At 44.4% G+C, this 48,452-nt stretch carries 36 protein-coding genes (1 of these 36 cut by a window edge); 26 read left to right on the forward strand and 10 right to left on the reverse strand.

The features are described 5' to 3' along the window. Positions 1-2,824, reverse strand: partial view of a preprotein translocase subunit SecA gene (secA, locus tag A4R26_RS06475; RefSeq protein WP_081162361.1) — the 5' portion only. It extends 509 nt beyond the left edge of the window; the window shows 2,824 of its 3,333 coding nt (coding positions 1-2,824); its start codon is at positions 2,822-2,824; its stop codon lies off the left edge, out of view. A 271-nt stretch (positions 2,825-3,095) separates the two neighbouring features. Here secA and A4R26_RS34800 point away from each other — a divergent pair, with 271 nt between their 5' ends. Continuing rightward, positions 3,096-3,239: a hypothetical protein gene (locus A4R26_RS34800; protein WP_165760166.1), complete on the forward strand. Its 144-nt coding sequence runs from the start codon at positions 3,096-3,098 to the stop codon at positions 3,237-3,239. Between the two features lie 83 nt (positions 3,240-3,322). Here the strand turns inward: A4R26_RS34800 and dprA are convergent, their stop codons facing one another. The 4 genes from dprA to folD form a co-directional block, all read right to left on the reverse strand. After that, positions 3,323-4,435: a DNA-processing protein DprA gene (gene dprA / locus A4R26_RS06485; protein ID WP_081162369.1), complete on the reverse strand. Its 1,113-nt coding sequence runs from the start codon at positions 4,433-4,435 to the stop codon at positions 3,323-3,325. A gap of 207 nt (positions 4,436-4,642) precedes the next feature. Then, positions 4,643-6,553 carry an OmpA family protein gene (locus tag A4R26_RS06490; protein WP_081162374.1) on the reverse strand — a complete coding sequence of 637 codons (1,911 nt, stop codon included), beginning with the start codon at positions 6,551-6,553 and terminating at the stop codon, positions 4,643-4,645. A 429-nt stretch (positions 6,554-6,982) separates the two neighbouring features. After that, positions 6,983-7,603 (reverse strand): 7-carboxy-7-deazaguanine synthase QueE, encoded by a 621-nt coding sequence (locus tag A4R26_RS06495; protein ID WP_081162386.1) that lies wholly within the window; start codon positions 7,601-7,603, stop codon positions 6,983-6,985. Positions 7,604-7,757: 154 nt separating this feature from the next. Beyond that, positions 7,758-8,633, reverse strand: a complete 876-nt coding sequence (gene folD, locus A4R26_RS06500; RefSeq protein WP_081162389.1) for a bifunctional methylenetetrahydrofolate dehydrogenase/methenyltetrahydrofolate cyclohydrolase FolD — start codon at positions 8,631-8,633, stop codon at positions 7,758-7,760. 108 nt (positions 8,634-8,741) lie between these two features. Between folD and A4R26_RS06505 the strand changes: the two genes are divergently transcribed. The 10 genes from A4R26_RS06505 (at position 8,742) to A4R26_RS06550 (ending at position 26,207) form a co-directional block, all read left to right on the forward strand. After that, entirely contained in the window at positions 8,742-9,563 is an 822-nt protein-coding gene (locus A4R26_RS06505) for a hypothetical protein (RefSeq protein ID WP_133054569.1), read from the forward strand. Continuing rightward, positions 9,560-11,632 (forward strand): ComEA family DNA-binding protein, encoded by a 2,073-nt coding sequence (locus tag A4R26_RS06510; protein WP_081162398.1) that lies wholly within the window; start codon positions 9,560-9,562, stop codon positions 11,630-11,632. The genes A4R26_RS06505 and A4R26_RS06510 overlap by 4 nt, the downstream gene beginning before the upstream one ends. A gap of 406 nt (positions 11,633-12,038) precedes the next feature. Beyond that, entirely contained in the window at positions 12,039-12,362 is a 324-nt protein-coding gene (locus tag A4R26_RS06515) for a hypothetical protein (protein WP_081162401.1), read from the forward strand. 92 nt (positions 12,363-12,454) lie between these two features. Then, the gene (locus A4R26_RS06520) at positions 12,455-13,987 is read left to right on the forward strand and encodes a T9SS type A sorting domain-containing protein (protein ID WP_165760167.1); all 1,533 of its coding nucleotides are present in this window, start codon (positions 12,455-12,457) and stop codon (positions 13,985-13,987) included. A gap of 816 nt (positions 13,988-14,803) precedes the next feature. Continuing rightward, positions 14,804-17,974: a SusC/RagA family TonB-linked outer membrane protein gene (locus A4R26_RS06525; protein ID WP_081162407.1), complete on the forward strand. Its 3,171-nt coding sequence runs from the start codon at positions 14,804-14,806 to the stop codon at positions 17,972-17,974. Between the two features lie 17 nt (positions 17,975-17,991). After that, positions 17,992-19,497: a SusD/RagB family nutrient-binding outer membrane lipoprotein gene (locus A4R26_RS06530; RefSeq protein ID WP_081162410.1), complete on the forward strand. Its 1,506-nt coding sequence runs from the start codon at positions 17,992-17,994 to the stop codon at positions 19,495-19,497. A 12-nt stretch (positions 19,498-19,509) separates the two neighbouring features. Further along, the gene (locus A4R26_RS06535) at positions 19,510-20,484 is read left to right on the forward strand and encodes a DUF1735 domain-containing protein (protein WP_081162413.1); all 975 of its coding nucleotides are present in this window, start codon (positions 19,510-19,512) and stop codon (positions 20,482-20,484) included. A 641-nt stretch (positions 20,485-21,125) separates the two neighbouring features. Next, a complete protein-coding gene (locus A4R26_RS06540; protein WP_081162416.1) occupies positions 21,126-24,317 on the forward strand; it encodes a SusC/RagA family TonB-linked outer membrane protein in 3,192 nt (1,063 codons plus the stop codon). A 12-nt stretch (positions 24,318-24,329) separates the two neighbouring features. Beyond that, entirely contained in the window at positions 24,330-25,757 is a 1,428-nt protein-coding gene (locus A4R26_RS06545) for a SusD/RagB family nutrient-binding outer membrane lipoprotein (protein WP_081162539.1), read from the forward strand. A gap of 132 nt (positions 25,758-25,889) precedes the next feature. After that, positions 25,890-26,207 (forward strand): DUF3467 domain-containing protein, encoded by a 318-nt coding sequence (locus A4R26_RS06550; protein WP_081162420.1) that lies wholly within the window; start codon positions 25,890-25,892, stop codon positions 26,205-26,207. Positions 26,208-26,381: 174 nt separating this feature from the next. Here A4R26_RS06550 and radC read toward each other — a convergent pair whose 3' ends face one another. Continuing rightward, a complete protein-coding gene (radC, locus tag A4R26_RS06555) occupies positions 26,382-27,074 on the reverse strand; it encodes a RadC family protein (protein WP_081162424.1) in 693 nt (230 codons plus the stop codon). A 129-nt stretch (positions 27,075-27,203) separates the two neighbouring features. On the opposite strand from radC, the gene A4R26_RS06560 reads away from it, so the two are divergent. From A4R26_RS06560 to A4R26_RS06595, 8 genes are all read left to right on the forward strand, one after another. Beyond that, positions 27,204-27,425, forward strand: coding sequence for a hypothetical protein (locus A4R26_RS06560; RefSeq protein WP_081162427.1), 222 nt, complete (start codon positions 27,204-27,206; stop codon positions 27,423-27,425). Between the two features lie 143 nt (positions 27,426-27,568). Further along, positions 27,569-28,519 (forward strand): ribose-phosphate pyrophosphokinase, encoded by a 951-nt coding sequence (locus tag A4R26_RS06565; protein ID WP_081162432.1) that lies wholly within the window; start codon positions 27,569-27,571, stop codon positions 28,517-28,519. Between the two features lie 26 nt (positions 28,520-28,545). Then, the gene (locus A4R26_RS06570) at positions 28,546-29,175 is read left to right on the forward strand and encodes a 50S ribosomal protein L25 (RefSeq protein WP_081162436.1); all 630 of its coding nucleotides are present in this window, start codon (positions 28,546-28,548) and stop codon (positions 29,173-29,175) included. Positions 29,176-29,452: 277 nt separating this feature from the next. Next, positions 29,453-30,028, forward strand: coding sequence for an aminoacyl-tRNA hydrolase (gene pth / locus A4R26_RS06575; RefSeq protein ID WP_081162441.1), 576 nt, complete (start codon positions 29,453-29,455; stop codon positions 30,026-30,028). Between the two features lie 148 nt (positions 30,029-30,176). After that, complete coding sequence (locus tag A4R26_RS06580; protein ID WP_081162444.1) at positions 30,177-30,788, forward strand: fumarylacetoacetate hydrolase family protein; 612 nt, start codon at positions 30,177-30,179, stop codon at positions 30,786-30,788. Between the two features lie 150 nt (positions 30,789-30,938). Then, entirely contained in the window at positions 30,939-33,005 is a 2,067-nt protein-coding gene (locus tag A4R26_RS06585) for an alpha-ketoacid dehydrogenase subunit alpha/beta (RefSeq protein ID WP_081162447.1), read from the forward strand. 175 nt (positions 33,006-33,180) lie between these two features. Beyond that, positions 33,181-33,870, forward strand: coding sequence for a hypothetical protein (locus tag A4R26_RS06590; protein ID WP_081162450.1), 690 nt, complete (start codon positions 33,181-33,183; stop codon positions 33,868-33,870). Between the two features lie 310 nt (positions 33,871-34,180). Then, positions 34,181-35,128: a cation diffusion facilitator family transporter gene (locus tag A4R26_RS06595; protein WP_081162454.1), complete on the forward strand. Its 948-nt coding sequence runs from the start codon at positions 34,181-34,183 to the stop codon at positions 35,126-35,128. A gap of 2 nt (positions 35,129-35,130) precedes the next feature. On the opposite strand, the gene A4R26_RS06600 is transcribed toward A4R26_RS06595, so the two are convergent. Continuing rightward, positions 35,131-35,964, reverse strand: coding sequence for a serine hydrolase (locus A4R26_RS06600; protein ID WP_242674837.1), 834 nt, complete (start codon positions 35,962-35,964; stop codon positions 35,131-35,133). Positions 35,965-36,163: 199 nt separating this feature from the next. Between A4R26_RS06600 and A4R26_RS06605 the strand changes: the two genes are divergently transcribed. Continuing rightward, the gene (locus A4R26_RS06605; RefSeq protein ID WP_081162460.1) at positions 36,164-36,550 is read left to right on the forward strand and encodes a response regulator; all 387 of its coding nucleotides are present in this window, start codon (positions 36,164-36,166) and stop codon (positions 36,548-36,550) included. A gap of 34 nt (positions 36,551-36,584) precedes the next feature. On the opposite strand, the gene A4R26_RS06610 is transcribed toward A4R26_RS06605, so the two are convergent. Beyond that, positions 36,585-37,406 (reverse strand): purine-nucleoside phosphorylase, encoded by an 822-nt coding sequence (locus A4R26_RS06610; RefSeq protein WP_081162463.1) that lies wholly within the window; start codon positions 37,404-37,406, stop codon positions 36,585-36,587. A gap of 191 nt (positions 37,407-37,597) precedes the next feature. On the opposite strand from A4R26_RS06610, the gene A4R26_RS06615 reads away from it, so the two are divergent. The 4 genes from A4R26_RS06615 to A4R26_RS06630 all read left to right on the forward strand — a co-directional run bounded on the left by A4R26_RS06615 (position 37,598) and on the right by A4R26_RS06630 (position 43,940). Continuing rightward, positions 37,598-39,037: an arylsulfatase gene (locus A4R26_RS06615; protein ID WP_081162467.1), complete on the forward strand. Its 1,440-nt coding sequence runs from the start codon at positions 37,598-37,600 to the stop codon at positions 39,035-39,037. Positions 39,038-39,060: 23 nt separating this feature from the next. Further along, positions 39,061-40,188, forward strand: coding sequence for a formylglycine-generating enzyme family protein (locus tag A4R26_RS06620; RefSeq protein WP_081162471.1), 1,128 nt, complete (start codon positions 39,061-39,063; stop codon positions 40,186-40,188). A gap of 434 nt (positions 40,189-40,622) precedes the next feature. Beyond that, complete coding sequence (locus A4R26_RS06625) at positions 40,623-42,914, forward strand: GH92 family glycosyl hydrolase (protein ID WP_081162474.1); 2,292 nt, start codon at positions 40,623-40,625, stop codon at positions 42,912-42,914. Between the two features lie 9 nt (positions 42,915-42,923). Beyond that, entirely contained in the window at positions 42,924-43,940 is a 1,017-nt protein-coding gene (locus A4R26_RS06630) for a LacI family DNA-binding transcriptional regulator (RefSeq protein ID WP_081162479.1), read from the forward strand. 74 nt (positions 43,941-44,014) lie between these two features. Here A4R26_RS06630 and A4R26_RS06635 read toward each other — a convergent pair whose 3' ends face one another. Beyond that, positions 44,015-46,093: a PAS domain S-box protein gene (locus tag A4R26_RS06635; RefSeq protein ID WP_081162483.1), complete on the reverse strand. Its 2,079-nt coding sequence runs from the start codon at positions 46,091-46,093 to the stop codon at positions 44,015-44,017. Positions 46,094-46,350: 257 nt separating this feature from the next. On the opposite strand from A4R26_RS06635, the gene A4R26_RS06640 reads away from it, so the two are divergent. Beyond that, complete coding sequence (locus tag A4R26_RS06640; protein ID WP_081162488.1) at positions 46,351-46,575, forward strand: YtxH domain-containing protein; 225 nt, start codon at positions 46,351-46,353, stop codon at positions 46,573-46,575. 27 nt (positions 46,576-46,602) lie between these two features. Further along, entirely contained in the window at positions 46,603-46,956 is a 354-nt protein-coding gene (locus tag A4R26_RS06645; RefSeq protein ID WP_081162491.1) for a phage holin family protein, read from the forward strand. A gap of 20 nt (positions 46,957-46,976) precedes the next feature. On the opposite strand, the gene A4R26_RS06650 is transcribed toward A4R26_RS06645, so the two are convergent. Continuing rightward, positions 46,977-48,017 carry a response regulator gene (locus tag A4R26_RS06650; protein WP_081162494.1) on the reverse strand — a complete coding sequence of 347 codons (1,041 nt, stop codon included), beginning with the start codon at positions 48,015-48,017 and terminating at the stop codon, positions 46,977-46,979. Positions 48,018-48,452 lie beyond the last annotated feature (435 nt).

The following is a 48,452-nucleotide window of genomic DNA, read 5'->3' on the forward strand; positions in this document are numbered from 1 at the left end:
TTTTGTTAAGGCTGGCCAGTACCTGCAGGCCTTTTTTGTTATCTGTGAACGGCACTACCACGTTCTCGATATGGCTGCCCTGGGTAGCGCGAATGTTCTGGAATACCGGTACCGCCTGTCTTTGCAGCTCGGATGTTTTATGCTGGTAGCGGTCGATCGATTCCTGGTATAGTTTCTCAGCCAGCTCGTTGGCTTTGCCTTTATCGAATTCTTCCTGGGTAATAGCGGTATCGATACCGAAGTTAACGATGGCGGCGAGTTTGAATCCTTCGTAGTCGCTTTGTTCCTGGAAAGAGTTCACCAAACCTTCGGCAACGATGTAGAACGCGTTATCGAGGTCAAGCGCCAGCCGGTCGCCAAACAAGGCGTGGTTACGTTTTTTATAAACTACGTTACGTTGTTTGTTCATTACATCATCGTACTCGAGCAGGCGCTTACGTATGCCGAAGTTGTTTTCTTCCACTTTCTTCTGGGCGCGTTCGATGCTCTTGGTGATCATGCTGTGCTGTATCACTTCGCCTTCTTTGTAACCAAAGCGGTCCATAATGCTGGCGATACGTTCGCTGCCGAATAAACGCATCAGGTCATCTTCGAGCGATACATAGAACTGTGTTGTACCGGGGTCGCCCTGACGGCCTGCACGGCCGCGCAACTGGCGGTCTACACGGCGGCTTTCATGGCGTTCGGTACCAATGATGGCCAAACCACCGGCTTCTTTGACCCCGGGCCCGAGTTTAATGTCGGTACCGCGACCGGCCATGTTGGTGGCAATGGTAACGGCGCCGGCCAAACCTGCTTCAGCTACAACCTGTGCTTCACGGGCGTGCTGTTTGGCGTTTAATACGTTGTGCGGAATCTTTTTACCCGTTAACATCTTGCTCAGCAATTCGCTCACTTCCACATTGGTTGTACCAACCAGAACGGGGCGGCCTGCTGCACGCAGTTTTTCAATTTCGTCGATTACCGCTTTATATTTTTCGCGCTTCGTTTTGTACACCAGGTCTTCGTGGTCTTTACGAATAGCCGTAACGTTTGTTGGAATGGTTACTACATCCAGTTTGTAGATGTCCCAGAACTCGGCAGCTTCGGTAACCGCTGTACCGGTCATACCTGCCAGTTTATGGTACATACGGAAGTAGTTCTGTAAGGTGATGGTTGCATAGGTTTGTGTAGCCGCTTCGATCTTCACGTTCTCTTTCGCTTCAATGGCCTGGTGCAAACCATCACTATAACGGCGGCCATCGAGAATACGGCCGGTTTGTTCGTCTACGATCTTCACCTGCCCGTCCATTACCACATATTCAACGTCTTTATCGAACAACGTATATGCTTTCAGCAATTGTTGTACGGTGTGAATACGGTCGGCTTTGATGGTATATTCGTTAAGGATGGCTTCCTTGCGTTGTAATTTTTCTTCGGCAGGCGCCTCGCTTTTATCGATCTCTGCGAGGTGGATACCGATATCGGGCAGCACAAAGAACTCAGGGTCTTCACCGGAACGGGTGATGGCCTGAATACCTTTATCGGTAAGGTCAACCGAGTTGTTCTTTTCATCGATGTGGAAGAACAGTTCTTCGTCAACGACCGGCATTTGTTTTTGCTGATCGGCCAGGTAATAGTTTTCTGCTTTTTGCAGTTTTACTTTAATACCGGGTTCGCTCAGGAATTTGATAAGGGCGCCGTGTTTGGGCAAACCGCGATAAGCACGCATCAGCGACAAGCCACCCGATTTCGGATCGTCGTCGCCGCTTTCAAACATTTTCTTGGCATCGATCAGGTTCTTGCTAACTATCTGCCGCTGCATTTCAAACAGGTTGCGTACGCGATCGCGCAGGATGTGGTATTGCTGGTCTTCGCCGCGGGGAACCGGACCGGAAATGATCAGCGGTGTACGGGCATCATCGACCAACACGCTATCCACCTCATCGACCATGGCGAAGTGGTGTTTGCGTTGTACCATTTCTTCGGGTGTATGCACCATGTTATCGCGCAGGTAATCGAAACCAAATTCGTTATTGGTACCGTAGGTGATATCGGCCTGGTAAGCTTTTCTTCTTTCGGCGCTGTTGGGCTGATGTTTGTCGATGCAATCAACGGTAAGGCCCAGCCATTCGAAAATCGTTCCGTTCCACTCAGAGTCACGTTTTGCCAGGTAGTCGTTCACGGTTACGATGTGAACGCCTTCGCCGGCAAGGGCGTTGAGGTAAGCCGGCAGGGTAGAAACAAGGGTTTTACCTTCACCGGTTGCCATTTCTGAAATTTTACCCTGATGCAACACGCTACCACCAATGAGCTGTACATCGTAGTGCACCATGTTCCAGGTAATAAGGCTTCCGCCGGCATTCCAGCTGTTCTTAAAGATCGACTGACTGCCTTGTATGGTAACGTATTCTTTTTTTACGCTTAGTTCGCGGTCGAGATCGGTTGCTGTAGCCACCATTTCGGTATTCTCCTTGAAACGGCGGGCAGTTTCCTTAACTACCGCAAAGGCTTCGGGATGAATTTCTTTCAGGATCTCCTCAATCTGTTTATCGCGGTCTTTGATAAGGGCATCTACCTGCTGGTAAATGGCATCTTTGCCTACGATATCGCTAAACGGCAGTTCTTCGGCCTGTTTATTCAGATCGGCGATCTCGTTGTCAATTTTCTGGAGGTGCGCTTTGATACGGGCCCTGAACTCCTGGGTCTTGTTACGCAACTGATCGTTTGAAAGCGACTGGTAAGCGGCAAAGTTCTTATTGATCTGATCTACGAACGGCTGAATCAGCTTAATATCCTTTTCCGACTTGCTTCCTCCGAACATTTTTGAAAGAAAACCTAACATGATATAGCGGTTAATTATTTTAAAAGATTACAAATTTAAGGTCGGTCAAAAAAGATGCTACACTTTGGCAGCGAGCCAATTTGACAGGGACGTCAAAGGTAAGAAAAAGCAGGGAGTTGGCAGCTACGGAAGTCGATGGTTTGCAGGCAATAATTAACCATTTGGTGTGAATTCGGGGTTAACACATGGAGTTTAAGAAAATGTGTTTACCGCAGAAGGTGATATTGCCAGAAGGGAGAAGGGATGCGGTTCCCCGGCTAAAAGCACCCAGATGAATGAAGTAAGGCTCTCTGATAAGCAGGCGCAGCCTGCATTGTACACCAACCTTCCCTTGGGATTGCACCGGAAAGCCGGGGCGCCGGTGCAATTCGGATGCAATTCCAGTGCTATTATAGAGCAGTTGTTACCGTATTAACCACCATATAAGTGCAGGTGGAAGCATCATGGCCTGCCATTAGTTTCCCTTCCGGGATAGCCATTTATATGATAATGTGTTGGTTACACTAATTGATACATTTTGCCGGGCAGGGCCTGAACAATGTTCTGTATTTCGAGATTGAGGATGGCGGCTGCAATGGAACTGGTGCTAAGGCCGCAACGCAGGTTCAGTTCGTCGATATGCACCCGCTGTTTTTCGTTCAGTATTTCAACGATGGTCTTTTCTTCTTCATTCAGGTTCACAAAAAGTTCTTTTTGAGGCTGAATATTTTTTGCAACCGGTTGTTCCCAGCCTAAACTTTCTGCCAATTCATGTGTTTCGGTAAGCAAAATGGCTTTATTGTTCTTTATAAGGGCGTTACAACCTGCACTTTTGGCATCGGTGATCTTACCGGGGAAGGCAAAAACATCACGATCATACCCAATTGCCAGCTCTGCCGTGATCATACTTCCGCCTTTTACGCCTGTTTCAATTACCACAACGGCATCGCTCATACCCGCAACAATGCGGTTACGCACGGGGAAATGATGTTTTTCTGCAGTTACATCGCTATGAAATTCGGTAAGCAACCCGCCGCCCTGTTTTATCATGTCTTTGGCCAAACCGGTATGTTCTGCAGGGTACAGCGAATCGAGCCCATGCGCCAGTACGCCTACGGTTTGCAGGTTATGTTTGAGCGAGGTTTTGTGTGCAATGGCATCAATGCCGAAAGCGAGCCCGCTTACGATCAATACTTCATACCCGGCCAGTTCCTTTACCAGTTTTTCAGTAATGTTCTTGCCGTATGTCGAATTGTTGCGGGTACCTATTACCGCTACCACCCGCGGGGCATTGAGGTTGGCTTCACCGCGGTAAAACAGCATGGTGGGCGAGTCGTAACAATGCAGCAGCCGTTGCGGGTATTGGGGCTGGTTTATGAACAGCGGTTTTATTTTGTACTTTTCAATGAACGCGATCTCTTTTTCAAGGGAAGCGAACTGGTTGAATGATTTTATTCGGCGGGCGCGTACTGTTCCTATGCCTTCGGTTTTTTCAAGTTCGGCAATGCGGGCTTTGAAAATGGCTTCTGCTGAATTGAATTGTTGTATCAGCAGTTTGGCATGTACACAGCCGATTTGTGGCACCTGCGTTAAGGCAAGCTGGTATAGCAGATCGTTGGTTATCGTAGTCATGGTTAATGGTAAATATTCTATTAATCCATAATCTAAGATAAGATGTTTCGGGGTATTAAGAAGCTGTTGCCGGTTACCACTTGCCGGGCGATAATAAAAAAAGCCATCCCGCCTGAAACGAGATGGCTGTATTTACCGGTAACCGGTAACTGGTAACCGGCGACTATTTTTGGGATGTTGTATTTTCAACAGACAGTCAATTCTGAATTACTGGCTTATCACCTGCAACTCCGTTCTCCTGTTCAGCGCTTTGCCTTCTTCGGTGGCATTATCGGCAACGGGTTTGGTAGCGCCGAACCCTTTAAAGGTAAGGCGTGCCGGTTCTATGCCTTTGCCTGTAAGGTATTTTACAACGGCTTGTGCGCGGTTGTTCGAAAGAGTGAGGTTATCGGCGGCTTTACCGATATTATCGGTATGCCCGCTGATCTGCACCTTCAGGGTTGGGTTTTCTTTCATGAGCTGGAATATATTATCCAGTTCGATGGTCGATTCAGGTTTCAGATCGAATTTACCAAGGTCGAAGAAAATATTCTTCAGCACTATGCTGGCATTGGCTTCAATGGGTTGCAAAGGAATATCGATATTGTAAGTAGAATCGGGCGCTTTCTGGCTCAACGGGAAATTTTCTGAGAAGAACAGGTAGCCCTTTCTTTTTACATTGAACGCATAGTCTTTTCCTACCGGTAAGGTGATAAGGTAATTACCGGTGGCATCGGTTTGAACCCGGCTTATAACACCGAGCGAAGCCAGGTCGGTAAGCTCAACGGCAGAAGGCAATCCTTTCTGTGTTTTCTTATCAAACACTTTTCCTTTTACCCACAAGGTTCTGGCCGGCCGAAGATCTTCACGTAACTGGAAAGAATACAGGTCGAGCCCGCCGCGGGTGTCGCTGCGGTCGCTGGTATAGTAAGCGGTTTTGCCGTTGGCTGCAATAACCAGGCTGCCTTCGTTTTCGATGGTATTTACCGGGTAACCGAGGTTAACGGGTTTACTCCAGCCCTTACCCTGTTTGCGGGCTAAAAAAAGATCGGTGCCGCCATAACCCAAATGACCGCTCGATGTAAAATACAGGGTTTGGTTATCGGCATGAATAAACGGCGCATTTTCGTCACCGATAGTGTTTATTTCGGGGCCCAGGTTCTCTGGTTCGCTCCAGCGGCCATTGGGCAACTGATGGCAAACGTACAGGTCGTGGCCGCCATAACCGCCAAGGCGGCCGCTGGCAAAATACAGGTCGCGTTTATCGGGCGAAAGGCTGGGCGCCGATTCCCAGGCCTCGGTATTTATTCTGTTACCCATATTCTCGGGTTTGCTCCAGCCTTCGGGTGTGAGGTAAGAGATATACAGATCGCAACTGCCGAAGCCATAAGGGAAATTGCAACCGGTGAATATCAGCCATTGCCCATCCTGCGAAATATTCTGTGCGCCTTCGTTCTGGTTTGAGTTGATATCGCCGGGTAAGGGTTGCGCTTTAGTCCAGTGCCCGTTCTCGAATTTCGATCCATAAAACTCTTCATTGCCGTTTACCCGGCGCGTAAAAATGAATTCCTTATCGTCGATGGTGAGCGTTGGAAAATATTCCAGGTGTTTGCTGTTGATGCTGTCGCCCATGTTTTGCGGTTCGAAGCGGTAGCCATTCAATGGGTGCTGATTGCTATAGTCGATCGCAAACTGGTAGGTTTTACGGCGATAGTTGCCGGCTTTAATGCTTTGTGCATTGAGGTTAGGTATGGAAAGAAATTCGTCGACGGCCTTTAACGCCTTTTCAAACTCGCCCTGGGCTGCGAGGTTGATGGAGTAGGGCAGGTTGTAATCTTTAAACCAGTTGCTGTCAATGGCCTTGCTTTTTTCATAGTATTCAATGGCGCTCTGGTGGTTCTTTTGTTCAAAGTACAAACCTGCAATTGACAAATAGGCCTCGAGGTAACGCGGTTCTATTTTTATGGCGTCCTGCAATGTTTTAATGCTTTCGGTGTAGTCGCCGTTCATGGCAATGCCGTATGCTTTTTCGAACAGGGCCTTTGCTTTTTTGCTTATTTTGTCAGGATCGTACTGCGCTTTCGCCGCTGAGCAAATAAGGGCGGCGCACATGGATATTGTAATTAATTTTTTGATCATCAGATTTGCTTTTCGTGAATCGGCAATCCCCGGCTTCATCGGGGCAGGCTGTGAATTCGTGAAACGGCAAACGTGAAACGTGAAAAGCCCTATGTTCGTGCCTGATAACTTTTTTGCACTTATTATAAAGCCAATCCTGAATCTGTAGTGCTCGCTTCGCCTGCTACATATAATTTTAACGCGTTAACCGGTAATTAGTCAACTTCCTGTCAAAATCAGTCCAACTTTAAAGCTTAAAGATAAAAAATGATTAAAGTTTTCACATAAAACTTGTTTATCGCCTTTTAAGATGCTGATTTGGGCAGAAAAGTTTATTAGAAACTGTTATAAATAACCCAATGGTGTATTAACGCACAATAGCGCCGGGAAATTAATCTGGGTGTTAAGTGAGGGAAACCCTGTCAACCAGTTACCTGTTAACTCGTCAACTCACGGAACGTGAATGTACTTGTGCAGCTGCAGCGAAAATTCCCAACGTGGGTTGGCCTTGATATAATCGATGATCAGCGGCGTTACCGCAGCCGATTTACTCCACTCGGGCTGCAGATACAATTTACAGGCGGGCGAAACCAGGGCGGCATATTTTTCGGCCCATTCGAAATCGCTTTTATTGTATACTACTACTTTCAGTTCATTGGCGAGGGGAAGAATTTCGGGCAGGGGCGCCTTGAACTTTTTGGGCGAAAGGCAGATCCAGTCCCACGAACCGCTTACCGGCCAGGCGCCGGAGGTTTCAATATTGGTTTGAAAGCCGGCTGCATGCAGTGCATCGGTAAGCGCATCGAGGTTATGCATCAGCGGTTCGCCGCCGGTAATGATCGCCAAACGGCCGGGTTCGGCGCTGGCGCCGGCCACTATTGTTTCAATGGTTTGTAAGGGATGTTTCGATGCTTCCCAGCTTTCTTTTACATCGCACCACACACAGCCTACATCGCACCCGCCGAGGCGAATGAAGTAAGCGGCCCTTCCCTGATGGTAACCTTCGCCCTGCAGGGTGTAGAAGGATTCCATTACCGGATATTGAATCGTATCTATAGAAGCTTTTGTCATCGATGCAAAGTTCTGGAAAATAAGATAACCAATGTGCTAATTTGCCAATTAGCTAATGTGCTAATGCCTTGAATTTGGAGAAGCCTGCTATTAATCGGATCTTCCGATTGTGCCAATTAGCCAATTAGCATATTATCACATCAACTAATTATTCTCAGTGTTTCGCCAAACAGGCATTGTACGTATTCTTCATCAACGCCGCAATTGTCATGGGGCCTACACCACCCGGTACAGGCGTTATATATGAGCACTTTGGAGAAACCGTATCGAACTGCACATCGCCTTTTATTGAATAGCCTCTTTTCTTCGTAGCGTCAGGCACGCGGGTAATACCAACGTCAATTACAATGGCGCCATCCTTTACCATATCGGCGGTAACGAATTCAGGTTTGCCCAATGCCGCTACGATGATATCAGCCTGCAAACACAGTTCTTTCAAATTCCTTGTGGCCGAGTGGCAGATGGTAACTGTACAGTTGCCGGGGTTGGTATTGGCGCTAAGCAAAATGCTCATGGGGCGGCCAACGATATTACTTCGGCCGATAACCACGGCATGCATGCCTTTGGTATTGATCTTATAATGTTCCAGCATAAGCATAATGCCATGCGGAGTGGCGGGGATAAAAGTGGGCAGCGACTGCACCATTTTGCCCACGCTTACGGGGTGAAACCCGTCAACGTCTTTTGAAGGGTGAATGGCGTTGATCACTTTTTCATCTGAAATATGTTTGGGCAGCGGCAATTGAACCAGAATACCGTCCACATCCATGTCGCTATTCAGTTCTTCAATGGCTTCCAGCAGTTTAAATTCACTGATGGTATCTTCAAGCCGCACAAGCGTGCTGCGGAACCCGATCTCTTCGCAGGTGCGCACCTTTGAACCAACATAGGTTTCACTGGCGCCGTTATTACCTACCAGTACGGCGGCAAGGTGCGGCACTTTTTTGCCTTCGGCTACCAGTTGAGCCACTTTAATTTTCAATTCATCCTTTGTTGCCTGTGATACAAGCTGCCCGTCTAAAATTTTCATGGCGCAAAGGTAAAGGGCTGGGGGTTGCTGCCCTAAAGGAGAATAAAAAATTTTTTATATTAGGTATTTTGAATATGTTTAATGACTGAATTTTGAAAGCTTACTGCTGTGAAAAGATTGCTGTTGCCATTCTATCTTATCCATTGTCTGGCCCATGGTCAGTCAATTCATTACTCACCGGGTACTTTATACACCGGATTGGGTGCTTATAGCCATCAATTTACCCAATCGTTTTCCTTTACCGCCAACCAGGCGGCGCTGGGTACAATTTCATGCACCAGTGCGGGCTTATATTCCGAACAAAAATATGGGTTGAAAGAGCTGTCGATGTACATGGGCGCCGTGGCCATACCGGTGAACCGGGGCGGTATTGGCATTGCCATGCAATACGCCGGCAACAGCGATTTCAATGAAAGCCAGGTGGCCATAGCTTATGGCAAAAACCTGGGCAAGGTAAATGTGGGGGTGCAGTTCAATTATAATATGATGCGGGTGGCCGGCTATGGCAATGACGCGGCCATTGGGTTTGAAGTGGCCAGCCAGTGGCGCATCAGTTCAGCCCTCATAACAGGAATTCACATAGTAAACCCGGTTGGCGGGCGCTTCAAAAATCAACCTGGCGAAAAGCTGGCGGCGGTTTACCAGTTTGGCGCCGGCTACGAAGTTTCCAATCAGTTATTTGTGAGTGCAGAACTTACAAAAGAAGAGAACCGGCCGGTAAACGTACAGGCCGGTTTGCAATATATGCCTGTGCCCGACCGGTTATTTATTCGAACGGGCGTCACAACCGCAAATACATCACCGTATGCAGGCATAGGCTGGCAGTGGAAGAATTGCCGGGCCGATGTAAACGTGCGTTATCATCCGCAACTGGGGCTTTCACCCGGTGTATTGCTTTTATTTTTTGGCAAACAAAAAGAAGAACCGTGAAATGGCCGCTGGTAATATGGCTTGTGGGGCAGGGGATGGCTGTTGCAGCCCAGGAGCGACCGGTGGAACCGGTTAATGAACAACAGCTCGAAATGCAGGCCGAACGAGATGAAGGTGTACCGGAAGATGATACCCAATGGCAGCAGCTCGCCTATTTACAAAAACATCCGTTGAATTTAAATGCGGCCACTGAAAATGAGTTGAAAGGCTTGCGCCTGCTTACCGGCCTGCAGATCAGTAATTTTTTGATGTACCGCCAGCAGTTGGGCGCACTACTACATATTTACGAGTTGCAGGCCATTCCGGGCTGGGATGTGGTAACTATAAAACAACTGCTGCCATTTGTTACCGTGAGTGATCAAAAAACGATAACCGCCCGCCTTGGCGAACGTTTCGGTAAGGGCGAACAAACCGCTTTATTGCGGTTTGCCGCAACGGTGAGCCAGGCTGCTGAACATAAAAAGACAACCGGTACGTACCTTGGCTCTCCCGCGGCTATTTTGTTCCGGTATAAGTATAACTACAAAAACCTTTTGCAATATGGTGTAACCGGCGATAAAGATGCCGGCGAGCAGTTCTTTGAGGGCGCGCAAAAGAATGGGTTCGATTTTTATTCATTTCATTTCTTCGCCCGTAAACTGGGCAACATTCAATCGCTGGCTATTGGCGATTTTACCGTTGGGTTTGGACAGGGCTTAATACAATGGCAGGGGCTGGCTTTTAAAAAAAGCGCCTCCGTATTGATGATAAAACGGCAGGGGCCGGCATTGCAACCTTATAATTCAGCCGGTGACTATAATTTTCACCGCGGCATTGGCATAACAGTACAAAGGAAATCTATTCAATGTACTTTATTCGGTTCGGTACGGAAACTAAGCGCCAACCTGGAAACCGATAGTGCATTTGCCGAAAGAGAACATATTTCTTCTCTACTTACTATGGGTTATTACCGCACAGCGGCAGAGCTTAACAACCGGTATAATGTGCAATGCATAACCGCCGGCGGGTCGGTAAAATTAACGGGTACCAGGTCACACTTTGGTATAAATGCGGTTCAGTATAATTTCTCCAATCCGCTGCAGCCGGCCGATGAACCGTACGACCGGTTTGCCATAAATGGCAGTCATTGGAGCAATTACAGTGTTGATTATGGTTATACCTTTCGAAATATGCATGTGTATGGCGAGATAGCCGTTGATAAGCTGTATAACAAAGCCCTGGTGCATGGCCTGCTGGCCAGTCTTGATCCCAAAGTTGATCTGGCTGTTGTTTACCGCAACATCAGCAGCCGTTACCAATCGTTTTTCAGCAATGCTTTTACCGAAAACCGGTTGCCCGTAAACGAAAATGGGCTGTATGCCGGTTTGTCGATACGCCCGGTGCATGGCTGGAAACTGGATGTGTATGCCGATCTTTTCCGGTTCCCGTGGTTGAAGTATCAGGTGAATGCGCCATCGGGCGGACAGGAATACCTGGTTCAGGTAACCTATACGCCTAATAAATATGTTGAAATGTATAGCCGGTTCAGGCATGAAACAAAAGGCACCGGTATCAATGATTCAGTATCGGTTATACGACCGGTAATGCCTGTACGCCGGCTAAACTGGCGAACACAGATGATTTACCGGCTCAACCGCACCGTTGAACTGCGCAGCCGGGTGGAAACGGTTTGGTATGGCAGCAGAAAAACGCAAAAAGAAACCGGCTTTTTATTTTATACCGATGTGTATGTAAAGCCCCCGTTGAAGCCGTTCTTTTTTAATGCCCGGTTTCAATATGTTGAAACCGGCGGCTACAATAGCCGCATCTATGCGTGGGAAAACACCGTTATGTATAATTATTCTATTCCGGCCCAGTTCGATAAAGCCCTGCGATATATTGTTAATATCAGTTACCGCGTAATGCCGGGGCGGGGAACGCAGCGGGTTCGAAAAACGAATTGCCTGTTCTCTTTATCGCTTGCACAATCTTTCTATCCGTTCAAACCAGCCATTGAAGCAACGGAGACTGCAGTTGAGGCGTATAACCGATCGGATATTAAGCTGCAGATTATTTTTACAAGGAGATAAAACTGTTCTTACCAACTCGGCAACATAATATCTACGAAGTATAAAACATAAGGGTACATACAGCCGAATCTGCCTTTATTATTATCCTCTTTGTTACACACTTATTGGAAAAAACTGCACGGTTATTCTTAAATCTGCACAGTTATCGAAAAGATTTTGTTCATTTATATAATAACCTATATTTATAGACGAATTACGGGTTGAACAAAAACTGCACCGTAACCTTCTTAATTTATAAACCTTTCCTTTATGTTTACCGTTTCGTTATTGAAATATAGGTATTCGCAATTTTTGCATTCCCACTTCAGGCTTTACTTTATTAATTTTTCCAGCTCATTTATCTTTTCTTTTAGTCTTGCTTGAAATCTTATAACTGATCATTTAATCATATAAAAATAAAATTCACATGAGAAAATGTATACTACTGTTTTTTCTTTTACTTTTTAAAGTGATTGCATTTGCACAAAGTATCTGGCCTGCTGAAGCTTCTGAAATATGTCCGCACCAGGATTTTTCTAATGCAACGCAAAGCGACGCCAGAACCGTACGTTTTGATATTAACTTTGGTAATTTGCTGCCAGCTATTTTTATATTGCAGAAGATGGAGGCGCAGCTCCAAAAAGATGCAAGATTATCAGGAACCTTATACCAGAAAGTTTCACTTCTGAAAAAGCGACATTTTACGTTGCGTTTGAAGATCAGGCAACCGGCGTTGCTGAATTTACGGTAATGCATAATATTATGGGCCCGGTAAAAACATACAAATTCCCTCTTGTCAGAAGCCTTAAAGGGCAGAAAACTACATTAAGATACCCGCTATACATGGATTTTCCATTGTGTACTACCGGCATTATTCCTTACGGTTTTGACAGCCTTGTATTTTACAGAAGACCTGATACCAAAAAGCCATTTGGAACATCTATCCCTTTATATGAATATTCTGTTCCTCAAGGATGGAAAGTAGGTAATGTAATTTCAACCGGCCCTAATAATTTAATACTTGCCTCACCGCAGGCAAATATTACTTATGATGAATCGCATAGCGGTGAAGTAAAGATCAGGGCAACCCAGAAAGGGTACTTGTGCGATGGTACCACTTCCCTCTCCGCCGGTGATTGGATGACTATAACTTATACAAGGCCCGAATTAAAGCTGACAGTAAATGGGGCTACTGATCTCAAGCTAACCTGCGGTCAATCTGCTATTTGCAATTTCACAGTAGAAAACGGCAATGCTTCATGTATAACGTATGACTGGAATGTCGGTAATGCAGGCAGTTGGCTATATAACGGGAGTGCCGCTCCTCAGATTATCACTACCACCAACAATACCTTAACACTACAACAGGTCCCATGTGCAGAAATACCAGGCAACGTTTCAGTAGCTCTAAAAGTAAATAACGCGGTTGTACGTACATTATCTGTACCTGTTTCTTTACTAATGCCACAACTTTCTATAGCAGGGCCAACTGAATTATGCAATACAGGTAATTATATTCTTGAAAATGTGCCTTGTAATGCTTCCGTTACCTGGAGTACAGCAACCAATTATGTTAATATGACCCCTTCAGGGAATTCAGTAACGCTTGACAGGATAGCTCCTGGTAATATTGTCTTAAAAGCTACATTATTGAATTTGTGCGGCGGTAATATCCTAGATGTAACTAAAAATGTAAAAGTAAGCTCCCCACCTGCTGTTCCTTTGCTGGGCACCATCACATCAGATGGTTATACAAAGGGCATCGAAAAGTGTAATGTAATAACCGGACAATTTTCACCTGGTAAATACCATTGTTTTGTAAGTTTCAATGCTCCCACTATTGACAGAGTTGCCTGGACTCATGTGGGCGGGTCATCCAACACGGCTAATGTATTATTGCCCAGTTCAGATGGAAAGAATGCTGAGATCAGGATATATCCCGGTGGGGGAAGTGGCGTTTGGAGGGTATCGGCATCAAATGCTTGCGGTTCTACATTAGGTAACTTCGGCTTTTATGCTAACGTCCCTTGCCCTCTTGAAAGAATAGCTACCCAGGCCGATGCTGTAAATGCGAAATCTAATACTACTGCTAATGTTCCTTTAAATGGAATTACACTGATGCCTAATCCGGCCAGCAGCCAGATAACTATTGCAATTGATATAAACGATACAGGGGTTACTAGTACAAAAAATACCACTAAATTAATAACTGGAGTAAGAATTTACGATGTACTGGGTAGACTAAGAAAAAAACATCGGTATAATAGGTTAAGCAGTGTGAACGTGGCTATCGATGATCTGGCCAGCGGGTTATATTTTGTAGAGATCATTACTGGCACTGGAAGTAGTAAACGCAATCTTAATATCGTTCGATAATTGGGCAAAGGAAAATTACCACTCTCTCATTGAAAGTATCAATTCTGTAGGCACTTTATGATATCAAGATGTAAGCCGCCCACCGGGCGGCTTTTCCTGTATAACGATAATTCGGAATAATTCTTGAAGATATTATAGTATATGGTAATTTATTCATGTCGGGGGATAACGACCTGCGATATATTATTAATATCAGTTACCGCGTAATGCCGGCGCGGGGAATGCAACAGGTTCGAAAAACGAATTGTCTGTTCTCTCTATCGCTTGCGCAATCTTTCTATCCGTTCAAACCAGCCGTTGAAGCAACGGAAACTGCAGTTGAGGCGTATAACAGATCGGATGTTAAACTGCAGATCATTTTGACAAGGAGATAAATAAGTTGTTGTTAACGGTTGGTGAATGGCTTCTTAACGCCGTTGGTAAAATTAAAATCAAATTAAATAGCGAAGTTCGGTTATGCCTCATACGGCAATTAAAAATTATATCAATATACCGCTGATGTAATTTTAAGGTAATTAAGTTGTCGTGATTGCGGTAGTTTTATTCACATACTAACGGCGGGTAAGAAAAAATAAACTAACGAAAGTGGTTGTCCCAGACGGATATAAATCAATGCTGGCCTGTATTAAGGTGTTCTGAAAAAGTATTGAAGTTTTCATGATGAATGAAGCTTTGACTTTTTTTTAGCTTGCAGCATTTGTAGAAATCGTTTTGTCTAACGGTTAGCAAAATTTATTTTATTTGCAACCTGATTTACGATTCCTGGTAAACGTAATGTTCATCGGGGTCGAGTCACAATAAAAATTCACAAGTCTCATGAGAAAAATTCTATCACTGCTTGCAGTGCTGGTACTTTTGTCAGTATTAGCTACTGCGCAAACCCGCTTTATTACCGGACAGGTTAAAGATGAACTAGGGGAACCCGTCCCATTTGCAACGGTAACAATCAAAGGAACAAGCAAAGGAGTAACCACAGATGACAACGGCAACTTTCGTATTCAGGCCAATACGGGGGATGTTCTTGTTTTTTCTGCTATAGGCACCGAGAGATCGGAGGTTACAGTTGGCCCTGGAGATATATTAGGTGTTACGCTCAAGAAAACGGGCGCTTTACAGGAAGTAGTAGTAACGGCGCTGGGTGTGCAACGTCAGGCCAGGGAACTGGGTTATGCCACCTCACGCATTCGTAACAGTGAGCTTAACCAGGCCAAAACGGTTAATCTTCAAAACGGCCTTACCGGTAAAGTATCGGGTTTAAATATCACTACAGTAAATAGTGGGGTATTTGAAGAGTCGAAGATCAACTTACGTGGTTTGCGGTCGCTGACTGGTAACAACCAGCCGCTGTTGGTAATTGACAACATTCCTACGCCGTTGAGTTATATTTCCACCATTAACCCCAATGATGTGCAGGATGTGAACGTGTTGAAGGGCGCTTCTGCTGCCGCAGTTTACGGCCCCGATGGCGTGAATGGGGTAATGATTATTAGAACCAAAAGGGGCGCCAGTGGCAAACCCGTAATTAATGTCAGCCATACGATTCAATGGGCCCGGGTTTCATTTATGCCCGAAGTGCAGAAGCGTTTTGGTGGTGGAACCAGTGAAGACCAATATGGCCGTGCATTGTATGACCCTATTGAGAACCAGCAGTTTGGTCCTGAGTTCGATGGCAGCATGATGCCTATTGGACCTGTTTTGGAAGATGGCGATCAGCAAATGGTTAAATATAGCGCTACTGATGAAAGAAAGAAATTTTGGAACAATGGTTTGACATTGCAAACCGATGTTTCGTTTGGCGGACAGGGTTTTTATTTTTCTGCCCAGGATGCAGACATCAAAGGTTTGATGCCAAAGGATAAAAACCGCCGTACTTCTTTCAGGCTGAACGGATCAAAGGAATATGGCAAATTAAAAGTATTCGGCAATATCAATTACATTCAAAACAACTATGATGTAGTAAATGATGCTGCTTATGCATCAAGGTTCCCGGGCAGCTATAATGGTAGCGTGTACTTTACCGTGTTGAATACGCCTGCGCATGTTCCGCTCACATCCTATAAGAATATGAATAATAAATATGCTCAATACTCCAATTACTATAATGAGTATTTTGTCAATCCATATTGGGTAATTGATAATCATCGCACTAAATCACGCACGGATAATTTCCTCACTTCTGCCGAGGCAACGTTTAATCATGCGGAATGGCTTTCAGCTACTTACCGTTTAGGCGCTGCTTTATCTTTCTCTTCATTCAAGAATGAGAACGGACCCGTAGTAACTACTGACTGGGCACAGGACCATCGCGGACAACAATTCGATCCTCAGCCAAGCTTTGTGAACGATGGTGAGAATTACACCAGCCGTGTAACACATGAGTTCTTTTTAAACGGTAGAAAAGAGGTAAGTGATTTTGCCTTCAATTACATTTTAGGTACCCGATACAGGCAGAATGATGCTAAATACATGAATGTATCCGGAAATAATCTGCAAATTGCCGGTTTGTATAATAACTCGGTAAGATTAGGTGAAGCAGGTGTAGACGAAGTTAACTATCGTACCCGCTTGTTTTCTGTATTCGGTCAATTGAGCGCCAGCTATAAAGGTTGGGCAAACGTGGAGTTTTCTGCTGCAAACGATTGGGATAGCCGTTTGAATCCGGATATGAATTCGTACTTCTATCCCGGGGTTAGTGCATCGGTTGTATTAAGCGATGCCATTCCCTTTATACAGGATAGCAAAATACTGTCATACTTAAAGGTGAGAGGGGCTATTTCGAAATCAGCCAATGTTAACCTGGGAAGACTGGACAATGCCTTTACAGGCGCTTATGCACTTCAACCTATTTATAATGCCACAGGTGGTTTCCCTTATGGTAACCTGGGTGGCTTTAGCGCAGGAAATATCTTTACCGACCCGAATATTGAGCCGGAGTTTGTTAACTCCCGTGAAATTGGGATAGAGCTGGGTTTCCTGAGAAACCGGATCAACTTTGATATCACATATTTCAACCAGAAGAATACCAACCAGATCCTGGAAGTTCAGCAGTCTCCCGGTACCGGTTATACTTCGTATGTTGACAATGCGGCCGATTTCAAAAACTACGGAGTTGAAATGGACCTGAATATTACTCCTGTGGTCAAACTCGGCGATGTGAATATCAACCTGGGTGTCAATGCAACGTATAACAATAACGAGGTTCTTGCCCTTTTCCCCGGCATTAATGAATTGGCAATCGGTGGTACCAACCAGTTTACACAAATTGCGGCCAGTTCACCAGATGCATACAACTATGCTATCGTAGGGCAGCCTGCCTTTGTTTTTAAATTATCTGATTACAAAAGAGATCCACAGGGCAGAGTGATTGTTGACAGGTCTACCGGATATCCTTCATTGCAGGACAGCCTGGTAACCCGTGGCAGATCATTACCCACCTGGATCGTTGGTATCAATCCATCAGTATCATGGAAAGGACTTAGTGTTGCTATGACCTGGGATTACAGAGGCGGACATTATGTATATCATGGCATAGGTTCTGATATGGATTTCACCGGTATATCCGCCCGCAGTGCTCAGTTTGGCCGTGAGCGTTTCATATTCCCTAATTCGGTATACGATGATGGTACCGGAAAATATGTTTCTAATGAAAATATTCAGGTGGCTAATGGTGGAAGGAACTACTGGGCTACCGGTACTACCAATACATCTGTTGGCACCAACTACTTTTCAAGCGGATCTTTCTGGAAGTTGAGAGAGTTGGCTATTTCATACCAACTGCCATTTGCATGGATTGGTGAAAAACAGATCATCAAAAGGATCGTTTTAAGTTTTGTAGGAAGGAACCTGTTCACATTCCTGCCAGAATCAAACCAATGGACAGACCCGGAGTTTAACTATACTACCACAAACAACACTTTTGGTATCAATAGTACATTCTCTACTCCGCCTGCAAGAACTTATGGTGCGTCACTGAATTTGACCTTTTAAAGAAAACTACGATTACAATGAAAAAGACTATCAATATAAAATTGGCATTTGTTCTTTTGATCGCTGCCGTATTGGGAAGCTGCCAGAAGAAACTCGATATCAATCAGAATCCGAACTTGCCCGAAGATGCGGTAGTAACTGCGGAGCTTATTTTACCAAATGCGTTACACGCTACCGGCGTGCAAACTGCCCTTGGTTACGGGTGGCTTTCGAACTGGATGGGATACTGGTCTGCTTCAGGTTCATTCAACCCGAGTACTGAAGAGTCAAGCTATAACATTACCAATACCTTCCAGGAAGGTAAGTGGTCTGGTATTTATAATACGTTGTTTGATCTGCAAAAAGTAGATGAAAAAGCGAGTGCTGCCGGCCAAACCTTTTACAGGGCTATTTCTATGATCATGAAAGCCCATTTGTATCAAAACCTTGTTGATATTTACGGCAATGTGATATACAGCCAGGCATTTCAGCCTACTGTATATCCTACCCCTGAGTACGATGATGCAGCAAAAATATATGAGGATCTGCATGTGAAACTGGATTCGGCTATTGGATTGATGAAGAGCGCTTCTGTTTCAAACAAGGCCAAAGAAATTGACATTGTTTATGGCGGAAACACCACTTTATGGATCAAACTGGCCAATACCATTAAGCTCAGATTACTGATCAGGGCTTCAAAAGTGGAAGCCAATCCTACTGCAGAACTGGCTAAAATAAAAGCCAATGGCGGGGTACTGCAAAGCGGTGAAACAGCCGATGTAAACCCCGGATACAGGAACGATAATAACAGGCAAAGTCCGTTCTACGCTGTTTACGGTTTGTTGGTAAGTGGTGAAGACGCCAACACATTTTTCAGAGCAAATGCATACGCTATTGACTACCTGGAAGGCAACGCCGATGCCAGGCTCGGTTATTTCTTTAAACCGGCTAAAAGCCCAACCAGCGCATCACACCCTTATGTAGGAACTGTGTATGGCGGTGAACCCAATTCGGCTTTCGGTGGCGACCAAACCTCTAATGTTGGTATGGGGTTGGTGCGTTCTGCTGAACAACCGCAATGGATAGTGACTTCTATGGAAAGCATGTTTCTGCAGGCAGAAGCCATATTAAAGGGATGGGATGTTGGCGGACCATATGCAGGAAATGCGCAGGACGCCTATGAAGCAGCCGTAACGGAATCGTTTTTATGGTTGCAGGTACCAAATGCAGCAACGGAGGCTGATGATTATATGCAGAATGTTGCAGATTGGGCATCTGCCGTTGACGATGCCGAAAGACTGGAATTGATAATATGGCAAAAATATATAGCCTTAACTGGTATAAATCCTTTGGAAGCATGGAATGACTATAGAAGAACGGGCTTCCCAGGCGACGTACCGTTGAGTATTAACAATGCCCGTGGTAACAGGAAAATTCCTGTAAGGCTTTTATATCCTTCAATTGAGTATGCGGTGAATGCAGGTAATGTGGCCAAACAGGGAACCATCAATACTCAAACCTCAACATTATTTTGGGATAAATAAAAACTAAACTACATGCAAAATATAATTAAGCTACTTACCATTTCAGGTGCCATGGCATTGGTGCTCACCGCCGGTACCGGGTGTTTGAAAGATAAATTATCAGATGATGGTCTTACCAACCCAAATATCAGCGGCTCTCCTGGAATTATAGAGATACCGGGAACCCTGGAAGCAAAGACTTCTTTTAACAAGTCTATCGTGAGCATACCTAATAGCTCAAAAGATACAACTTTCGATGTGGTATTCGTTCGCCTGGCTGCCGACCAGCCCGCAGGAGAAGATATAACGGTTCAACTTGAGCTCGATCAGCAATTGCTGGATGACTATAATGATACGGCAGAAACTCATATGGTACAACCGCCCGCTTCGGTTTATGCATTCGATAATTCTAATTTAACAGTTACGATTCCTAAAGGAGCAAGGCAGGGTTCTTTAAAAATGAAGGTGGTTCCTGCTGATCTTGCCAGTGGTGAATACGGGTTTGCATTTAAAATTAAAAGTGTGTCCAATTCTGCATATCGTTTAAGCGGCAATTTTAATTATTCAGTAACATCGGTAGGTGTTAGAAACAAGTGGGATGGTGTTTATGAAATAACTGGTTCATTGGTTGACCTGGTAAACCCGGCACTCAGTTCTGTTCCAGGCGACCCATACCCTTATGAGGTTGAATTAAGGACCACCGGCCCGACTTCTGTAGGCATGTTTGTGCCCGGGTTAGATTTTGCACATTTAATTGCCGGTAACAGCTATTATGGCGCTTACGGTCCGGTATTGACCTTTGATGAGGCCACAAATAAGGTAATAAGTGTTACAAATTATTTTGGTCAGCCATCAAGTAATAACCGCAGCGGACAAATTGATCCCACCGGCATTAATGCGTATGATCCCGCTACCAGAACTATAGATGTTAAGTATTTTTTAATTCAGGCGGGAAGCGTGCGTACGACTTTCGATGACAAATTAGTCTATACAGGCCCAAGGCCATAGATATAATACTATATAAAAAGGCTTGAGTTCGGTCTTATACCGGCTCAGGCTTTTTTGTTTTTTGAAATAGTATAAGTTATAAAAATGAGTACTAAATCTATCAGGGATTTTCTTAACAATATTGCCTTTGGCCGGTTTTCCCGTATTAATCTTTAGGGCTTTCTTAACATTTGCCGTTAGGTTTGCGGCTTAAAACATGCAGCATACAGTTGTATTTGTATCTCCGCTTTCCGCTTTTAGCAGTCTATTCCAGCCGCAAAATCCCTTTTTAACATCAACTTTCCTGAAGTTAATTACTTTCTAATATGTGTTGGTTTTGCTATTTTTTGCAGCGGAAAATCATGCATTTGTGACTTTCTTTCACGATTACTTATAAAATATATAGTAAATTAATTAAGTTATGATTTAATGTGTTATTATATTAATCATGAATAAGTTATATCGTTTTGCTCTTCTTCCCCTGGTGATCATGTGCTTGCAGTATCTATTCACGATAAAAAGAATTGCAGCATTATACAAATTCAATTTGTCTACCCCAAACGGGTCTGGGTATCGGCCCTTTGGTTTAACTTTTTTTTATAGTATTTCAGGATTTCGATACTTTTAGAACTGGTTCGTCACATTTTAAACTTACAAGTCACATGAGAAAAATGCTATCACTGCTGGCAGTGTTAGTGCTATGCACTGCTATGGCCCTGGGTCAAAACAAAACAACCTCAGGCCAGGTTAAAGATTCAAAAGGAGATCCCATTCCTTTTGCTACAATTAAGGTCAAAGGCACCAATAATGCCGTCGCCGCCGATGCAAACGGCAACTTCACCATCACCGCTCCCACAAACGCTACATTCGTAATTTCCGCCGTGGGTTTTGAACAAATCGAAGCAAAGGCCAATAGTTCTGGCTCATTGCTGGTTTCGTTGAACACCCTCGACACCATGAGCGAAGTGGTTGTAACGGCATTGGGTATTAAAAGATCAAAAAATACCCTTCCATATGCCGCACAACAGATCGGTGGGGAAGAGGTTAGCCGTTTGCGCTCGGGCAATGCATTCAGCGCATTATCCGGAAAAATATCCGGGTTGCAAATTTCACAGGGTAACGGTTTGGGTAGCTCTACCAACATTGTGATCAGGGGTACAAAATCTATTTCCGGAGGTAACCAGGCGCTGTTTGTTGTAGATGGTGTGCCGGTTGATAACACTATTAATAATAGAAGCACCCAGCAAACCGGCCGGGGCGGTTACGATTATGGTAACGCCGCTTCTGATATCAACCCCGATGATATTGAAAGTATCAACGTATTGAAAGGCGCCGCAGCTACCGCCCTTTATGGTTCAAGAGCTGCTAATGGCGTAATCATGATCACCACCAAAAAGTCTAAGCGTGGTTTGGGTTTGACCGTGAATTCAGGTATTACCGTGAATTCGATCGACAAGAAAACATTCCCCGGTTATCAGAAAGAATATGGTGCTGGTTATTCTTCTTCTTACCAGAAGGATGGATTTTTATTTTTTGATGTGGATGGCGACGGAGTAAAGGATTATGTTGTGCCTACATCGGAAGATGCTTCTTATGGAGTAAAGTTTGATCCAAATTTGATGGTATATCATTGGGATGCTTTTGACCCCGCTTCTCCTAACTATAAAAAAGCCCGTCCCTGGGTGGCTGCTAAAAACGATCCTTCCTCATTTTACGAAACGTCTGTTTCAAATAACCAGAATATCATGTTGGATGGCGCCAGCGATAAAGGTTCTTTTAAATTAGGTTACACCCGCAACGATGATCAGGGCGTTTTACCCAACAGTTCACTCATCAAGAACATTATCAACTTCGGCGCCACCTATAATGTTACGCCAAAATTAACTGCCACCGCTTCTGTAAACTATTCAAAGATCGATGGCAAAGGACGGTACGGTACCGGTTACAGCGGCCGTAATGTGAACCAGAACTTCAGACAATGGTATCAGACAAACGTTGATATCAAAGAACAGAAAGAAGCCTATTTCAGGAACCGCAAGAATGTAACCTGGAACTGGAAAGATCCTTCTACACCCAGTGGACTGGTGCCTATTTATACCGATAACTACTACTGGACAGTATATGAGAATTATGAAACGGATACCCGCAACCGCGTATTCGGTTATGCTTCTTTGGACTATAAAGCCACAGACTGGTTAAGTTTCCTTGGCCGTATTTCGGTCGATAACTATACTGAGCTCCAGGAAGAGCGGGTGGCTGTAGGAAGCCAGGGTGTAGCATCCTATACCCGTTTCGACAGAACCTTTAACGAGCTCAACTATGACCTGATGGCCAATTTCGATAAGAACCTGACGGCGGATATCAATTTGAAAGCCCTGTTGGGAACCAACCTGCGCAGAACAACATCGCGTTCTTCGCTGGCAACCACTTCGGGCGGTTTAATAGTTCCAGGCTTATATAGCATTTCCAACTCAAAAGGAACAGTGCCGGCGCCAACAGAAACATATCAACCGATTGCCGTTGATGGCTATTTTGGTGGTATAACACTTAGCTATCAGGATTACCTTTCACTCGATGCCACCTTCCGCAGAGACCGGTCTTCTACCTTGCCGGTTGATGAAAATGCCTATAACTATTATGCGGTGTCAGGTAGCTGGTTGTTCTCACATCATTTGCCTACAGTGCCCTGGTTATCTTCCGGTAAGATCCGTTTGAACTATGCCACCGTAGGTAACAGCGCCCCCTGGGGAAGTGTGAAAGATGTATATGACAAACCGAATCCGTTTGGAAGTACTATCTTATTCTCTTTGCCCGACACAAAGAATAACAGCGAATTGAAGCCTGAACGTACCAAAAGCCGCGAGTTAGGGCTGGAAATGGCTTTTGCCAAGAGTCGTATCGGGTTCGATGTTACATATTATATAACCAATACCATTGACCAGATCATTCCTGTGTCGGTTTCCGCTTCTACCGGTTATATAAGCAAATATGTAAATGCCGGTGAAATTGAAAACAAAGGGGTGGAACTATCATTATACGGCACCCCGGTTCGTACCAATAACTTTACATGGAATATCAACGTAAACTGGACACGTAATCGCAACAAAGTGCTGTCATTGTATAACGACAGTAAGAACCTGCAGATCGGTTCATTTCAGGGCGGTGTAAGTATCAATGCTTCCATCGATCAACCTTATGGAACCATTCAGGGCAGAACATGGGTAATGAAAGATGGTAAACGCCTGGTTGATGATGACGGTTACTATGAAGTTACTTCTACTACTTCGAACGTTATTGGTAATGTAAACCCCGACTGGATCGGTGGTGTGTACAATAGCTTTAAATTCAAAAACCTTTCAGTAGGCTTCCTGGTCGACATGCGTAAAGGCGGTCATGTTTGGTCGCTCGACCAGTTTTATGCGCAATACACAGGTGTGTTGAAAGAATCTGCAGGTTTGAACGACCTCGGCAATCCGGTTCGTAATTCACTGGCCGATGGCGGTGGCGTAATACTCGATGGTGTTGACAAAGACGGAAAAGTGAACACCAAACGCGTGGTGATCGATGCCAATACGTCTAATATGCCGCAATCGAACTACGCATTCGATGCCAGTTATGTTAAATTAAGAGAAGCCAGCATCTCTTATGCATTACCCTCGGGCATCTATTCAAAGATCAAAGCTATTAAAGGTATCGATGTATCGGTATTTGGCCGGAACTTATGGATCATTCATAAAAATCTGCCTTATGCCGATCCGGAAGAAAATCTGTCGGCCGGTAATTTACAGGGTATGCAAAGCGGTGCTTATCCCACTACCCGTTCAATTGGTATGAATATTAGGTTGAAATTCTAAAAAATGAAAATCATGAGAAAACTCATTTATATAGCACTGCCGGTATTGATGTTGGTGGCATGCACAAAAGATATCTCCCGTTTTAATGAAGAAACCAAGAAGCCGGCCGCAGTACCCGGGCCAACCCTGTTTTCAAACGCAGTAAAGAATATAGGCGATGGCCTGGCCAATGCCAGCGTAAACGTAAATGTATTCCGCTTTACGGTAAAGCACTGGGCCATGGCCGTATACCAGGATGAAGCCCAGTACGATTTCACCACCCGGGCTATTCCGCAGGCATGGTGGACGAGAATGTACCGTGATGTTTTAAACGATTTGAAAGAAGCTGCACGGGTTATTGAAGCCGATGTTACGCTGGATGCCGGCGTTAAGCAGAATCAATTGGCTATGATCGACGTCATGCAGGTATATGCTTATAACATTCTGGTAAATACGTTTGGCAATGTTCCTTACACGGAAGCATTGAATCCTAACAACCTGTTTCCTGTATACGATGATGCAAAAACAATATATACCGATCTGATGAGCCGGCTGGCTGCTGATATTGGCAAGTTAAATGCTTCCAGTAACGGTTTTGATGCAGCGGACGACCTGATCTATGCCGGTAATGTTGGTAAATGGATAAAGTTTGCCAATTCCCTGCAGCTGAAAATGGGTATGCTGCTGGCTGATGTTGACAACTCTGCAGCCAAAGCCGCCGTGGAAGCAGCTGCCCCCAAAGCCATTTCTGCGGCAGCAGATAATGCCATGCTGACTTACCTGGGCACCAGTCCTAATACCAATCCTTTATATGCCGATATCGTATTGGGCGGCCGTTCAGATTATTTAGCAGCAAAAGACCTGATGGATCCATTGATCGCATTGAACGACCCACGGAAATCACTCTATTTCGGCACCAATAATGCCGGTGATTATGCCGGTGGTATTGTTGGTACGGTGAACACCTTTGCCGATTACAGCAAACCAAGTTCAAAGGTTTCAGCGGCTGCCGATCCGGTAATCTTTGCTGATTATGCTGAAGCCGAATTTTTGCGTGCAGAAGCCATAGAACGTGGCTACAATGTACCGGGAACAGCAGAAGATCATTATAATAATGCCATTACCGCTTCTATTTTATATTGGGGCGGAAGTGCGGCAGATGCAGCAGCCTATCTTGCCCAGCCAGAAGTGGCTTACGGTACCGCTACCGGCAGCTACAAGGAAAAGATCGGTTTTCAGAAATGGATCGCTTTGTACAACCGTCCGTTCGATGGCTGGACCGAATTACGAAGACTTGATTATCCGGCATTGACACTTGCTGCTAATGCGAAATCCGGTTTTCCCAACCGCTTTCCTTATCCCGGTAACGAGCAGCAGTTGAATGGTACTAATTATACCTCGGCCGCTGCCATTATGGGTAATGATAAGGTGGAAACCAAATTGTTCTGGGATAAATTCTAATAGCTCTGTTATGGTTTGGAAACCGTTTCCCGAATTGGGGAGCGGTTTCTTTTTTAATTAATATGAGGTGAAAAATTAAATTCAGTACAAACCATTTCGCCCTGTTTCTTACTTTTGAGGCTTAAACTTTTTATGATGGAAGAACAAAACCAGCAACAAAACCAGCTTAATATAGAAATTTCAGAAGAAGTAGCGGAAGGAGAGTATGCCAATCTTGCCATCATTACCCATTCCCATGCAGAGTTTGTGATAGATTTTGTGAATGTAATGCCGGGAACGCCAAAAAGTAAGGTAAAATCACGTATTATATTAACGCCTCAGCATGCCAAACGCTTTATGAAAGCACTGACGGAGAATATTCAGCGTTTTGAAGCTGCCAATGGAAAGATCCAGGACCTGGAAGATGTACAGATCCCCATGAATTTCGGTGGCCCCACGGCGCAGGCTTAATTGGTTTATTGTTTATAGTTTGTTGTTTGTGGTTGTTTTATTTCGGAAATCTGTGTCTTGGCGAGCGATCAGTGATTTCAGCAGGATTGGAAATGCCCGAATTGCAGCCTTGAGAAAATAGCCGGTAATTTCAAATTTGCGACTAACCACAAACCATAAACCACAAACCACAAACTACAATATTCCCGCATCTGCAAAGCTGAAATAGCCGTTTTCACTCACTATAATATGGTCAAAAAGGGAGATGTCGAACAGTTTAGAGGCATCCTTCAGTTTTTGGGTCAGATCCTGATCGGCCTTGCTCGGTTTCAGACTGCCCGAAGGGTGGTTATGGCAAAGGATCAGGCTTACGGCATCTTCAAGCAGGGCCCGCTTTAATATTATGCGGGGATCGGCAATGGTACCTGTTATCCCGCCTTTACTTATTACTTCAAAATGATTGATGCGGTTGGCCCGGTTCAGGTAGGCGACCGCAAAAACCTCATGGGGCAGATCGCGGAAAAGCGCCTGCAGGTAGGTGGCAATGTCGCGGCTGCTTTTTACAGTGGGTTTTTCAAGGGAGAGGGTAGCCTGCCGGCGGCGCCCCAATTCAAGGGCTGCGGAAATGGTTATAGCCTTCACTTTTCCGATCCCTTTTATCTGCATCATTTCGGGTATGGTAACTTTCCCTAGTTCATTTAGGTTGTTCTTGCCCAGCCGTAATACCTCTTTTGCCAGTTCAATGGCATTTTTTTCCCGATTACCGTTTCCGATGAGTATAGAAAGTAGTTCAGAGTCGCTTAAAGTGGATGGATTTTTCCCAAGTAGCTTTTCCCGCGGCCGGTCGTCCTTAGCCCATTTTTTGATTGAAAATCTTATCTCTTGCATAGTTCAAATATTCTCAGTAATTTTCGGACAAATACTATAATAACCACAAAATGTACTTAAAAGACTAAATTGTGCGTTATTTCAGAGTAGAAATCCAAATCTTATTAAGAATATTAATCTATATCCCCCATGAACAGAAAGACTACTTTAGCCGCTATTGGAGGTTATCAGCCCTTCCTTTTTTGCATTGGAATGTATTTTGTAGCCCTTTTCTTCTCAATTTTTATTTGTTCCGCTATTTTTTATGCGTTCTATCCCAAGAAGTCGATCGCCAAAGACGCGGGTACTTCGCATAAAACGGCTGCTGCTGCGCCCGGCGGATCAAGGATGCTGCTGACTGTAACCAAGTAACGCGGATCTTTGGGGATGCACCGATTAATCAATAACCATTGGGAATGCTATTTTTATACACCGGATTCGAATAAATATTTTGTACAAAGGTTATCGGGCAATACCTGGCTTCGCGTTATCTTCGCCGCACATTTTACCGCGGTATGCAAATGTCAGTCAAGATCTTTTCCGGCACAGGCTCACAATACCTTGCCGAGAAAATAGCTCAGAAATTCGGGGCCACCCTTGGAAAAATAACCATCTCTAAGTTTAGCGACGGAGAAATTCAGCCTGTATTTCAGGAGAGTATCCGTGGCGACATGGTTTTCCTGGTGCAAAGCACTTTTGCCCCGGCCGAAAATATTCTGGAATTATTATTAATGATCGATGCCGCCCGGCGGGCTTCGGCCTATAAGGTGGTGGCTGTGATACCATATTATGGCTATGCGCGGCAGGACCGAAAGGACAAGCCCCGCGTAGCCATTGGTTCTAAGCTGGTTGCCAATATGTTAGTGGCTGCCGGCGCCGATCGCGTCATTACTATGGACCTGCACGCTCCGCAGATCCAGGGGTATTTCGACATTCCTGTTGACCACCTCGACAGTTCCGCCATTTTTATTCCTTACATCCAGCAACTTCAGTTAGAAAACCTTACCTTTGCGGCCCCTGACGTGGGAAGTGCCAACCGCATTCGCGAAATCGCCTCCTATTTCAATGCCGAAATGGTGATCTGCGATAAGCACCGTAAACGGGCCAACGAAATCGCCAGTATGGTAGTGATCGGAGACGTTACTGACCGCGATGTGGTACTGATTGATGATATCTGCGATACCGGGGGCACACTGGCAAAAGCTGCCGGTTTGCTGAAGGAAAAGGGAGCACGCAGTGTGCGTGCGCTGTGTACACACCCGGTTTTAAGCGGGAACGCCTACTCGAATATCGAGAACAGCGTATTGGAAGAACTGGTAGTGTGCGACACGATACCCATGAAGCAGAAGCTGGGGAAAGTAAAGATCTTAAGCGTGGCTGAACTGTTTGCTGTAGCAATACGCAATGCATACGAGAACAGAAGTATAACAGGGTTGTTCATACACAGCCAGCGGCGGAATGCTTAAAAAGAAATTTTAAATTCAGATAAATAATGAAAACAATTACAATCGAAGGACAACTGAGGACCGGAACCGGGAAAAAAGCCGCCCGGCAACTTCGCTCTCAGGGACTCGTGCCTGGTGTAATTTACGGCGGTACACAGGAAATCAATTTTGCTGCTCCTGTGCTGGCTTTCAAATCCATCGTATATACTCCTGAGTTCCAGTTTGCCGACATTATAGTAGAAGGCAAAAGCTATAAATGTATTCTGAAAGACCTTCAGTTCGATAAGGTTTCAGATAACCTGTCACACGTCGACTTCCTGGAACTGGTTCAGGACAGAGCAGTGATTGCTACAATCCCTGTTAAGTTCACTGGTACCTCTCAGGGTGTAAAAGATGGTGGCCGTCTTATTACAAAAGTAAAAGCTTTAAAAGTTAAGACGCTTCCTCAGCACCTGAAGGAAAATATCGAGGTTGATATCACCAACCTGCAACTGAATGGCAACATTCGTGTTGAAGACGTGAATGAGCCAAATTATGAGATCCTGAACTCACCACGTATTCCCATTGCATCAGTTGTAATGACACGTCAGTTGAAACAGGAAGAAGCTGCTGCACCTGCTGCCGGAGCTAAAGCACCTGCTGCTGCCGCTGCAAAAGCGCCCGCTGCAAAAAAGTAAAATAATCAATGCATACAAAGCCCGGCTAACGCTGGGCTTTTAAGTCAAAATAAAAAGGTCAGGTAAGTCACATGAAGAACTGAGAAAAGGTATCATTTGACTGATTTGGCCCTTTTTACTGAGCTGAACCACCCGATTGAACAGACACATTTGACCAATTTGATCCATTTGCCGGATTGACCAGGTTGACCTTTGATTCTTTAGACTGTTTTGATCATTTTTGGCCTTTTCTGCATCTCTGCTTACCCCTCACCACCCGTATTCAATTATTGCCAGTATGAAGTTCCTGTTGATTGGATTAGGAAATATTGGAGACGATTATCTGTATACCCGTCACAACATAGGTTTTGATGTAGTGGACGCTTTTGCCCAAAAGCATGGCGGACTGTTTGGGGTGGGAAGGCTGGCACACGTTTGTGAGATGAAATGGAAAGGCAAAAAGTTGACAATAATCAAGCCTACCACCTATATGAACCTGAGTGGCAAGGCAGTAAAGTACTGGATGGAAAAAGAATCGGTCGCTTTGGAACAATTATTGGTAATAGTAGACGATATTGCATTACCGCTTTCCAAAATACGACTAAGACCTTCGGGTAGTAGTGCAGGTCATAACGGATTGCGGAGTATTGAGGAGACCCTTCTTACCGATAAGTATCCCCGATTACGTTTTGGTATCGGTAACAATTTCCCCAAGGGAGGGCAGGCGGATTTTGTACTTGACCGCTGGACGCCCGAGGAATCGCCCTTAGTAAAACGAAAGGTTGAAAAATGTGTGGAAGTGGTAGAAAATTTTATCACCATTGGCATCGAACGAACTATGAATGAAGCGAATAAATTGGAGTTTACACTATGATTTGTTAATTTGAATCTTTATTTTCGCAATGCCAATATTTGAGGTGAGTAATAACTTGATATTCAATATCTCTATGTCCACGTACCCCCGGCTTTTCCAGGCGCATGAAACTTGAAAACAATTATCTCAATTAAACCCTTTGTTGAGTATGAAAATTTTCTGTGTAGGCCGTAATTATGTGGCTCACGCAAAAGAACTGGGTAATGAGGTTCCAGAAGAACCTATTGTTTTTATGAAACCTAAAAGTGCTTTACTGCAGGCTCATACCCCTTTTTATTACCCCGAGTTCACTAATGAATTACATTATGAATGTGAACTGGTATTGCGTATTTCAAAGAATGGCAAATACATTCAGGACAGGTTTGCCAGTAAATATTACGATGCAGTAACCGTAGGTATCGATTTTACCGCCCGTGATATTCAGAACGAATTGAAAGAAAAAGGTCTTCCCTGGGAAAAAGCAAAAGCCTGGGATAACTCGGCAGTGATTGGCAAGTGGATTCCGTTAACGAATATCAAAAACAAAAAAGACATCAACTTCTGTTTGTATAAAAATAAGGAACTGGTGCAACAGGGAAATTCAGGTTTAATGCTCAATAACTTTGATAAGGTAGTTGCTTATATCTCCAACTACTTTTCAGTGAATATTGGCGACCTGGTATTTACCGGTACACCTGCCGGTGTGGGTGAATGTGTTGTTGGTGACGAGCTGGAAGCTTTTATAGAAGACGACAGCCTATTAAGTTTAGAGATCAAATAACAAATAGATCATCATTACAAGGAAATAGCCTTTCCCGATTCTTCGGGAGAGGCTTTTTTATTGTCGGGCCATAGTATCTGATTAATCCCAAAAATCCCATGCATTCACAGTCTAACTAACGATTGTTATTATTACTTTTGTCGCCTATCTATGATGCATACCGACATTTTACTACGGGCCTACCGGCTTATGTGTACCGCCAAAGCCATGGCCGATACCTATGAAGCAAACCGCTCTGCCTGTAAATACGTTCATAGCACCTCCCGCGGGCATGAAGCCATTCAACTGGCTACCGCCTTCCAATTGCTGCCCTGCGATTATATAAGCCCGTATTACCGCGATGAAAGCATTTTGCTGGGATTAGGCTTTACTCCTTACCAGTTGATGTTGCAACTGCTGGCAAAGGGTGATGATATTTTCACCGGCGGACGCGAATATTATTCGCACCCCAACTACCGCGGCTATGATAAACCAACGATCATTCACCAGAGCAGTGCCACCGGTATGCAGGTAATACCCACTACCGGTGTAGCGCAGGGGCTTCAGTATCTTGAACAAATAAACTCCGATAAATTAATATTCGGGCCAAATGGCGAAAGACCTGTTGTAATTTGTTCTCTTGGCGACGCCAGTGTAACAGAAGGAGAGGTAAGCGAAGCATTTCAGTTCGCCATTTTGAAAAAGCTACCGGTAATATACCTGGTGCAGGATAATAACTGGGGCATAAGCGCCACTTCTGAAGAAGTGCGGGCAATGGATGCCTATGATTATGCTGCCGGTTTTCCGGGCCTCGACAGGGTGCGCATCGATGGCAGCAATTTCGAGGAGAGCTTCGATGCCATGCACCGGGTAGTACAATATGTGCGGCAGCATAGAACCCCGTATCTGGTTCAGGCAAAAGTGCCGCTGCTGGGCCATCATACCAGTGGTGTGCGTAAAGAGTTTTACCGTACACAGGACGATCTTGAAAGCCATGCCGTAAACGATCCCGGGCCCAGATTGCGGCAGCGTTTACAACAGTATGGTGTTGATGAACATCAATTACAAACCATCGAAAAAGAGGCGCTGGAGTTGGTTAACAAACAGTTTCAGGAATCGGTGCAGGCCCCTGAGCCTAACCCGGTAACTGTAAACGATCATGTTTTTGCGCCAACGCCCATTACACAGGAAAAAGGGCAACGCCAGCCGCCCGGCGCGGAAAAGATCATTATGGTAGACGCTGCGCTGTTCGCCATCAGCGAGATCATGGAAGAATTTCCCGAAGCCATGTTGTACGGGCAGGATGTTGGCCGTCGCCTCGGCGGTGTTTTTCGGGAGGCGGCTACCCTGGCCGAAAAGTTCAGCGATGTGCGGGTGTTCAATACGGCCATTCAGGAAGCATATATTATTGGTTCAACAGTTGGGATGAGCGCAGTAGGCGTAAAACCCATCGTGGAAGTGCAGTTCGCAGATTATATATACCCCGGGTTCAACCAGTTGGTAACCGAGATCTCCAAATCATGTTACCTCAGTTGCGGCAAGTTCCCGGTTCAAACAGTAATACGGGTACCCATCGGCGCCTATGGTGGCGGCGGACCTTACCATAGCGGCAGTGTGGAAACTACTTTGCTGTCAATTAAAGGGATCAAAGTAGTATATCCTTCCAATGCGGCTGATATGAAAGGGTTAATGAAGGCAGCATTCCTCGATCCCAACCCGGTAATAATGCTTGAACACAAAGGGTTGTACTGGAGTAAAGTGCCCGGTACTGAAGATGCGAAAACCATTGAGCCGTCGCGTGATTATGTATTGCCGCTGGGCAGGGCTGCATTGGTAATGCAGGCTGAAAGTGAAAACATTGAATCGGGCGAATCATGTTGCATAGTAACCTATGGCATGGGCGTGTATTGGGCAAAACAGGCCGCAAAACAATTTCCCGGTATGGTTGATGTCATTGACCTGCGTACACTTTTTCCGCTCGATGAAGACCTCATTTTTGAACGTGTAAAAAAACACGGTAAATGTTTGGTGCTTACCGAGGAGCAACAAAATAATTCCTTTGCAGAAGCACTGGCCGGCCGAATTTCATACGCATGTTTTCAATGGCTCGATGCTCCGGTGGAAGTGCTCGGTGCATTAAGTGTACCGGCAGTACCTATGAACATACATCTTGAGCAGGCAATGTTACCTAATGGTGAAAAAGTGGCTGCAGTAATAAAACGTTTATTGATCTCCTGATAAAACGCGTTACAGAACTTAACAAGATAATTTTGTATCTCCCTCTATTCTACAAGATAAGTAGGCTGTATCGTACATCCTATACTTCCGCCGTTTATAATATTTTAACATGCGCTGTATAATAAAATTTGTCTTATTTACGTAGAGTTACGTACTTCAAACCACCTAAGCAGCCATGAAAAACAGATACCTGAAGGGGGCCCATCTTTCTGAGCGGAAAGTTCGGGAACTTATTAAATTATTCTCAGAAGATCTGACAGCCACACAGATCGCCAACATTACGGGAATTAGTCGGATTACGGTCAATGCGTACTTCAAACTAATTCGTACACACATTGCAAAATTTTGCGAGGAGAGGAACCCGTTTCATTTTACCAATGGAACGGTAACTTATCATGCATCGGAGAATGGTACGGTTGCCAGCAATGGCGCTGTTTCAAAGAAATCGTTTTATGGCATTTTTAAAAACGATGACACCATTCATACCGATAAAATTGCAAATATCGATGCAGAGTGGATGTACGATTGGTTGAAGGGTAAAACAGAAGGCGAGAAGAGTATTATAGAACAGTACCGCCTGCATGTTTACAATGGCATTGCCGATTTTAACAGCATCAGGTTATACCGTGTAAATGAATCAGTACCCGGTGTAACAAGAAGCAAATCGCATATCGATGAGATCGATATGTTCTGGGGTATGCTGAAATCGCGGTTGATAAAATTCCGTGGATTAAACAGCGGCACGCTCTACCTGCACGTTAAGGAAACAGAATTCAGGTACAATTACAGAGAAAATGATCTTTTTGAATTGCTGATGGAAATATTGCATAAACGACCGCTGCATTATTCCAAAGCTGTACGATAGCAGAACGTGAAACGGCAAACGGGAAACGTGAAAAGGCTTCCGAACGTTCAGACATCTGGAATATCGCGAGCCCATTGACCATTGACCATTCACGTAAACGAACTCCGGGGATTTTTTTCTATAGCCTATCGCAACTCATCCCTGGATCATATAAACCAGTTGCGGTAATAGAATTTTTCTCATGTGACTCGCAGCCCCGATTCCTCGGGGCTGCCTTATTTTTTTAGCACCTTACTGATAACCGGTGGTTAACCCTTCATAAGAAACAAATTTGCTAATTTGCATACAGGCCAGTCAAAAGGCCTGCATTATGGCGCACGATCATTCACATGCACACCATGCCCATACGCATGCCGTATCGTTCAATGAAGCCAGTCTGAAAGCATTTCAGGTTGGTATAGGGCTGAATGTGCTGTTTGTATTGGTTGAAGTAGTTGCCGGGCTTTGGTATAGATCGGTGTCGCTGTTAAGCGATGCCGGACACAACCTGGCAGATGTTGCCAGCCTGCTGCTTTCCTATTTTGCCTTCAAACTTGCCCACCGCCAGGCAACGCTCCGGTTTACATACGGATTTAAAAAGACAACAGTGCTCGCCGCATTTTTAAATGCCTTACTACTGTTAGTTGCCATTGGCATGCTCGGTTATGAATCTGTAATGCGGTTGCAGAAACCACAAATTGTACAGGGGGCTGGCATTGCCTGGGTTGCTGCCATAGGTATAGTCGTTAACAGCGTTTCAGCGTTCCTTTTCTTTAAGAAAAAAGACACCGACCTGAATATAAAGGGTGCCTACTGGCATTTGCTGGCCGATGCGCTGGTATCGGTTGGTGTGGTTATCGGCGGAATAGTTATTGCCAATACCGGCTGGTATTGGTTAGACCCCGCGATCGGCCTTGCCATAATGATCATTATTCTTATTAGCACGTGGGGTTTGCTGACCGATAGTTTTAAAATGTCGGTAGATGCAGTGCCTGCCGGAATAGACCTCGAAGAAATAACAAAGGTGATGCTGTCGGTAAAGTATATCATAAATGTACACCACATTCACATCTGGCCGCTAAGCACTACTGAAAATGCGCTGACGGCGCACGTTATTATCGACAGCCAGTTACCATTTGATGAAAAGCTGAAGGTGATCCAGCACCTCAAACATGAACTGATGCATCAAAACATTCATCACAGCACCATCGAGCTCGAATCGGAAACCACTCACTGCTCAAATGAGAACGAACGGTTGGAACCGTATTCCGGCTCATAGATTTATTTTTCTGCCCCGGTTACATATTTGTAGATCAGTTCTGATACTTCAGCCATCGCCTTTTTGGCCTGTTCTTCATTCTTCAAATTTTTTGACAGCAGCACCAATACGTATTTTCTTCCATCGGGTAAGAATACAATGCCCGAATCATGATATACATGGGAAATGTTGCCGGTCTTATGTGCTACTTTAACGTCCTTTGGCAGGCGGGCCGGAATGACCTCATTGAATTGCTGCTTTAACAGAATGTCAATCATTGCCTGGCAAGCGGTGCTGTCGACAATTTCACCTTTGGCCATTTTTTCAAAGATCACCAGCAGGTCATTGGCCGTAGTAATATTATTGAATCCTTTATCAAACGCTTTGGAATCTTCCACTCCGCGCAAAACCTGAATACGGTCGGCGCCAAGTTGCCGCATGGTTTGAGTAACGTTGCGGGCATTAACCAGTTCTATAACCATATTGGTGGCGAGGTTGCTGCTTGAGATGATCATATCGTACACCAGCTCATACAACGTTCTTTTTTCGCCCAAATGACGGTACAGCTCTTTCTCACTATCATCATCGGCGTTTAATCTGAATGAACTGCTATCGACAATGCTTTTAAATTCATTTTTGATAGTAAAGGAATCGTTGAGTGAAAAAATGCCGGCCGCAGCCTGTTTGTAAACCTCTATCATTACCGGCGTTTTCATGGTGCTGGCGGCATGAAAAAAGGTTTGTTCATTTATGAATAATGAATCACCTGTGGTCAGGTCTTTAAAAGCTACCGCAAAATCACCCGGTTGTTCAGCCAGTTTGGAGTTGACCTGGTTTTTAAGTTTATTTAGTGTCATACGATTCGAGCAGGCACAAATAAGGAATAAGCTACAGATCAAAAAACTTATTTTCGGATAATTGGTCATAACGTTGTGTTATGAGCCGAAGATAATAGAAAATGCTTTTGGCCGTCACCCACTTTTGAAAACTGGTATAATTTTCTAAAAAAAGACTAACTTGAAAAGTGGCTTTACTCAATTTCTGAAACTTAGTTCAATGCTTCAAAACCAACTGCTGTTTCTCATAGATGACGATTCGGATGATCAGGAAATTTTTAAATCGGCTTTGGCAAAGGTCGATGAAAGCCTTGCACTTATAACAGCCAGCAATGGTTATGAAGCGCTGATCGTACTTTCCGCTTGCGATACATTACCCGATTATATTTTTGTTGATCTTAATATGCCGCGCATGGGCGGGTTGCAGTTCCTGAAGGAAATAAAACAAACAGAGTCATTAAAAGATATTCCGGTTATTATTTATACAACCAGTTCCAATCCCATTGATATGGCGAAAACCAAGGAATTGGGCGCCGCATCTTTTGTTACAAAGCCGTCCCGCTTTGCAGAGCTTTGCAGTTTGTTGCAATCACTTGTCACTCCCTGACCGGCAGGTTTAACAAAACAGGCAGAAAACAGTATTATAACTGTTCTACCACCCCTTTAAATATGGCGCTTAACTTTTGATCGGCTTTGCCGGCAACGGCAATGATATCTTCGATATTTACGGGGTGCAGGTTATCGGGGTCACATTCGTCGGTGATCACACTAACGGCAGCGCAGCGTAACCCTATCTGGTTGGCTACTATCACTTCCGGCACTGTGCTCATGCCTACCATATCTGCCCCGATCACCCGAAGAAACCGGTATTCAGCCCTTGTTTCAAGGTTGGGACCGGGAACAGCTACATAAATGCCCTGTTTCAGTGGAACGGATAATTCTAATGCGGTTTTAATGAATAATTTACTGATGGCTGTATCGTAGGGCTGGCTCATATCAGGGAACCGGGCGCCGAGGCCGGGCTCGTTCAATCCCCGTAAGGGATTTTCAGGTTGCAGATTTATATGGTCGGTGAGTAATACCAGGTCGCCTTTTTTGAATTCGGGGTTCATGCCGCCGGATGCGTTGCTCAACAGCAAACCGGTTATGCCTAATTTTTTAAATACCCGCACCGGAAATGTAATTTGTTGCATGCTATAACCTTCGTAATAATGGAACCGGCCCTGCATGATAAGCATCTTTTTATTTCCTGCTGTGGCAAGTATGAGTTTTCCTTTATGCGATTCAACTGTAGAGGTGGGAAAATGCGGGATATCATTGTAAGAAATTTGTTGAAGCACCTGAACGCGGTCTATAAAAGAGCCCAAACCCGTTCCCAGCACAATGGCTGTGGAAGCCCCGGTAAAACCTTTCTCTTCTAAAAAGCGGGCAGTTTGTGCAATTTTTTCAATGATTTGTTCCATCCCGTGATTTTTTTTCAAAATAAAGGATTCCGGCGGTTATTCTAATTCATTTGGATATTTTTATTGGGAACGGTTAAGGCGTGTGCTATGCTTTAACACGTAAGAATGATTCTTTTAATGAATATGATTTATATTGCCAATCCTATTTGTTTAGTAGGGTAATTGTGACTTTCAAGTAAACGCAAATTCAGATGAACAAAGCTTGTCTTACTTTCTCCCTGGTTAGTTTTTTTACATTGTTTCAGCCTGGCAAATCAGTTGCCCAAACGAAAACCCCGCGGCCCAATATTATTTTTATTCTTGCCGATGATTTGGGGTATGGTGATCTGGGTTGCTATGGGCAGCAATTGATCAAAACGCCTAATATCGATGCAATGGCAAAACAGGGATTGCGGTTTACGCAATTTTATGCCGGTACTGCCGTATGCGCCCCATCACGTTCCTCCCTGCTTACCGGTCAACATACCGGGCATACGCCTGTAAGAGGGAATAAAAGCGTAGAGCCGGAAGGACAGTGGCCAATTCCCGATTCGGCTATAACAATTGCCGAGGTACTTAAGAAAGGCGGATATACGACAGCAGATTTTGGAAAGTGGGGACTGGGGCCGGTTGCTTCAACCGGTGATCCTGTTAAACAGGGCTTCGATCATTTCTTTGGTTATAATTGCCAGAGCAAAGCACATAACTACTATCCCGATCACTTATGGGAGAACAATACCCGTATTGATTTTGCCAGTAATACGCCGCAGCAGTTCACAGAATATTCTGCTGATCTTATACAGAAAAAGGCGCTTTCGTTTATTGAACAGCAGCAAAAAGATAAACCCTTCTTCCTGTATCTGTCTTATACACTGCCGCATGCTGCGCTGCAGGGTCCCCATGACAGCCTGTTTGAGAAATATAAAAAGTTGTTTAACGAGCAACCTGTTGCTGTTGCAGCATGGAATGGCAGGGGATATGCACCGCAGGCCTATCCCCACGCAACATATGCCGCCATGGTAAGCCGTTTGGATGCATACGTGGGACAGGTACTTCAAAAACTAAGGGAATCGGGTATCGATAAGAATACGCTGGTATTATTCTCAAGTGATAACGGCCCGCATAAAGAAGGCGGCAATGATCCTGACTATTTTAAAAGCAGTGGACCGTTGCGGGGTATCAAACGCGATCTGTACGAAGGCGGCATCCGCGAACCAATGATCGCATGGTGGCCAGGTAAAATAAAAGCCGGCAGTACGTCTGATTATACAGGCGCTTTCTGGGATTTACTGCCAACGTTTGCAGAACTGGCTAAACAACCACAACCCAAAAACATCGATGGCATTTCAATCGTTCCTGTTTTATTTGGGCAGAAGAATGCACCCTCGCATCCCTGGTTGTATTGGGAGTTTCATGAACAGGGAGGAAAACAGGCCGTACGCATGGGCAAGTGGAAAGGCGTTAAGTTAAATGCGGCCACCGATCCGGATGGGCCTATTGAATTGTATGACCTCCAAAAAGATGTTTCGGAGAAAAATAATCTTGCCGGCAAACATCCTGATGTTGTAGCCGAAATCAAAAAAATAATGCAGCAGCAACATCGTGAAAGTCCCGACTTTCCTTTGTTCACCTCGGCAGCAGCTGCCAATTAGCGAATGTTATTGATAAAGTGTATATGAATAAATTTTCCTGGCCCTGTGTATTGGTTGCTGTAGCATCATTTGCAGCGTGCAACCAAACCAGCGGTACAACAACCGCAAAGACAGCTGTTGCCCATGCCGACGATACGGTAATGTCGTGTACTTCAAATTTGCCGTCGCGTTTTGCCGTGAATACCTCCTCAGATTCCATTGTTGCCAGCGGTAATAATTCATACGAAGGAATGGTAAAGATCCCCGGCGGTGATTTCTTAATGGGCGCCGCCGACAAAGAGGGGAGAACCGATGAGTATCCGCAACATGCTGTTCATGTTGACGGCTTTTATATGGATGCTACCGAAGTAACGAATGCCATGTTCGCGCAATTTGTTAAAGCAACCGGTTATGTTACAACGGCTGAACGCAAACCCGACTGGGAAGAGTTAAAAAAACAATTGCCAGCCGGTACACCCAGGCCTGCTGACAGTTTGCTGGTAGCTGCTTCGCTGGTATTTACACCACCAGCCGGGGCTGTTCAATTGAATGACGTTAGCCAGTGGTGGCAATGGGTAAAAGGGGCCGACTGGAAACATCCGCAGGGCCCGGGCAGCAGCATTAAGGGTAAAGAACATTTCCCGGTGGTTCATGTATCGTGGGACGATGCCATGGCCTACGCAATATGGGCGGGTAAGCGTTTGCCCACCGAAGCAGAATGGGAGTGGGCGGCGAGGGCCGGGTTAACCAATAAGCCATTCACCTGGGGAACAGAACCTGTTGAAAAAGGAAAACCCAAAGCAAATATCTGGCAGGGCCATTTTCCCGATCGCAATACCGCAACTGATGGCTATGCCCGCGTGGCGCCGGTAAAATCATTTGCCGCCAACGCCTACGGATTATATGACATCGCGGGCAATGTGTGGGAGTGGTGCTCCGATTGGTACCGTTCAGATTCTTATACACAGTCAGGAACAAAAAAACTGATAAACCCCGCTGGCCCAGCTGCCAGTTATGATCCCGAAGAACCCACAGTGCCTAAAAGAGTAGTGCGCGGCGGTTCTTTTCTGTGCCATGCTTCCTATTGTGCCAGTTACCGGGTATCGGCACGTATGAAAACATCACCCGATACAGGTTTGGAACATACCGGATTTCGTTGTGTAAAAAATTAAAGCAGCACTTCTTTCATATGTAAAGTAGCTATGCATTTAAAGAATGCATGCTGATGACCGTTCGTTCTTCTTCAACCCAAAATACATTTTAGTACCGCTGTATTACTGCGCTGCGATTAATGAAACGTCATGGAAAAATTTTCATTACAATATACAGGGTAATGAAAATGTTGCTGTGGTAATTTCCATCTTGCCAAAACTCAATTAAATTTTCACATAAAAATTAATGCATTTTTACTTTACCTGTTAAAAGCAGTAATTGCGCAGATAACCAATTATTTCTGTGCAATATTTCCTTTCTTTTACCCGGATTTGAGAAAAAAATATATGAGGCTGTATCTTTTTTAATTTTGCAAAATCGTTTTAGAAGTGTAACATTGTTACAAATTTACTAGTACTGACACATTATGAGTACAATTAAATTATCTGATTTCATGAGAGTTTTTATTTGCTTCGCCATCGCTTTTTCCAGCTTATTCTCTTCGGCCCAAACGGATCACAATTCCATTGAACCCGTAGATTATGTTAACCCGTTGATGGGCACAGATTCCAAACCCGGACTTTCTAACGGAAATACTTATCCAGCCATCGCACTTCCCTGGGGTATGAATTTTTGGGTACCTCAAACCAACACTATGGGTAATGGCTGGACGTACCAGTATGGAGCCGACAAGATCCGCGGGTTTAAACAAACCCATCAGCCTTCTCCGTGGATAAATGATTATGGGCAGTTCAGTATAATGCCGGTAACGAAAAAAATGAATTTCGACCAGGATAAGCGCGCCAGTTGGTTTTCGCATAAAACAGAAAAGTCAACGCCGTATTATTACAGTGTTTACCTGGCCGATCCCGATGTAACTGCGGAAATTACGCCAACGGAAAGGGCCGCCCAACTACGTTTTACGTTTCCGGCGTGCGACAGTTCTTTTATTGTTGTAGATGCTTTCGATAAAGGCTCGTACATTAAGATCATTCCCGCTGAAAGAAAGATCATTGGTTATTCTTCAGCCAACAGCGGCGGCGTGCCTTCGGGTTTCAAAAATTACTTCGTTGTTTATTTCGATAAAGATTTCACCATAGCGCATACCTGGCACGAGAAAACACTGGCCACGGATACGCTCGAGTACAAGGCCGGGCATACCGGGGCCATCATTGGTTTTAAAACTGCAAAAGGCGAAAAGGTACATGTAAGAACAGCTTCTTCATTTATCAGTTTTGAGCAGGCAGAATTAAATGCCAAAAGAGAGCTGGGAAATGATTCTTTCGACAATACCTGTAAAAAGGGCCGCCAGATCTGGAACCGCGAGCTCAGTCGCCTGATGGCTGAGGGTGGTACACCCGACCAGTTGCAAACATTTTATTCCTGTTTGTACCGGGTGCTGTTGTTTCCGCGTAAATTTTACGAGTACAACCAGGCCAATGAAATAGTACATTATAGTCCGTACAATGGTCAGGTTTTACCAGGTTATATGTTTACCGACAATGGCTTTTGGGATACGTTCAGGGCTGTATTTCCTTTCTTCACGCTGGTATATCCGACGTTGAACAGCCAGATCATGCAGGGCCTTGTTAATACTTACAAAGAAAGCGGCTGGCTACCTGAGTGGGCAAGCCCCGGCCATCGTGATTGTATGATCGGTTCCAACTCGGCATCATTGATCGCAGATTCATACATTAAAGGAATTCGTGGATACGATATCAACACCCTGTATGAGGCCATTTTAAAGAATACTGAAAATGAAGGTCCGCTTACTTCTGTAGGAAGAAAAGGTGTTAAATATTATAATGAACTGGGGTATGTACCATATGACGTAAAGATCAACGAAAATGCGGCCCGTACACTCGAATATGCTTATGACGATTTCACTATTTATCAACTGGCAAAAAAATTGAACCGCCCCAAAGAGGAGATCGACCGTTTTGCTGCCCGTTGTATGAATTACCGCAATTTGTTCGATAGCTCAACGTTGTTGATGCGCGGTAAAAATAAAGATGGCCGTTTTCAGTCGCCGTTCAATCCATATAAATGGGGCGATGCATTTACGGAAGGCAACAGTTATCATTATACCTGGAGCGTTTTTCACGATGTACAGGGGCTGGCCAACCTGATGGGCGGATCGAAGATGTTTACAAAAATGCTTGATACGGTATTTGCCCTGCCACCGGTATTCGACGAAAGTTATTATGGCGGCGTTATACATGAGATCCGCGAAATGCAGATCATGAATATGGGACAATATGCACATGGTAACCAGCCCATTCAGCATATGATCTATTTATACAATTATGCCGGTCAGCCCTGGAAAACGCAATATTGGATCAGGCAGGTGATGGATAAATTATATCATGCTACGCCCGATGGATATTGTGGTGATGAGGATAACGGGCAAACTTCAGCCTGGTATGTATTTTCAGCCATGGGTTTCTATCCGGTTTGTCCGGGTACTACCCAGTACGTTTTTGGAACGCCGTTGTTCCGTAAAATGACGCTCACCCTCGAAAATGGCAAAAAGCTGGTAATACAGGCGCCTGGAACCGACAGGAACACATATTATATTCACAATATTTCACTAAACGGAGTTGCGCATACGAAGAATTGGATCGATCATAGTCAGTTACAGAAAGGAGGCACATTATTGTACGATGTAAAGAAGGCGCCTTCTCAAACCAGAGGAACAACACAGGCAGCATTTCCGTTTTCTTTATCACCGGCTTTAACCAGATAAGATAACCGTATGAAAAAAGTATCGATAAAGGATATTGCCTCCATGGCGGGAGTGGCATCATCAACCGTGTCATTTGTATTGAACGGTAAAGCGCGCAAAATGCGCATTAGTGAAACCGTTGAAAAGCGTGTGCTTGAAGTTGCCCGCAATGCAGGTTATTATCCTAACCAGCTTGCCATAAGTTTACGAACAGGCAAATCAAAAACCCTCGGACTTATTGTTGAGAACATCGGCAACATCTTTTTTGCCACTTTGGCAAAAACCATTGAAGAAGAAGCCGAGCAATATGGTTACCGGGTGGTGTATTGCAGTACGGAAAATAATGCTTCAAAAGGTAAAGAGTTGATCAATATGCTGTCGCAAAGGCAGGTAGACGGATACCTGATAACCCCTGCGCCGCATATGGAAGAAGATATTCAACAACTGGTTCAGTTGCAAAGGCCCGTTGTTTTAATTGACCGTTATTTACCTGCTGTGGAAGCCTCTCATGTATTGGTAAACAATGCTGAGGCGGTAGCGCAGGGAATGGCGCATTTGTTTGCGCAGGGCTATAAAGAAATTGGGTTCGTAACGGTTGACCTCGACGTTATGCAAATGGAGCAACGGCTCGATGGGTATATCGGTGCGCTCAGCAAAGAGGGTATCCGGCTGAACAAAGACATCATCCTGAAAGTTCCTTATACTCATCAACGCGATGAAGCGGTGGAGCTCATCGCTTCTTTATTGAAGAACAATCCCCAGTTGGAAGCGCTGTTCTTTGCAACCAACTACCTGGGTATACTTGGTCTCGAAAGCATCAACCGCCTGAAAATGGCGATCCCGGAAGACATAGCTGTAATAAGTTTCGATGACCACGATATTTTCAGGTTATATCCTCCCGGTATTACAAGTATTCAGCAACCGGTGGAAGCAATTGCAAAAAAAGCTGTGGCGTTGTTGATGGAACAATGTGAAAACACAGAAAGTATTTTTCCCAAAGCGGAGGTTGAGCTGGCCGCAAAACTGATTGTGAGAGGTTCTACCTGATTGGTTAAACCCCTGCTTTCTCAAATATTTTTTATTTGCCAGGTTGATGCGGATGCATGGGCCTGGCAATTTTTTTAATGCTCAACGGGCAATATGACTGTAAATGCAGCGCCCTGGCCGGGTTCGCTTTTAGCGATAATAATTCCTTCATGATGGTCGACTATCTTTTTGCACAAGGCCAGTCCAATTCCGGTGCCGCTGTAGCTGCGCTGGTTATTCAACCTTTGAAATATTACAAAGATCTGCTCTGTATGTTGTTGTTCGAAACCGATACCATTATCCTGAAATACCAGTTGAACATACGGTTTGTCTTCAATTAATCGAGGGTGCTCCTTTACCTCTTCGCGGTTAAGGGTGCGGGCGGTTATTGCGATTGCAGGAGCTGTTTCCGAAAATTTTAATGAGTTACTGATCAGGTTGGCAAAAAGCTGGTGTAGTTGCAGGGGTATGCCTTTTATGGTGGGCAATTCGGAATAGTTTATTACCGCTTTTTTTTGTTCAATCAGCAACTCATAATCAGACAGCACATCTTTAAGAACTTTGTTCAGATCGGTTTTTATGAATTGTTCTACGGTTTTGGTGAGCCGCGAATAGTTCAATACGTCATTAATGAGCGTTGACATTCGTTTGGCAGAAATATATATTTTGTTGAAATACTTTTCAGACATTTCCCTGTCGTGCAGGTGATCTTTAACCATATCTGCAAAGGTTTGTATCTTTCGCAATGGTTCCTGAAGGTCGTGGCTGGCTATATAGGCAAACTGCTCCAGCTCATGATTCGATTTTTCAAGTTCTTCATTTGAGGTCAGTAGCTCACGCGTACGTGCGAGCACCATATTTTCCAGTTCTTCCTTGGCTTTTTTTTGATCGGTGATGTCCAGTACGGTGCCAAGCAGTCGCACCGGTGTATGTTTTTTATCATATATGGTGGTACCATTTACCCTTAGCCACCGCTCTTTATTGTCGTTTCTGATAACCCGGGCTTCGTAAGAAATATTACCTGTTTTTAATGCGTTCAAAAATGCCTGTTCAACCATGGTGCGATCGGCAGGATGCACCATTTGCATAAACATGGCTTTACTCCATTGTACTGTTTTCGAATAACCCAGTATCTTCCGGTGTTCTGATGATGTAGTGGTCAATCCCGTAGTAAGATCGAGGTCCCACATGCCCATTTCGGCAATCTCCACAGCCAGGCGCAGGCGTTCTTCGCTAACCCGTATCTTATCTTCGCTTTCTCGAATGCGTTGTACTATTCTTTTTTGAGCGGTTATATCACGCGCTATTTTTGAAGCGCCGATAATGACACCTTTATTGTTCTTTACCGGGGAAATACTTAAAGAGATATCAAGCAAACGGCCATCTTTGGTAATGCGTTTTGTTTCAAAATGGTCAATTCGTTCACCTCTTTTGAGCCGCTCAAGTATTTGCGGCTCTTCATCCAGCCTGTCATCGGGAACTATGCGGGTGATAGGAGTTCCTATCATTTCATGGGAAGTATAGCCAAAGATCCTTTCTGCGCTGTTGTTCCAACTGGTTATAGTGCCATCTAACGTTTTACTGATAATAGCATCGTCAGACGATTGTATAATTGCTGCAAAATGCCCGTTTCGTTCCTCGATGTTTTTACGCTCGGTTATATCTACCAGCATATTGACGGCGCCAATAATTTTGCCGGCAGCATTTACGAAGGGCCTCGGATAAGGCATAATATGCCGTATCTGTCCGTCGGGGCGTTCAATTACTATCTCTACATTATCTATTTCCCTTCCTTCTTTCAATGCAATAGCCATCGGACTTTCATCCTGCGTCATAGGAGTTCCATCAACGTGAAATGCTTTCCAGAATCCGCACCATACATCTTTTCCGGTTTCCGGCTCCTGGCCCCATAGATCCGCTGCGGCTTTGTTGTAGGTAGTGATATATCCTTCTGCGTCGCAGATATAAATGGCGGCAGGTAGTGCCTGTATAAGTTGCTGGTACCGCGCCTCAATTTCTTTACAATCTTCAGCTGTTTGTCCTGTATCGGTTGTAATGAAACCAGCCTTTCTTTCTTTATTGCGAAAGCGTGAGGGGGATTTTTTTTCCGGGGAAGTTGCGGATACGGGTGGGGCATTGGTGTCAGCTTTATTTATTCTTTTTGACTGAGGCATTTCTTTTGATTTCTTATTTATGACGTACGTACGTTATATGATTTTAAAAATCTATGCCACCCTGCCGGCTGTTGGTTGGTAGATGTAAGTTGCTGTGTTATAATTAGTTTTGAAAATAAGTTCCGCTTCTACAATTGATTTAAAAATGGGGTGAAATGGGGTGATGAGAATCAGTTTTAAATAAAGCCCATGCCATTAACTTTGTATGGTAGCATATTGATTTTGTCATTTGTTATTAAACTTTAAAAAAAAAATATATGAACAACGGAAGTAAAGTATTGACAGCTTTAATAGCAGGAGCGGCTGTAGGCGCAATTTTAGGCGTTTTATTTGCTCCCGACAAGGGTTCTGAAACACGTAAAAAGATCAATGAGGAAGGAAAGAAAATGTCTGATGCTTTAAAGGATAAGTATAACCAGATGAAAGAAAAGATGAATGCCGTTAAGGATGATATGGAGCAAAAGCATGAACCTTTCGCGTAAAGCAGTAATGAAAATAACACAGGCTGTATGAATGAAACATTTGAAAAAATAGAAGGGTTAACCGACCACGTTAAGGATTATGTGAATACGAGAATTGAGATAACCAAGCTGCGCATTGCCGAAAAAACATCCCAGGTTGTAGGAAATGTGATTGCGGTAATTATTGTAGTCATATTATTTCTTTTCGTGGTCGTTTTCGGAAGTTTAGCCGGTGCCTGGGCGCTGAGCGATCTGATTGGTAAGCGATATGCCGGCTTTCTGATCGTTGCCGGGTTTTATTTGTTGCTGGGAATAGTTGTATGGGCTGCCAGAGGCCGGTTGATACGTTTTCCCGTCATGAATGCACTGGTAAAGATGTTACATAAGAAGGACGACGGGTAATTCGGCTGGCCTGCATTTGTTTAATTAAACAGCGTGCTCAATTTTTTTTCGTTCAGGATAGTTATCGTTCCGCCTTTTATATTTACGAGGCCTTCGCTTTTGAAATCGCTTAATGTTCTTATAAGCGATTCCGTTGCCGTGCCTGCTATCGTAGCAAGATGTTCACGGCTGATGTCGATAGGTGCATTGTACTTTTTGTGTAAAGTCATCAATGCTTCAGCTACTTTTTTGCGTAATGAATTATAAGCAAGCCCCAGCAGCTTTTCTTCTTTTTCTGCAACATTGCGGGCAAGCAGGGTAATGAATTTGCGCATTACTTCGTGACTGGTATTAATTAGCTTTTCAAAATCTTCCCGCGGAATTACGATCAGCTCAGTATCTTCTATGGCCTCTGCGGTTTCGTTATACACCGAGCCTTCCAGTAATGCAACATAGCCAAGGTAGTCGCCTTCATTATACAAACCTATTACAAGGTCTTTACCATCTTCATTTGTTTTATAGGTTTTTACTTTACCTTTTTGAACAAAATATAAACGCGAAGGGCGGTTCCCTTCCTGATAAATAATTTGTTTTTTGCGGTACCGGTTCACAGTGCGGTCATCAATGAGGGACTGCAGTGGATTTTTCCCATCCGTAATATGCATTAATGTGTTCAATCCTTCCAACCCCGACATAATCTCCTGTTTCAACAGTTCATTTTTACGCAGCCGGCTTTCTACCGCATTCAGTAATTCAGTTTCATCGAACGGTTTGGGAATGTAATCATCGGCACCCAGTTCCATTCCTTTTCTGATATCGGGCCGTTCTGATTTTGCGGATAGAAATATGAACGGAATGTTTTGTAATGCAGTGTTTTTATGAAGCAGATGCAGTACGCCATAACCGTCGAGCACAGGCATCATAATATCACATATAATAAGATCCGGAATTTCTTTCAATGCCGTTTCAATACCTGATTTCCCGTTCTCAGCGGTGAACACCTGGTAGTTGGCCAGTTCCAGTATTTCGGCTGTGTTTTCACGTATGCCCTGGTTGTCTTCTATGAGCAATATTTTTTTCATAACTATACTGATAACTATATTAAAAGGGATATAATGAAAGCACAAACATTGAAAATTTAACGGGGAAATGATGTGATAAACGTCATGCTGCCGCGTGATTCTTTGCAGGCTTGTGCAACCCTCCCAGAGTAATTTTAGGGAAGACAGGGTAGGGTTACCTGCATATTAAAAAAATATTAAATCAAAGTCTTGCTTTTGCTAAATGACTTTTGCGCTAATTTATATGAGTAATTGTTATGTATATTACAACTTGAAGAACTGCGTCGTACGAATATGCAACTATTGATATAATTTTAAATAATATTGTTTTAAGGAATTTTTTTTGAATCAAACATTTTTCTTTTACTTTAAACCGGATTCCCTGTTAAGACCAACCCAGGAAACAGTAGCGTAATTAGCTTAGTTGAAATAGATCAGATTCCTTACTCCGGGAAT

The sequence above is a fragment of the Niastella populi genome (genome assembly GCF_002078015.1).
GTDB classification, from domain to species: Bacteria; Bacteroidota; Bacteroidia; order Chitinophagales; family Chitinophagaceae; genus Niastella; species Niastella populi.

Bases quoted from the DNA above. Each gene is read 5' to 3' on its own strand.
- A4R26_RS34800 (WP_165760166.1), top strand. From the start codon at position 3,096: ATGAATGAAGTAAGGCTCTCTGATAAGCAGGCGCAGCCTGCATTGTAC.
- dprA (WP_081162369.1), bottom strand. From the start codon at position 4,435: ATGACTACGATAACCAACGATCTGCTATACCAGCTTGCCTTAACGCAG.
- A4R26_RS06490 (WP_081162374.1), bottom strand. From the start codon at position 6,553: ATGATCAAAAAATTAATTACAATATCCATGTGCGCCGCCCTTATTTGC.
- A4R26_RS06495 (WP_081162386.1), bottom strand. From the start codon at position 7,603: ATGACAAAAGCTTCTATAGATACGATTCAATATCCGGTAATGGAATCC.
- folD (WP_081162389.1), bottom strand. From the start codon at position 8,633: ATGAAAATTTTAGACGGGCAGCTTGTATCACAGGCAACAAAGGATGAA.
- A4R26_RS06515 (WP_081162401.1), top strand. From the start codon at position 12,039: ATGAGAAAATGTATACTACTGTTTTTTCTTTTACTTTTTAAAGTGATT.
- A4R26_RS06520 (WP_165760167.1), top strand. From the start codon at position 12,455: ATGGATTTTCCATTGTGTACTACCGGCATTATTCCTTACGGTTTTGAC.
- A4R26_RS06525 (WP_081162407.1), top strand. From the start codon at position 14,804: ATGAGAAAAATTCTATCACTGCTTGCAGTGCTGGTACTTTTGTCAGTA.
- A4R26_RS06530 (WP_081162410.1), top strand. From the start codon at position 17,992: ATGAAAAAGACTATCAATATAAAATTGGCATTTGTTCTTTTGATCGCT.
- A4R26_RS06535 (WP_081162413.1), top strand. From the start codon at position 19,510: ATGCAAAATATAATTAAGCTACTTACCATTTCAGGTGCCATGGCATTG.
- A4R26_RS06540 (WP_081162416.1), top strand. From the start codon at position 21,126: ATGAGAAAAATGCTATCACTGCTGGCAGTGTTAGTGCTATGCACTGCT.
- A4R26_RS06545 (WP_081162539.1), top strand. From the start codon at position 24,330: ATGAGAAAACTCATTTATATAGCACTGCCGGTATTGATGTTGGTGGCA.
- A4R26_RS06550 (WP_081162420.1), top strand. From the start codon at position 25,890: ATGATGGAAGAACAAAACCAGCAACAAAACCAGCTTAATATAGAAATT.
- radC (WP_081162424.1), bottom strand. From the start codon at position 27,074: ATGCAAGAGATAAGATTTTCAATCAAAAAATGGGCTAAGGACGACCGG.
- A4R26_RS06560 (WP_081162427.1), top strand. From the start codon at position 27,204: ATGAACAGAAAGACTACTTTAGCCGCTATTGGAGGTTATCAGCCCTTC.
- A4R26_RS06565 (WP_081162432.1), top strand. From the start codon at position 27,569: ATGCAAATGTCAGTCAAGATCTTTTCCGGCACAGGCTCACAATACCTT.
- A4R26_RS06570 (WP_081162436.1), top strand. From the start codon at position 28,546: ATGAAAACAATTACAATCGAAGGACAACTGAGGACCGGAACCGGGAAA.
- pth (WP_081162441.1), top strand. From the start codon at position 29,453: ATGAAGTTCCTGTTGATTGGATTAGGAAATATTGGAGACGATTATCTG.
- A4R26_RS06580 (WP_081162444.1), top strand. From the start codon at position 30,177: ATGAAAATTTTCTGTGTAGGCCGTAATTATGTGGCTCACGCAAAAGAA.
- A4R26_RS06585 (WP_081162447.1), top strand. From the start codon at position 30,939: ATGATGCATACCGACATTTTACTACGGGCCTACCGGCTTATGTGTACC.
- A4R26_RS06590 (WP_081162450.1), top strand. From the start codon at position 33,181: ATGAAAAACAGATACCTGAAGGGGGCCCATCTTTCTGAGCGGAAAGTT.
- A4R26_RS06595 (WP_081162454.1), top strand. From the start codon at position 34,181: ATGGCGCACGATCATTCACATGCACACCATGCCCATACGCATGCCGTA.
- A4R26_RS06600 (WP_242674837.1), bottom strand. From the start codon at position 35,964: ATGACACTAAATAAACTTAAAAACCAGGTCAACTCCAAACTGGCTGAA.
- A4R26_RS06605 (WP_081162460.1), top strand. From the start codon at position 36,164: ATGCTTCAAAACCAACTGCTGTTTCTCATAGATGACGATTCGGATGAT.
- A4R26_RS06610 (WP_081162463.1), bottom strand. From the start codon at position 37,406: ATGGAACAAATCATTGAAAAAATTGCACAAACTGCCCGCTTTTTAGAA.
- A4R26_RS06615 (WP_081162467.1), top strand. From the start codon at position 37,598: ATGAACAAAGCTTGTCTTACTTTCTCCCTGGTTAGTTTTTTTACATTG.
- A4R26_RS06620 (WP_081162471.1), top strand. From the start codon at position 39,061: ATGAATAAATTTTCCTGGCCCTGTGTATTGGTTGCTGTAGCATCATTT.
- A4R26_RS06625 (WP_081162474.1), top strand. From the start codon at position 40,623: ATGAGAGTTTTTATTTGCTTCGCCATCGCTTTTTCCAGCTTATTCTCT.
- A4R26_RS06630 (WP_081162479.1), top strand. From the start codon at position 42,924: ATGAAAAAAGTATCGATAAAGGATATTGCCTCCATGGCGGGAGTGGCA.
- A4R26_RS06635 (WP_081162483.1), bottom strand. From the start codon at position 46,093: ATGCCTCAGTCAAAAAGAATAAATAAAGCTGACACCAATGCCCCACCC.
- A4R26_RS06640 (WP_081162488.1), top strand. From the start codon at position 46,351: ATGAACAACGGAAGTAAAGTATTGACAGCTTTAATAGCAGGAGCGGCT.
- A4R26_RS06645 (WP_081162491.1), top strand. From the start codon at position 46,603: ATGAATGAAACATTTGAAAAAATAGAAGGGTTAACCGACCACGTTAAG.
- A4R26_RS06650 (WP_081162494.1), bottom strand. From the start codon at position 48,017: ATGAAAAAAATATTGCTCATAGAAGACAACCAGGGCATACGTGAAAAC.